Genomic DNA, 55333 nt, shown 5'->3' with positions numbered 1-55333 from the left:
AGTGTGACCGCGCTCGCGGCCGTTTCCGCGGTCGCCGTCACGGCCTGGCAGATCAGCGCCCAGTAAGCCGTCAACAGCCCGTGGACACCGGGGTTCCGGGGCGGCCCGCCCTGCGGGCCGCCCCATCCCGGCGCCCTAAACTGGCGGCTTGCCCGGCCACGGGCGAAATGTCGACCGGCAGGGAGCAGGCCATTGGAGACCGTGGCACCAGAACCGACCACCGTCGGCTCCCCTCCCCCCGATCGGGACCGGCCGGCGCCCCGCCGGACCGCCCGGTCGTACGGGCCCCTGCTGGCCTTCCTCGTCACCTCGGCCGCGTTATGCGCGGCCTGGGCCGCACGCGGCACCTACCCCTTCGGTGACACCGGCCGCGCCGTCAACGACCAGGCCAACCAGTACGTGCCCTTCCACCGGGCCCTGTGGGACCTCGTCCACGGGCAGGCCGCCGGCGACCTGCTCTTCACCTGGCGCAGCGGCTTCGGACAGCAGTTCCTGTCCGACTTCCACACCTACCTCGGCAATCCCTTCTCCTGGCTGGCCGTCCTCGTCCCGCGCGCCCACGTCGACCTGGCCGTCTTCGCGATCACCCCGATCACGGCGGGCGCCGCCGCCGCGGTGATGACCGTCTACCTCGGCAGGCTGCACCCCGGCCCCTGGTGGCAGCGCGGCGTCCTCGGAGCGGCCTACGGGCTCTGCGGATGGGCGCTCAGCGACGCCTCGTACATCCCGATGTGGCTGTGGGGCCTGGTCGCGCTCCCGATGCTCGGCATCGCCGTGGAGTGGTGCCTTCAGGAGCGCCGCTGGCCCGGGGCGGCCCTGCTGGTGACGCTCGCCTGGTACGGGAACTTCTACACCGCGATGATGGCCACGATCGCCGCCTGCGTGCTGCTGGCCGTCCGGCTGATCACCCTGGACATGACGGGCCGGCAGCGGCTGCGCGCCCTGTGGCGCGCGGCGACGGCCGCCGGGACCGGGATCCTGCTCACCCTCCCGCTCCTGCTGCCGTCATTCCTGTCGAGCGGCGCCGCGCAGCCCACCAGGGCCGCCGCCTTCGACCCCGTCCGGATCGAGGTCTTCCTCTCCGGTCTGATCCCCGCCACCCACCTGTGGGGCGGCCGCCCCCGCCTCTACGTCGCCTCCCTCGGCCTGATCCTCGCGGGCTCGTTCGTCCTGAACACGTCCGTCGCGAAGAAGACCCGACTGGTGTGGGCGGCCGCGGCCCTGCTCGTCGCCCTCTCGTTCCAGTTCCCGCCCACCCAGTACGTGTGGCACGGGCTGGCGGTGCCGAACGGCAACCCGTACCGCGAGACCTTCGTCTTCAGCGCGATGGTGGTCGTCCTGGCCTGGCTGGCGCTGGCCGCCCGGCCGCGCCCGCTCCATCTCGCCCTGGCCGCGGCCCTGTTGGTCACGGCCGCCTTCGTGCTGCGCCGCACCGACGATTTCGGCGGCTGGACCTGGCCCGCCGTACTGGGCGGCGGCGCGCTCTCCCTGCTGGCCCTGGTGCTGCTGGGCCTCGGCGAGAAGCGCCGCCGCCTGATCCCGGTGGCCGCGGTCCTGATGGTGGGAGCGGTCTTCGCCGAGTCCACCGTCGCCGCGGCGAACGCGGACGCCCGCCGCTCCCGCGAACGCTGGGCGAAGCCGATCCCCACCTCGAACCGGTCGATCGCCGGACACCTCGACGCCGTCCGGGGCGTGGCCGGCTGGCCCGCCTACCGGACCGACTCCGGCGCGCCGCAGACCTCGTACAACGACGCCCTGGCGCTGCGCGCCGAGGGGCCGCAGTCCTACAGCAGCTACCTCCCGGCGGCCACGTACAAGGCGCTGGAACCCCTCGGCTACGGCTACAAGAACGACGGCCGGACCTTCTTCGGCGCCGACAGCCCGGTCCTCGACGCGATCTTCTCGATCGGCGCCCGGGTGCGCCCGGGGACCGCTCCGGGCACCTGGACGGCCGCGAAGTTCCCCGCGCCCCCGCTGGTGACGCTCCGCACCGGCCCCTACACCTCGCCCAACCCGCAGGACAGCGTCTACGCCCGCCAGGAGAACGCGCTGGGCGCCACCGTCCACGAGGTCCCCCCGGTCACCCGCGGCGGCAGCGCCTCCGAGCAGACCTACGCCGCCCGCTGCACGCCCGGCTCCCGGGCCTACTGGTACTCCCCCGCCCTGTACGGCACCGTCCTCGCCGGCGGCACGGAGAAGCTGCTGAAGGACCGGATGGCCGGGGTCACCCCGCTGGGCCCGGTCCCCGCCTCCGGCCTGGTCAAGGTGACCGTACGCACCCGCACCCGGGGCGCCGACGCCGGCGCGCACCCGCTGGGCTGTCTGGACCGCGCGGCCCTCGACCGGGCCGTCGCGCACCTGAAGGCAACCGGCGCCACCGCGGTGCGGACCGGCGGCCACGACATCGAGGCCACCCTCCCCGAGGGCGCCCGGGGCACCGCCGTCTTCGCGATGACGGACGTCCCCGGCTGGCGCTGCTCGGCCCCGGTCGAGGACTTCCACGGCCTGGTCTCCGTGGCCCTCCCCGAAGGCACGCGGAAGGTCTCCTGCACCTTCACCCCGAAGGGCCTCGCCCCCGGCCTGGCCGGAGGCGCCCTCGGCCTCCTCGCCCTCGCCTCGGTCACGGTGGCCGGCCTGCGCCGCCGCCGCGCCGAGGGCCCCTGACCGGGTCCCGGCGGGTACGCCCTTCACGGGACCTCGGAAACGAGGAAGCCCCCCACCGCTCCTCACGGAGTGGCGGGGGGCTTCTTCTTACGAGCTCTTAGCCGTTGTACGGGCCGTAGTCGTAGTCCTCCAGCGGGACTGCCTGGCCGGAGCCGGAGCCGAAGGGCGAGTAGTCGATGTCGTCGTAACCGACGGCCGAGTACATCGCGGCCTTGGCCTCTTCGGTGGGCTCGACCCGGATGTTGCGGTAGCGGGCGAGGCCCGTACCGGCCGGGATGAGCTTACCGATGATGACGTTCTCCTTGAGGCCGATCAGGGAGTCGGACTTGGCGTTGATCGCCGCGTCCGTCAGAACCCTGGTCGTCTCCTGGAAGGACGCCGCCGACAGCCACGACTCGGTCGCGAGCGAGGCCTTGGTGATACCCATCAGCTGCGGACGGCCGGAGGCGGGGTGACCGCCCTCGGTGACCACACGACGGTTCTCGGTCTCGAACTTCGACCGCTCGACCAGCTCGCCCGGCAGGAGCTCCGCGTCGCCGGACTCGATGATCGTCACGCGGCGCAGCATCTGCCGGATGATGATCTCGATGTGCTTGTCGTGGATCGACACGCCCTGCGAGTTGTAGACCTTCTGGACTTCGCCGACCAGGTGGACCTGGACGGCACGCTGACCGAGGATGCGCAGCACGTCGTGCGGGTTGGTGGCACCCATGGTGAGCTTCTGGCCCACCTCGACGTGGTCGCCCTCGTGCACGATGACCTTGGCGCGCTTCGAGATCGGGAACGCCGTCTCGTCGCTGCCGTCGTCGGGCGTGATGACGATCTTCTTCGTCTTCTCGGTCTCCTCGATCCGCACGCGGCCGGCGGCCTCGGAGATCGGGGCGACACCCTTCGGGGTACGGGCCTCGAAGAGCTCGACGACACGCGGCAGACCCTGCGTGATGTCGTCACCGGCCACACCACCGGTGTGGAAGGTACGCATCGTCAGCTGGGTACCGGGCTCACCGATGGACTGGGCGGCGATGATGCCGACCGCCTCACCGATGTCGACCAGCTTGCCGGTGGCGAGCGAGCGTCCGTAGCAGAAGGCACAGGTGCCGACCGCGGACTCACAGGTCAGGACCGAGCGGGTCTTGACCTCCTCGACGCCGTTGGCGACCAGGGCGTCGATGAGCACGTCACCGAGGTCGACGTTGGCCGGCGCGATGACCTTGCCGTCGATGACGACGTCCTCGGCCAGCATGCGGGCGTAGATCGAGGTCTCGACGTCGTCGGCCTTGCGCAGCACGCCGTCCTCGCCGCGAACGGCGATCTTCAGCTTCAGACCGCGCTCGGTGCCACAGTCCTCCTCGCGGATGATCACGTCCTGCGAGACGTCCACCAGACGACGGGTCAGGTAACCCGAGTCGGCGGTACGCAGGGCGGTGTCCGCCAGACCCTTACGGGCACCGTGCGTGGAGATGAAGTACTCCAGAACGGTGAGGCCCTCACGGAAGGACGCCTTGATCGGACGCGGGATGGTCTCGTTCTTCGCGTTCGACACCAGACCACGCATACCGGCGATCTGTCGCATCTGCATCATGTTTCCTCGGGCACCCGAGTCAACCATCATGAAGATGGGGTTCGTCTTGGGGAAGTTCGCGTTCATCGCCTCGGCAACCTCGTTGGTCGCCTTGGTCCAGATCGCGATGAGCTCCTGCGTGCGCTCGTCCTTGGTGATCAGACCGCGCTCGTACTGCTTCTGGACCATCTCGTCCTGCGCCTCGTAGCCCGCGACGATGGCCTTCTTGGCCTCGGGCACGACGACGTCGGAGATGGCCACGGTGACGCCCGAACGGGTCGCCCAGTGGAAGCCGGCCGCCTTCAGGTTGTCGAGCGTCGCCGCCACGATGACCTTGGGGTAGCGCTCCGCCAGGTCGTTGACGATCTCGGAGAGCTGCTTCTTGCCCACCGAGTAGTCGACGAACGGGTAGTCCTCGGGCAGCAGCTCGTTGAAGAGCGCGCGACCCAGGGTCGTCTTCAGACGGAAGCTGTCGCCCGGCTGGAACTCCTGCTCGCCCTCTTCGGCGACCGGCGCCACCCAGCCGCGCGGCGGGATGGTGCCCACCGGGAAGCGGATGTCGACGGACGACTGGAGCGCGAGCTCGCCGTTGTCGAACGCCATGGTCGCCTCGGCCGTGGAGCCGAACGCGCGGCCCTCGCCCTTGGTGTCACGGAGCTCACCGTCGGTGGTCAGGAAGAACAGACCGAGGACCATGTCCTGGGTCGGCATCGTGACCGGACGGCCGTCGGCCGGCTTGAGGATGTTGTTCGAGGACAGCATCAGGATGCGGGCCTCGGCCTGCGCCTCCGCGGAGAGCGGCAGGTGCACGGCCATCTGGTCACCGTCGAAGTCCGCGTTGAACGCGGTGCAGACGAGCGGGTGGATCTGGATGGCCTTGCCTTCGACCAGCTGGGGCTCGAAGGCCTGGATGCCGAGGCGGTGCAGCGTGGGCGCACGGTTCAGCAGGACCGGGTGCTCGGCGATGACCTCTTCGAGGACGTCGTAGACGACCGTGCGGCCGCGCTCGACCATCCGCTTCGCCGACTTGATGTTCTGCGCGTGGTTCAGGTCGACCAGGCGCTTCATCACGAACGGCTTGAAGAGCTCCAGCGCCATGGCCTTCGGCAGACCGCACTGGTGCAGCTTCAGCTGCGGACCGACGACGATCACGGAACGCGCGGAGTAGTCCACGCGCTTGCCGAGGAGGTTCTGACGGAATCGACCCTGCTTGCCCTTCAGCATGTCGCTGAGGGACTTCAGGGGACGGTTACCGGGACCGGTCACCGGACGACCACGACGACCGTTGTCGAAGAGGGCGTCCACGGCCTCCTGGAGCATGCGCTTCTCGTTGTTCACGATGATCTCGGGGGCACCGAGGTCGAGAAGGCGCTTCAGACGGTTGTTGCGGTTGATCACGCGGCGGTACAGGTCGTTCAGGTCGGAGGTCGCGAAGCGGCCACCGTCCAGCTGCACCATCGGACGAAGGTCCGGCGGGATGACCGGCACGCAGTCCAGAACCATGCCCTTGGGCTTGTTGCTGGTCTGCAGGAACGCGGAGACGACCTTGAGGCGCTTGAGCGCACGGGTCTTCTTCTGGCCCTTGCCGGTACGGATGATCTCGCGGAGGCGCTCGGCCTCCTCGTCGAGGTCGAAGGACTCCAGCCGCTTCTGCAGCGCGGCGGCGCCCATGCAGCCGTCGAAGTACGTGCCGAAGCGGTCACGCAGCTCGCGGTAGAGCAGTTCGTCGCCCTCGAGGTCCTGGACCTTGAGGTTCTTGAAGCGGGCCCACACCTCGTCGAGGCGGTCGATCTCGCGCTGGGCGCGGTCACGGAGCTGCTTCATCTCGCGCTCGGCACCTTCGCGCACCTTGCGGCGTACGTCGGCCTTCGCGCCCTCGGCCTCGAGCTCGGCCAGGTCGGTCTCGAGCTTCTTGGCACGGCCTTCGAGGTCCGCGTCACGGCGGTTCTCGATCTGCTGGCGCTCGACGGAGACGTGCGCCTCCAGCGACGGGAGGTCGCGGGTGCGACGCTCGTCGTCGACGAACGTGATCATGTACGCGGCGAAGTAGATGACCTTTTCGAGGTCCTTCGGCGCGAGGTCCAGCAGGTATCCGAGGCGCGACGGGACGCCCTTGAAGTACCAGATGTGGGTGACGGGAGCGGCGAGCTCGATGTGGCCCATCCGCTCGCGGCGCACCTTGGCGCGCGTGACCTCGACGCCACAACGCTCACAGATGATGCCCTTGAAGCGGACACGCTTGTACTTGCCGCAGTAGCACTCCCAGTCCCGGGTAGGACCGAAGATCTTCTCGCAGAAGAGTCCGTCCTTCTCGGGCTTGAGGGTGCGGTAGTTGATGGTCTCCGGCTTCTTGACCTCGCCGTGCGACCAGGTTCGGATGTCGTCCGCGGTGGCAAGGCCGATCCGCAGCTCGTCGAAGAAGTTGACGTCGAGCACTGTGCGTCAATCCCTCTTTCGGGGTCGAGTCTCAATCATGGTCTGAACGGTCCCGGGGATGACGGGGGGCTCTTGAGCGAGCCCCCCGTCAGGCCCGTCAGACCTCTTCGACGCTGCTCGGCTCGCGCCGGGACAGGTCGATACCGAGCTCCTCCGCCGCGCGGAAGACGTCCTCGTCGGTGTCGCGCATCTCGATGGACATGCCGTCCGAGGACAGCACCTCCACGTTGAGGCAGAGCGACTGCATTTCCTTGATGAGCACCTTGAAGGACTCGGGAATGCCCGGCTCGGGGATGTTCTCGCCCTTGACGATGGCCTCGTAGACCTTCACGCGGCCGGTGACGTCGTCGGACTTGATGGTCAGCAGCTCCTGGAGGGCGTAAGCGGCGCCATAAGCCTCGAGCGCCCACACCTCCATCTCACCGAAGCGCTGGCCACCGAACTGTGCCTTACCACCCAGCGGCTGCTGCGTGATCATCGAGTACGGACCGGTCGACCGAGCGTGGAGCTTGTCGTCGACCAGGTGGTGGAGCTTGAGGATGTACATGTACCCGATGGAGATCGGGTCCGGGAACGGCTCGCCGGAGCGGCCGTCGAACAGGCGCGCCTTACCGGACGGGAGGACCAGGCGGTCACCGTCGCGGTTCGGGATGGTGTGCTCGAACAGGCCGGCGAGCTCATCCTCGCGGGCACCGTCGAACACGGGGGTGGCGACGTTGGTACCGGGCTCGACGCGGTCGGCCCCGATGACCTTCAGACGCTCGGCCCACTCCTCGCCGAGCCCGGAGACGTCCCAGCCGCGGCTGGCGAGCCAGCCGAGGTGGATCTCCAGGACCTGTCCCGGGTTCATTCGGGACGGGACACCCAGCGGGTTCAGGATGATGTCGACCGGCGTGCCGTCCTCAAGGAAGGGCATGTCCTCGATCGGAAGGATCTTGGAGATGACACCCTTGTTGCCGTGACGGCCGGCGAGCTTGTCACCATCGGTGATCTTGCGCTTCTGGGCGACGTAGACGCGGACCAGCTGGTTCACGCCCGGAGGAAGCTCGTCGCCCTCCTCGCGGTCGAAGACGCGGACACCGATGACCTTGCCGATCTCACCGTGAGGGACCTTGAGCGAGGTGTCACGCACCTCGCGGGCCTTCTCACCGAAGATCGCACGGAGCAGGCGCTCCTCCGGGGTCAGCTCGGTCTCACCCTTGGGCGTGACCTTGCCGACCAGGATGTCGCCGGCGACGACGTCCGCACCGATGCGGATGATGCCGCGCTCGTCGAGGTCGGCGAGGACCTCCTCGGAGACGTTCGGGATGTCCCGGGTGATCTCCTCGGGGCCCAGCTTGGTGTCACGGGCGTCGACCTCGTGCTCCTCGATGTGGATCGAGGAGAGGACGTCGTCCTGCACGAGGCGCTGCGACAGGATGATCGCGTCCTCGTAGTTGTGACCTTCCCACGGCATGAACGCGACGAGCAGGTTCTTGCCGAGGGCCATTTCGCCCTCTTCGGTCGCGGGACCGTCGGCGAGGACCTGGGACTCGATGATCCGGTCGCCCTCGTTGACGATGACCTTCTGGTTGACCGAGGTGCCCTGGTTCGAGCGGGAGAACTTGGCGACGCGGTACGTGGTGTACGTGCCGTCGTCGTTGGCGACGGTGATGTAGTCGGCCGAGACCTCCTGGACGACACCGTCCTTCTCCGCACGGATCGAGTCACCGGCGTCGACCGCACAGCGGTACTCCATGCCGGTGCCCACCAGCGGGGCCTCCGCCTTGATGAGCGGAACGGCCTGGCGCATCATGTTCGCGCCCATGAGGGCACGGTTGGCGTCGTCGTGCTCCAGGAAGGGGATCATCGCGGTCGCGACGGACACCATCTGGCGCGGGGAGACGTCCATGTAGTCGACGTCGTCGCCGGCGATGTAGTCGATCTCGCCGCCACGACGGCGCACCAGCACGCGGTTCTCGGTGAAGCGCATGTCCTCGGACAGGCCGGCGTTGGCCTGGGCGATGACGAAGCGGTCTTCCTCGTCGGCCGTCAGGTAGTCGACCTCGTCGGTGACGACACCGTCGATGACCTTGCGGTACGGGGTCTCGACGAAACCGAACGCGTTGACGCGACCGTAGGAGGCGAGCGAGCCGATCAGACCGATGTTCGGGCCTTCAGGGGTCTCGATCGGGCACATGCGGCCGTAGTGCGACGGGTGGACGTCACGGACCTCGAAGCCGGCCCGCTCACGGGACAGACCGCCGGGGCCCAGCGCCGACAGGCGGCGCTTGTGGGTCAGGCCCGAGAGCGGGTTGTTCTGGTCCATGAACTGCGACAGCTGGCTGGTGCCGAAGAACTCCTTGATGGAGGCGACGACCGGCCGGATGTTGATCAGGGTCTGCGGCGTGATGGCCTCGACGTCCTGGGTCGTCATGCGCTCGCGGACGACGCGCTCCATACGAGCCAGACCCGTGCGGACCTGGTTCTGGATGAGCTCGCCGACGTTGCGCAGACGACGGTTGCCGAAGTGGTCGATGTCATCGGTCTCGACCACGATCGAACGGCCGGACTCGCCGGTCGTCTCGGTCTCGCCGGCGTGCAGCTTGACCAGGTACTTGATCGTCGCGATGACGTCGTCGGTGGTGAGCACACCGGCGTCGAGCGGCTCGTCGGCGCCGAGCTTCTTGTTCACCTTGTAGCGGCCGACCTTGGCGAGGTCGTAGCGCTTCGGGTTGAAGTAGAGGTTCTCGAGCAGCGTCTGAGCGGCCTCGCGGGTCGGCGGTTCGCCCGGACGCAGCTTGCGGTAGATGTCGAGCAGCGCGTCGTCCTGACCCTGGGTGTGGTCCTTCTCCAGGGTGGCGCGCATGGACTCGTACTCGCCGAACTCCTCGAGGATCTGCTCGGTGGTCCAGCCGAGAGCCTTCAGGAGGACGGTGACGGACTGCTTGCGCTTGCGGTCGATGCGGACACCGACCATGTCGCGCTTGTCGATCTCCATCTCCAGCCAGGCACCCCGGGACGGGATGATCTTGGCGGAGAAGATGTCCTTGTCGGACGTCTTGTCGATGGAGGAGTCGAAGTAGACACCAGGGGAGCGGACAAGCTGCGACACGACGACACGCTCGGTGCCGTTGATGACGAAGGTGCCCTTGTTGGTCATGAGCGGGAAGTCGCCCATGAAGACCGTCTGAGACTTGATCTCTCCGGTCTCGTTGTTCGTGAACTCGGCGGTGACGAACAGCGGAGCCGCGTACGTGAAGTCGCGCTCCTTGCACTCGTCGACAGAGTTCTTCGCCGGCTCGAAACGGTGGTCGCGGAAGGTCAGCGACATCGACCCGGAGAAGTCCTCGATCGGCGAGATCTCCTCGAAGATCTCTTCCAGACCGGACTTGGTGGGGACGTCCTGTCCACTCTCAAGCGCCGACTCGACGCGAGACTTCCAGGCGGCATTGCCGAGAAGCCAGTCAAAGCTCTCGGTCTGCAGCGCCAGGAGGTTCGGAACCTCGAGGGGCTCCTTGATCTTTGCAAAGGAGATGCGCAGCGGGGCGGTGCTGGCACCGTTGTTCGTATTGGTCGAGGCGTTGCGCGAGGCGGCCAAGAGGGGGTCCTTCCGAGGGCTCGGACTCACTACGCGCGTACCGGTCCCAGCAGACACAGAAGACAAGCCCCCCGAATCCAACCGAAAAGGCCAGGTCAGGGCGGGTCAATCAAGTGTGCTCAAGCGTGGGCATGTCCCTGGCGACGGGCAGGGGACAGCTAACAGGCAGCGCAAAGGGTCAGTGTAGCCACTCGGCTCACTGATGTCCAGACCAGGTTTCCGGAAACCGGCAACAGGCCTTCCCCATGTCGTTCAACCAACACTGTGTCCAACGCTGCGGCGCCCGTACACGTGCACAGAGCGCGTATCAGTACTGCCCTCTTCGTAGTCGATCCATGCCTCGGATCCCGGATCCAGGTGGTCGACCTCTCGACGGGACTGAGAATTGCGCGCCGCGTCCCGTTCGTCAAGGCCCCCTGCTCCGAGCGGATCATCTTCGGACCCTGCGTCGGAGCAACGATGATCACCCTACTCCCCAACGGGACCAGGGCAAGTCAGGCACTACGGGTACGCCAAAGGGCGACCACCCTTACGGGTGATCGCCCTTGGTTGAGGCCCTGGAGGGCCTCAGAGGTGTTACTTGACCTCGACAGCCGCGCCGGCAGCCTTGAGGGCCTCGGCGGCCTTGTCAGCGGCCTCCTTGGCGACCTTCTCGAGGACCGGCTTCGGGGCGCCGTCCACGAGGTCCTTGGCCTCCTTCAGACCCAGGGAGGTCAGCTCGCGCACGACCTTGATGACCTGGATCTTCTTGTCGCCGGCACCGGTGAGGATGACGTCGAACTCGTCCTGCTCCTCGACGGCGTCGGCAACGGCGCCCGGGCCGGCCGGACCGGCAACGGCGACGGCCGCGGCGGCGGTGACGTCGAACTTCTCCTCGAAGGCCTTAACGAACTCGGAGAGCTCGATGAGGGTCATCTCCTCGAACTGGGCGAGGAGGTCGTCCTGAGAGAGCTTCGCCATGATGGGCGATCCTTCCACTAATTCGGCAGGTGCCGGATGTATATAGAGGCGGGCGTAACGGCCCGCTACGACCCACGCACTAGGCGGCGCGGATCAGTGCGCGAGCCGAATTACTCGGCACCGCCCTGCTCGGCGAGCTTGACGCGAAGCGCTTCCGCGGTGCGGACGAACTTCGACGGCAGCGCCTGGAAGAGCGAGGCAGCCTGAGACTGCTTGCCCTTGAACGCGCCGGCCAGCTTGCTGAGCAGAACCTCGCGGGACTCGAGGTCCGCAAGCTTCTTGATCTCATCGGCGGTGAGCGCCTTACCATCAAGGACACCCGCCTTGATGATGAGGTTCGGGTTGTCCTTGGCGAAGTCACGCAGGCTCTTCGCCGACTCCACCGGGTCACCGGTGATGAAGGCGACCGCGGTCGGACCAGCGAAGTGCTCGTCCAGCGCGGTGATCCCGGCCTGGTTGGCCGCAATCTTGGTCAGCGTGTTCTTCACCACGGCGTACTGGGCGTTCTCACCAAGGGAGCGACGCAGCGTCTTGAGCTGCGCGACGGTGAGACCCCGGTACTCGGTCAGCACGGCGGCGTTCGAGCTCTGGAACGCGTCCTTGAGCTCGGCTACCGATGCAGCCTTGTTGGGCGTCGGCATGGTGCGTTCGCCTCCTTCCGGGTGATGAGGACCGCTCAGAAGGGGCTAAACAAGAAACGCCCCGGCGCAGGCGCCAGGGCGTGGCTCAACCGGAACGAATTCCGGGAACCTTCCACAGTCACCTACGCGGGTCGTCCGCATTCAACGGATCCTTCGGCCACCGAACCCTTGCGGGCACGGCAACGACCAGCGGTCTTTGGCTTCTGGGGAAGACTACGTGAAGGGGTGCAGCCGAGGCAAATCGCCTCAGGAGCTGAGGTCCAGGCCGCCCAGTCCGGCGTCCCGGAGCGTCTTGTCGGCCTCCTTCAGGTCCTCGTCGGCCTGCTTGAGCTTGCGGTCGGTCTCCTTCATCACGTCGTCGAACGAGACCACCTGGTCGGCCGGCGGGGCCTCGACGGCCGCGGCCTTGCCGAATTCGGAGAACGTGGCCGTGGTCTTCGTCGTGTCCTTGCCGTCCGCGCTCACGATCTCCGCGCGCACCGGGTACCCGTCCTTGCCGATCCACAGGTCCACCTCGACGGTGGTGAGGTGCTTCACGGATTCGTGCAGGTACTGGCGGTTCGCCTCCTGCATGACCTTGGTGGACTCGTCCGCCTTGAGTAGGTCCGCGGTGGTGAGGCTGGCCTTGTAGTGCTCGGCGTCGATGCCCTCGGCCGTCTTCTCGGCGCCTACGTGCGCGGCCTTCTCCTGGCCCAGCAGCATGGCGAGGTACTCGGCCGGGTCGTCGTTGAGCCGGACCCCGGCCTTGCCGTCCTTGGCCAGGTCCATGCTCATCCAGGTCTTGCCCATCAGCGGCTCGCCCATGGCGGTGTAGACCATGTCGCCGATCATGACCGAGCGGGTGTCGGGCTTCTCGCTCTTCAGGACCACGTCATGACTGGACGGGTACCAGCCCTTGGTGCCGGACTGGCCGCTGGTCTTGCCGTCGCCCTTGGCGATCGACAGCTCCGCCTTGGCGAACTTCGCGGCCACCGTCTTCAGGTAGGACGCCTTCACCGCCTCCACGGGCGAGTGCGCCTGCTCGGCGGCGGCCTTGCCCCCGTCGGCCTTGCCGGTGCCCCCGTCGGCCTTGTCGCCACCGCAGGCCGTGAGGCCACCCACGAGCAGTGCGGTGCCCGCCACTGCGATACCGGCCCGGGTCCGGACAGCCTTGTTCATCTGGTCTCCCCCATGTGTGGATCTCCGTACGGCCCCATGGCCCTACGCGAAGATCTCGAGTCCCCGCATCCATGACGAAACCGGGCCTCCGGGCTCCCGGAAGGGGAGACGGACGGCCCGGTCTCGGGCGTGCGCGGGGCGTGGTCAGGCGCCGCCCGCTCCGCCCGAGTCCTTCATCATCTCGCCCAGGTCCATGACCTGGTCGGCCGGCGGCGCGGCGATCTCTACCGGCTTGTTGATGTCCTTGAACTTGATGGTGACGTCCATCGAGCCCGAGGTGCCCTGACCCTGGGTGCGGACCTGCTTGGCCTGGTCGGCCTCGTCGATCCAGATGTCCATGGTCAGGCTCTTGATGCCCTGCTCCTCAAGCGTCTTGAGGTTCTTCTCCTGGCGCTCCTTGGCCGCGGGGGTCGAGGAGGCACTGTGGGCCTTCAGCTCGTCGAGCGTGAGGGTGCCGGCGAGGTGCGTCGTCTTCTGCCCGTCGATGGTCTCCTCGCCGACCTTCTTGAGGTCCTTGGCGGCGCTCAGGCTGTCGGCCGCGTCGCCAGGGTTCTGGCCCTGCTGGGAGGAGCCGAGCGAGTCCAGCTCCTTGGCCTGCTCCGGGGCCAGGGCCTTCAGGTCGAACTTCAGCCACTTGCCGTCGCTGCCCATGTACATGGCGCCGTCGATCAGGCGGATCTCCACCTTCTCGCCCGGCTTCTCGGGCGAGTCCATCTTCATCGACATGGCCGTCGTGGGCTTGATCCGCATGGCGGCTTCGGCCACGATGTTCTGCCCCGCGGCCTGGCCGGACATGGTGAAGCTGAGGGAGGTGATCTCCTCGGACTTCTTCTTCGTCTTCTCCAGGTACGCCACCGGGGCGGCCTCCGCAGGCTTCTTCGCTGCCTGGGACGGGGCGGCGGACGCCCCGCTGTCCTTCTTCGCGTCCTTCCCGTCCTCACACGCAGTGGCGCCTCCTGCGAGCAGGAGGGCGGCCAGGACGGCGCCGACGGTCTTCTTGCGGTATACGCTCATGTGTTCCCCACCCCGGGTACGCAAGGCAGCGGTACGCCTCAGGCGGTCTTTCCTGTGGCGCTGCCAGCACTGACTGTACGTCTCACCGCTGACAGTAATCGCACAGGGTTCGCACAGGAAACGAAAAACGGGCCCGCCGCCCCCCGGGAAGGGGGCGACGGGCCCGTTCGGCAGATCAGTGAGCCGTCGGGCTCAGCTCGATCAGACGGCAGCCGGGTCTTCCTCGACGAGGAGGTTCCGGGTGCGGTTCGGGTCCAGCTGGATGCCGGGGCCCATGGTGGTGCTGAGGGCGGCCTTCTTGATGTAGCGGCCCTTCGCGGCGGACGGCTTCAGACGAAGGATCTCGTCCAGGGCCGCGCCGTAGTTCTCGACCAGCTTGTCATCGGAGAAGGAGACCTTGCCGATGATGAAGTGCAGGTTCGAGTGCTTGTCGACGCGGAACTCGATCTTGCCACCCTTGATCTCGGTGACAGCCTTCGCGACGTCCATCGTGACGGTGCCGGTCTTCGGGTTCGGCATCAGGCCACGGGGACCGAGCACGCGGCCGAGGCGGCCGACCTTGCCCATGAGGTCCGGGGTGGCCACAACGGCGTCGAACTCGTTCAGGCGGTTGCCCTTGGCGATCTCGTTGATCAGCTCGTCGTCGCCGACAATGTCGGCGCCGGCGGCTTCCGCGGCCGCAGCACGGTCACCGGTCGCGAAGACCAGGACCCGGGCGGTCTTGCCGGTGCCGTGCGGGAGGTTCACGGTGCCGCGGACCATCTGGTCGGCCTTGCGCGGGTCGACACCCAGGCGGAAGGCGACCTCGACGGTGCCGTCGAACTTGGTCGTGGAGGTCTCCTTGGCGAGACGGACGGCCTCGAGCGGGGCGTACAGCTTCTCCCGGTCGACCTTGGCGTCCGCAGCGCGGAGAGTCTTGCTGCGCTTCACTTCTGCTCCTGTTTTTTGGCTTCAGGCATGGAGTCGTGGTGCGGACCAGCGCTTGGTCCTACCACTGATGGTGCTGGGGTTGGCTGGATCAGCCTTCGACGGTGACGCCCATCGAACGCGCGGTGCCGGCAATGATCTTGACGGCGGCGTCGATGTCGTTGGCGTTCAGGTCGGGCATCTTCAGCTCGGCGATCTCCTTGACCTGGGCAGCCGTGAGCTTGGCGACCTTGGTCTTGTGGGGCTCGCCGGAGCCCTTCTCGATGCCCGCGTGCTTCAGGATGAGGCGCGCGGCCGGCGGAGTCTTGGTGATGAAGGTGAAGGAACGGTCGTCGTAGACCGTGATCTCCACCGGCACGACCATGCCACGCTGCGACTCGGTCGCGGCGTTGTAGGCCTTGCAGAACTCCATGATGTTGACGCCGTGCTGACCGAGCGCGGGGCCGACCGGCGGAGCCGGGTTGGCCGCACCGGCCTTGATCTGGAGCTTGATAAGCCCCGTGACCTTCTTCTTCTTGGGAGGCATTGCTCTCTCCGGGTCCTAGTGAGAGTTTTCAGCCGCCCATCCGGTCATCCGGATGGAGGCATACCGCACCACGATAACGGGTATCGGTGCGGGGCTAAAAACCGAGCAGGTCAGACCGCCCTTCACGGGGCGATCTGACCTGTCCGGAAGCTGTCGCTCAGAAGATCAGTTCTTCTGGATCTGGTCGAAGCTGAGCTCGACCGGGGTCTCGCGGCCGAAGATCTCGACGAGGCCCTTGACCTTCTTCGAGTCGGGGTTGATCTCGTTGATGGTCGCCTGCAGCGTCGCGAACGGGCCGTCGGTGACGGTGACCGAGTCGCCGACCTCGAAGTCCAGGACCTCGATGGTGCGCTTGACGGCGGGCGCGGGCAGACCGGCCTCTTCCGCGGCGGCCTTGGCGGCCTTCTCCTGCGCCTCCGGGGCGAGCATCTTGACGATCTCGTCCAGGGTCAGCGGGTACGGGTCGTACGCGTTGCCGACGAAGCCGGTGACGCCAGGCGTGTTGCGGACGACGCCCCAGGACTCGTTCGTCAGATCCATGCGGACGAGAACGTAACCGGGCAGCTTGTTCTGCCGGACGTTCTTGCGCTCGCCGTTCTTGATCTGGACGATCTCTTCCTCGGGCACCTCGGCCTGGTAGATGAACTCCTCGACGTTCAGCGAGACGGCGCGCTGCTCCAGGTTGGCCTTCACGCGCTTCTCGTAGCCGGCGTAGGTGTGGATCACGTACCACTCGCCGGGGAGCAGGCGCAGCTCCTCGCGCAGGGCCTGGATGGGGTCGACGGGCTCGGCGGGCTCGACCGGAGCGGCCTCTTCGGCCTCTTCCTCGTCGGCCTCGACGTCGTCAGCAGCCTCTTCGGCCTCGACGTCGGCGTCGACCTCAGCGTCGTCCTCGTCCTCGTCCTCGTCGGACTCGACGTGCAGCGCGGCCTCTTCGGCGGCGACACCCGCCTCTGCGTCGGCGAGCTCGGCCTCGTCGGGGTCCACAGCGTCTGCCGCCTCGACGATGTCGAGCTCGTCCTCGACGGACTCGACGGAGTCGTGGCTCGCGTTCAGGTTCGGGTCAGACACGGTGGCTGCTTCTTCCTGGATACAAAAGGTGGTGGAACATGCGAAAACGGGCGACACCATCAAGGCGCCGCCCCCCGCGGGGATCAGCCGAAGACGAACTTGATGGCTTTTTCGAACCCAAAGTCAATCACGGTCACCAGACCGATCATGATGATCACGAAGACAATCACCACGGTGGTGTACGTCGTGAGCTGGTTGCGAGTCGGCCAGACAACCTTGCGGAGTTCCGCGACGATCTGGCGGTAGAAGAGCGCGAGTCGACCCAGAGGACCCTTCTTGCCGCGCTTACCGCCCTTGCGGGCCTTCTTCTCGCGCGTCTCGTCCTCGGCGTCAGGCATGTCGATGGAGCCCAGGGCGTCCGTCACGTCTCTCACCTGAATCCGGGTCGTGGCCGTACCGCGCCCGGTTGCGCCGTACGGCGTTGCATCTAAGTACGTACCTGCGCACACACGTCCGACATGGAGTGTGGAGCAGGGCCGGAGGGACTCGAACCCCCAACCGCTGGTTTTGGAGACCAGTGCTCTACCAATTGAGCTACGACCCTTTGCGTCCCCCAACCTACCGCATCCGAGCGAGTGCACGGAGTGCTCGCGCTCTGCAGCGGCTGGTGAGGTCCAACGACAGGTGAGTGTACGTGAACCGCGCCCTGACGTCGAACAGCGCCCGCCCTGACATGCGTCGGTCCGTTGACTGAAACGGTGTGCGGCGCTTCTTTGCCGTCTGGGACGATTGCTCGTATGACCTCTGCAACGCCTTCCTCCGAGCGCCGGGTGTCCGCCCGTATCGGCGCCATTTCCGAGTCCGCCACCCTCGCCGTGGACGCCAAGGCCAAGGCCCTCAAGGCCGCCGGGCGCCCGGTGATCGGCTTCGGCGCGGGCGAGCCCGACTTCCCGACCCCGGACTACATCGTCGAGGCTGCGGTCGAGGCCTGCCGCAACCCCAAGTACCACCGCTACACGCCGGCCGGCGGCCTGCCCGAGCTGAAGACCGCCATCGCCGCCAAGACGCTGCGCGACTCCGGCTACGAGGTCGACGCCTCGCAGGTCCTGGTGACCAACGGCGGCAAGCAGGCGATCTACGAGGCCTTCGCCGCCGTCCTGGACCCGGGTGACGAGGTCATCGTCCCGGCTCCGTACTGGACCACCTACCCGGAGTCCATCCGTCTCGCCGGCGGCGTCCCGGTCGAGGTCGTCGCCGACGAGACCACCGGCTACCGCGTCTCCGTCGAGCAGCTGGAGGCCGCGCGCACCGAGCGCACCAAGGTCGTCCTGTTCGTCTCCCCGTCCAACCCGACCGGCTCGGTCTACAGCGAGGCCGACGCGAAGGCGATCGGCGAGTGGGCCGCCGAGCACGGCCTGTGGGTGCTCACGGACGAGATCTACGAGCACCTCGTCTACGGCGAGGCGAAGTTCACCTCGCTGCCGGTCCTGGTTCCGGCCCTGCGCGACAAGTGCATCATCGTCAACGGCGTCGCCAAGACGTACGCGATGACCGGCTGGCGCGTGGGCTGGGTCATCGCCCCGCAGGACGTCATCAAGGCGGCGACCAACCTGCAGTCGCACGCCACCTCCAACGTCTCCAACGTGGCCCAGGTCGCCGCGCTGGCCGCCGTCTCGGGCAACCTCGACGCGGTCGCGGAGATGCGCAAGGCCTTCGACCGCCGCCGCCAGACGATGGTGAAGATGCTCAACGAGATCGACGGGGTCTTCTGCCCGACCCCCGAGGGCGCGTTCTACGCGTACCCGTCGGTCAAGGAGCTCATCGGCAAGGAGATCCGCGGCAAGCGCCCGCAGAGCTCCGTCGAGCTCGCCGCCCTGATCCTGGACGAGGTCGAGGTCGCGGTCGTCCCGGGCGAGGCCTTCGGCACCCCCGGCTACCTGCGCCTGTCCTACGCCCTGGGCGACGAGGACCTGGTGGAGGGCGTGTCCCGCATCCAGAAGCTCCTGGCGGAGGCCAAGGCCTAGAGCGGCCCGCAGCCAGAACCTGAGCGGCGTCTCCCCTGTACGGGGCGGCGCCGCTCAGGCATATCCCTCCCGCCCCCACCATCCAGCCCCGCCAGGGGGCACCTCCCAGCGGTAGCTGGGGGAGATTGAGGCGCGTGCCGGGCGGCGCCCGGAAGGCCCCCGCGCAGCGGCTCCGGCCCCCGCTCACGCGTTCGCGCAAGCCCCCGATCGGTAAAACCCCCTCCCGCCGAGCGCAGCAGTACGGCAGGATCACCAGATGGAGCACGCACGCGATCTCACGCTTCTGCCCAAGGCCCACCTCCACCTGCACTTCACCGGGTCGATGCGGCCGTCGACCCTGCTGGAGCTCGCCGACAAGTACGGCGTGCGCCTCCCCGACGCCCTCACGGCCGGGGAGCCGCCCAAGCTCCGCGCCACCGACGAGCGCGGCTGGTTCCGCTTCCAGCGGCTCTACGACGCCGCCCGCTCCTGCCTGCGCGAGCCCGACGACATCCGGCGCCTGGTCCGCGAAGCCGCGGAGGAGGACGTACGGGACGGCAGCGGGTGGCTGGAGATCCAAGTGGATCCCACCTCCTACGCCCCCCTGCTCGGCGGGATGATCCCGGCCGTCGAGATCATCCTCGATGCCGTCGACGCGGCCTCCCGCGAGACCGGCCTCGGCATGCGGGTCCTCATCGCCGCCAACCGCATGAAGCACCCCCTCGACGCCCGCACCCTCGCCCGGCTCGCCGTCCGCTACGCCGACCGCGGCATCGTCGGCTTCGGTCTCTCCAACGACGAGCGCCGCGGCATGGCCCGCGACTTCGACCGGGCCTTCGCCATCGCCCGCGAGGGCGGCCTCCTCGCCGCACCGCACGGCGGCGAACTCACCGGCCCATCCTCCGTCCGCGACTGCCTCGACGACCTGCACGCCTCCCGCATCGGGCACGGGGTCCGGGCCGCCGAGGATCCCCGGCTGCTCAAGCGGCTCGCCGACCGGCAGATCACCTGCGAGGTCTGCCCGGCCTCCAACGTCGCCCTCGGGGTCTACGAGCGGCCCGAGGACGTCCCGCTGCGCACCCTCTTCGAGGCCGGGGTCCCCATGGCGCTGGGCGCCGACGACCCGCTGCTCTTCGGGTCCCGGCTCGCGGCCCAGTACGAGATCGCCCGCCGCCACCACGCCTTCACGGACGCGGAACTGGCCGAGCTGGCACGCCAGTCGGTGCGCGGCAGCGCGGCGCCCGACGACGTGCAGGCGAAGCTGCTGGCGGGAATCGACCACTGGCTCACCGGGTGAGCCGCAAATCCCCCTCGTAGCAGTCGGCGCGCACCCGGCCGCCGTCCAGGAAGCCGATCTCCAGGTGGGTGCGGCCCTGCTCGGGCAGGGCGAACTCGGCGACCGAGGCGACGGTCTCGCCGAGGTGCCGCAGGAAGGGGTGGTCGCCGAGGTCCTCGCCGACCTCGATGCGGCCCCATTCCCCCATGTCGTAGGCCGCGTGGGGGGTGGCGGACTCGACGATGAGGCATTGGTCGGATCCGGTGGTGATCCGGATCGTGTCGCCGATGCTGTCGATCAGCCAGACGTCGAGGGGCGCCTCGGAACGTTCGCCGTCACTGATGTGCCAGGACGCGACGACTCGGCTGAGCGTGCGCCCCACGAGACGGGTGGGGTCCGTACCGGCCCCGTGCAGGGGACAGAGCATGGGCGGCCGGGGCTCCTCAGATGCTGACGCCGACCGTCACCGGCTCGTTGACCAGGGTGACGCCGAAGGCCGCGTGGACGCCCGCGACGACCTCGCGGGCCAGGGCGAGGAGGTCCTCTGTGGTGGCCTCGCCGCGGTTGGTGAGGGCGAGGGTGTGCTTGGTGGAGATGCGCGCCGGGCCGGTGCCGTAGCCCTTGGTGAAACCGGCCTTGTCGATCAGCCAGGCCGCGCTGGTCTTCGTACGGCCGTCGCCGGCGGGGTACGCGGGCGGCGGGGCGGTGTCGGGGCCGAGGCGGTCCTGGACGCGGGTGAGGAAGGCCGCGTAGGCCTCGTCGGTCAGGATCGGGTTGTGGAAGAAGGAGCCGGCCGACCAGGTGTCGTGGTCGGCGGGGTCGAGGACCATGCCCTTGCCGGCGCGCAGGCGCAGCACCGTCTCGCGGGCGGTGGCGGCGGGGACCCGGTCGCCGGCTTCGACGCCGAGGGCGCGGGCGGTCTCGGGGTACTTGATCGGCGCGGACAGGCCGCCGGCGTCCTCCAGGGCGAAGCGCACGCGCAGGACGACGTAGCGGTCGGGCTGGTCCTTGAAGGTGCTGTTGCGGTAACGGAAGGCGCACTCGGCAGCGCCCAGGGTGACCGTTTCTCCGGTGGTGCGGTCGTAGGCGACGACCTCGGTGATGGTGTCGCAGACTTCCTGGCCGTACGCACCGACGTTCTGGATGGGGGTGGCGCCGGCCGAGCCGGGGACCCCCGCGAGGCACTCGATGCCGGCGAGGCCGGCCTCGACGGTGCGGGCGACGGCGTCGCTCCAGTTCTCGCCCGCGGCGAGTTCCAGGGTGGTTCCGTCGAGGGTGAAGCCGGTGGTCGCGATGCGCAGGGCGGTTCCGTCGAAGCCCCGGTCGCCGATGACCAGGTTGCTGCCGCCACCGATGACCAGGAGCGGGGTGCCGCTCTCGTCCGCGGCGCGCACGGTGGCGACGACCTCGGCGTCGGTGGTCGCGGTGACCAGGCGGGCGGCGGGACCACCGAGACGGAAGGTGGTCAGCGGGGCGAGGGGGGCATCGTGGAGTTCCTGCACGTGGACAAGAGTACGGTCCGTGCCCCTCGCATCCCTGCGGGGCCACGGACCGTACTCGTTCGTCCCCCCTGCCGGCGGGCTCAGTAGTCCGTCTTCTGCTCGGCGAGGCGGCGTTCGGCCTCGGCCCAACCGAGGGGGAGCTCGTCGGCCCGCACGGTCCAGTAGGTGAAGGCCGATTCCTTCATGTACGCGCTGGCGGCGCGGGAGCTGGAGCGGTGGGGCTCGCTGCGGGCGAAGCGATAGAGCGCGTCCCGGTCCTCCCACGCGGAGAGGGTGAGGAAGGTGCGGCTGAAGATGCGGGCGCGCAGGGCGACGCCGTGGGCACCGGGGGCCTTGCGGATCTGGAGGATGATGCCGGGCGCCTTGAGGAAGAACTTGACGGCGCCGGCGAGCGTGGCGGTCTCGAAGCGGGAGGCCATGACGTAGACCTCGGAGTCGGGGGCGGCCTGGGTGGGCGTGGACCAGGGCATGTCGGGCATGCGGGCGGCTCTCCTTGGATGTAGGGGCGGTCGGGGCGGTCGGAGTCGGGTGCGGGTGCGGGTGCGGGTGCGGGTGCGGGTGCGGGTGGGGTCAGCCGGCAGCGGGGACCTTGTCCGGGACGGCGGCGGGCCGGACCTCGGGAGCCTGGGCGGCCTTGTCCTTGCCGGGCACCAACAGGGCCAGTGCGGCGGCGAGGGCGACCGCGCCGCCGCCGATCCACAGGGCGGGGATGGTGCCGTCGGTGAAGGCCTGCGGGGACTCGTAGCCGCCCTGGGCGGAGAAGACCGAGGCCAGGACCGCGACGCCGAGGGCTCCGCCGACCTCGCGCAGCGCGTTGTTGGCGCCGGAGGCCTTGCCCTGGTCGGCCGGGGCGACGGTGGACATCAGGACGTTGGCGGCGGGGGCGAAGTAGAGGGCCATGCCGATCCCGCTGAGGATCAGCGGCGGGAGCTGGGCCGCGTACGAGACGTCCGCACTCAGGATCGCCGCGAACCAGCCGAGACCGAGGGCCTGGAAGGCGAGCCCGGCGGCGACGACGGGACGGCCGCCGATGCGGTCGGAGAGGATCCCGGCCAGCGGGGCGACGATCATCGGCATTCCGGTCCAGGGGAGCATGCGCAGTCCGGCTTCGGTGGGCGAGTAACCGGCGACGCCCTGGAGGAACTGGCTGAGCAGGAAGATCGAGCCGAACATGCCGAGGTACATCAGCAGGCTGGCCAGGTTGATCCCGAGGAAGCCGCGGTCACGGAAGAGCCGCATGGGGAGCATGGGGTTGGCGTTGTTGAAGCCGTGGTGGATGAAACCGCCGACGAGCGCGGAGCCGACGATCAGGCCGGTCAGGACGGGGGTGCTGGTCCAGCCCTCGGAGTTGGCGTTGACCAGGGCGTAGACGATGCCGAAGAGGCCGCCGCTGATGAGCAGGGTGCCCGGGACGTCGAGGCGCGCGCCGGGGGCGGTGGACTCGGCGAGGCGCAGGCGGGCGAGCGGGATCAGGGCCAGGCCTATCGGCACGTTGAGCCAGAAGATCCACTGCCAGGAGATGTGCTCGGTGAGGCTGCCGCCGATGAGGGGGCCACTGGCGACGGCGAGGCCGGTGACGGCCCCGTAGATCCCGAGGGCCACGCCGCGGCGGGCGGCCGGAACGGCGGCGGTGAGCAGGGTGAGCGTGAGCGGCATCATGATCGCTGCGCCGACGCCCTGCACGGCGCGGGCGGCGATGAGCGCGTCGATGCCGGTCGAGAGGGCGGCTGCGGCGGAGGCGCCGGTGAAGACCGTGAGGCCGACGATGAACAGCCGTCGGCGGCCGAAGCGGTCCCCGAGGGCGGCGCCGAACATCAGGAGGACGGCGAAGGTGAGCGTGTACGCGTTCACCGTCCACTCCAGGTCCTCCAGCTTGCCGCCGAGGTCCTCGCGGATGGCGGGGAGGGCGGTGGTGACGACCAGGTTGTCGAGCGCGGCCATGAAGCTGGCCACGCCGGTGAGGACGAGGGCCCAGACGGCGGGCCCGCGGAGCTTGGTGTCCTTGGCGTCTTGCGTGTGCACGGTTTCCCCCTGCAGTTTGTTAGTTATCACTGACTAACTTTCGTGGCCACGAAAAGGCGCGCGAGCAGATCCCGCGCGCCGTCACTTCTCCAGACGCCCCTCGGCACCCGCCGACGGATACAGCCCCTCCCAAACCCGGTGCCCGGGCGGGAAGCCCATGGCGGCGAGGGTGTTGATCAGCATTCCGTACGCCATGAAGGCCGTGGCCTCGCGGACGTCCCCACCGAAGGGCACGTGGACCGTGTCCCAGAGCTCCATCCAGCCCTTGCGCACGAGCTCGCCGAGCTCGCGGTCCCCGGCCGCCTCGGCGGCGGCGACGCTGACGTACATCTGGAGCTGCATCTGGAGCTTGTCGGGGTCCTCGGCGATCAGCCGGGTGTAGGCGTTCGCCATCGCCTGCGTGGCCTCCTCCCCTTGCAGCCCTTCGGCGGCGGCGGCGAAGAGGTCGCGCGTCTCCATCAGGCAGCGCTCGGCGGCCGCCAGGAAGATCGCCTGCTTGCTGGGGAAGAGCCGGAAGAGGTACGGCTGCGAAACCCCCACCCGCTTGGCGATCGCCTCGGTCGAGGTCCCGTAGTAACCGCCGCGCGCGAACTCGTGCACCGCAGCACGGATGACGCTCTCACGCCGCTCATCTGCACTCATCCTGACCATGCGGGTAAGTTAGTGCTCAATCACTAACTATGTCAAGGGGTGGGGAGCGGGGTGGGCGGGGGCGGGGACTGCGGGGCGGGGACTGCGGGGCGGGGGTTTGGTAGGCGGAAGCCAACCAGGCGCAACGGGGGCTTCGGTAAGCCGGGGGCCACCCGGCCGGTATCAGAGTTGCGTATGGGGTTTTCCCGTCAGTCCGATCGTCTCCGTGTCGGGCCGGTCCCCCGAAGCCCCCGCCCCGCCACCCGACCCCGGCCAGCCGAGCGGCCCCCACCACCCGACCGCACCACCCGACTCCGCCCCGCCCGACCCCGCCCCGCCCCGCGAAAAGGGCGGAGGCACCGTCCTGGTGCCCCCGCCCCGCTCGCTTCGCGCCGTCGGCTCAGGCCAGTTCGACCACCGCGCGGGACATGCCCAGGACCTTCTGGCCCGCGCTCATGGCCGTCAGGTCGACCCGGACCCGGTTGTCGTCCAGCTTCGCGGCGACCTTCGCGGTGACCTCGATCAGCCCGCCCTGGTCGTCGTTGGGGACCACGACCGGCCTGGTGAAGCGCACGCCGTACTCGACCACCGCGCCCGGGTCGCCGACCCAGTCGGTGACCACGCGGATCGCCTCGGCCATGGTGAACATGCCGTGCGCGATCACGTCCGGCAGTCCGACCTCCTTGGCGAACTTCTCGTTCCAGTGGATCGGGTTGAAGTCGCCCGAGGCGCCCGCGTACTGGACGAGCGTGGCGCGCGTCACGGGGAAGGACGCCGCCGGCAGCTCGGTGCCGACCTCAACCTCGGCGTACTGGATCTGCGCTGCCATGTCAGGCCTCCTTGGGGGCGCGGGAGACGAGCTTCGTCCACGCCGTCACCACGTGCTCGCCGGTCTCGTCGTGGACCTCGCCGCGGATGTCGATGACGTCATTGCCCGCGAGCGACTTCACGGACTCGATGGTGGAGACCACCGACAGCCGGTCACCGGCTCGCACCGGACGGGAGTACGCGAACTTCTGGTCACCGTGCACGACGCGGCTGTAGTCCAGTCCCAGCTGCGGGTCCTCGACGACCTGGCCGGCGGCCTTGAAAGTGATCGCAAACACAAAAGTCGGCGGAGCGATCACATCGGGGTAGCCGTACGACTTCGCGGCTTCGGGGTCGCTGTAGACGGGATTGGTGTCACCCACCGCAGCCGCGAATTCGCGGATCTTCTCCCGGCCGACCTCGTACGGATCGGTGGGCGGGTAGCTCCGCCCCACGAAGGACTGGTCGAGAGCCATGACTCACTACCTCCTGTTGAAGGGACACGAATGACGAAACAACAAAGACAACAACGGGCGCGGAAACGACACGAGGCCGCCCCCAATGAAGGGGACGACCTCATGACGGTGCCTGTTATTCGAGACTTCGCTGGGGTCAGCGGGTCTCGCGGTGCGCGGTGTGCGAGTTGCAGCGCGGGCAGTGCTTCTTCATCTCAAGACGGTCCGGGTTGTTACGCCGGTTCTTCTTGGTGATGTAGTTCCGCTCCTTGCACTCCACGCAGGCCAGCGTGATCTTCGGGCGGACGTCGGTGGCAGCCACGTGAGTGCTCCTTGACGGACTATGGGACGGATGAACGCATAAAAGAGTAGCCGATCGGGAGACCGACCCCGCAATCGGCTACTGTGTGTAGCGGCGACCGGACTTGAACCGGTGACACAGCGATTATGAGCCGCTTGCTCTACCGACTGAGCTACGCCGCTTTGATGTGATCAGCTCCCCACCCGAGGGTGGGGAACCTCTCTCACCAGAGCCCCAATGCGGAATCGAACCGCAGACCTTCTCCTTACCATGGAGACGCTCTACCGACTGAGCTATTGGGGCGAGCGAGGAAGACATTACACGGTTGCCCGCCGATCGCCCAAATCCTTTGCGGGGGCTGGGCTCCGACGGACTTCGCGAGCCGCCCCCGATCAACCCGCCGATCACTTCCACCCCACATTTCGGGCGGATTGTGGGCGGGCTCACACCCGGGTGCCCGCCGATCGGAGCCCCGGAGCCCGTCGGGGCGCACACGCGGGCGCTCCGGCGCGTGGCACCACACCGGTACGACTATTGCGCTCTTCCGCGAAGCGGGGCGCGCCGCACCCTAGGCTCGGAACACGCTGCGTGATCTTGGGCCGCGGGCCACGGCTCCAGGAACCGCCCGAGCCACCGCAGGAGCGCGATGTCCGACAGCCAGCCGCAGCAGCCGTTCCAATCGCCCCGCAGCGGAAACGGCAACGCGGCCGCAGCCGAGGCCACCACCCTGCTGCTCACGGGCGCTCGCCTCACCGACGGCCGCACCGTCGACGTCCGCCTCGGGGGCGGCCGGATCCAGGCCGTCGGCACCACGGGCAGCCTCCCCTCGCCCACGCCGGCCCGGGTGGACCTGACCGGCTACCTGCTGCTCCCCGCCCCCGCCGAGCCGCACGCCCACGGGGACACCGCGCTGACTGCCGACGCCGAGGGGCCCGTCTCCTACGCCCCCGACGAGGTCCAGCGCCGGGCTACCGAATCCGCCCTGCTCCAGCTCGGCCACGGCGCCACCGCGGTCCGCTCGCACGTCCGCATCGGCGACGTGCACGGCCTCGCCCCCATGGAAGCCGTGCTCCAGGCCCGCCGCTCCCTGCGCGGGCTCGCCGACCTCACCGCCGTGGCCGTACCTCGGCTGCTGACCGGGGTGGCCGGTGCGGACGGGCTGGCCATGCTGCGGGACGCGGTCAAGATGGGCGCCTCCGTGATCGGCGGCTGCCCGGATCTGGACCCGGACCCGACGGGCTTCCTCGAAGCCGTCCTGGAACTCGCCGCCGAGCACGGCTGCCCCGTGGATCTGCACACCGACGGTGACGACCCGGGCCGCCTCGCCCGGCTCGCGGCGATGGCCGGCGGGCTGCGCCCCGGAGTGACCGTCGGCCCTTGTGGTGGCTTGTCCAGGCTCCCGCTGGACGCGGCCGCCCGCGCCGCCGACCAGCTGGCCGCGGCCGGTGTGCGGGTCACCTGCCTGCCCCAGGGCGACTGCGCGGCCCTGGAACGACGCGGCCTGCGCACCGCCCCCGTACGGCTCCTGCGGGCCGCCGGTGTGCGCGTGGCGGCCGGCAGTGGGGCGCTACGGGACGCCGGGAACCCGGTCGGGCGCGGCGACCCGCTGGAGGCCGCGTACCTGCTGGCCTCCCAGGGAGGGCTCCGGGCGGGCGAGGCGTACGAGTCCGTCAGCAGCTGCGCCCGCGAGGCCATGGGGCTGCCGGAGGTCCGCGTGGAGGCCGGTTTCCCGGCGGAGCTGCTCGCCGTGCGCGGCGACCGGATCGCGGGCGTGCTGTCCCTCGCCTACAGCCGGATCGTGATCCACCGCGGGCGCGTGGTAGCCCGTACGAGTGCCGTACGGGAGTACTGCGACTCCGCCGTCGCGGTGGCCCTGGACCTGCCCCGGCAGGGCCGTACGGAGACGGGGCCCTGAAGTTCGCCGTCCGCTCGCGGGCGTCGGCGCCCGGCTCGTCGTACGGTCGGGTCATGCGCATCGTCATCGCGGGTGGACACGGTCAGATCGCGCTGCGGCTGGAGCGCCTGCTCGCCGCGCGCGGGTACGAGGTCGCGGGCATCGTCCGTGACCCGGCACAGGGCGACGACCTGAGGCAGGCGGGCGCCGAGCCGGTGCTCTGCGATCTGGAATCGGCGTCGGTGGAGCATGTGGCGGGGATCCTGCAGGGCGCGGACGTGGCGGTGTTCGCGGCCGGTGCGGGCCCCGGCAGCGGGATCGGGCGGAAGGACACCGTGGACCGGGGCGCGGCGGTGCTGTTCGCCGATGCCGCCGAACGGGCGCGCGTACGGCGCTTCCTGATGGTCTCTTCGATGGGTGCGGACGCACACCACGGGGGTGAGGAGGTCTTTGACGCGTACCTGCGGGCCAAGGGCGAGGCCGATGACCACGTACGGACCCGTCTGGGCCTGGAGTGGACGGTACTGCGCCCCGGTTCGCTGATCGACGACGCCGGGACGGGCCTGGTCCGCCTGGAGGCGCAGACGGGCCGCGGGGCCGTCCCGCGCGACGATGTGGCGGCGGTGCTGGCCGAACTGATCGAGACCCCGGCGACGGCGGGCCTGACCCTGGAGCTGGTCTCCGGTTCGACGCCGGTCGACGTGGCCGTGAAGGACGTCGCGGGCAACTGAGGCCCGCGCCCCCGGTAGTCCGGGAGTCCGGTGGTCCGGCGCCGCGACGGTCCGGCGGTTCAGAACCCGGCGCTGACCTTGTCGTCGGACCGGCCGACGGAATCCTGTTGGTACCGGTCCTCGTACGCCTGCCGGATCCGTTCGATGCGCGTGCTGCGCTCGTCGGCTTCCTTCTCCGGGTAGAGCAGGACCACCTCGTACGAGGTCTCGCGGACGGTCTTGCCGTCCTGACCGCGCCACTGGCCGTACCCGTCGTGGAGGGTCAGTCCTTCGGGGAAGGCGGGGGTGATCTCCAGGTCCAGGAACCGCATGAACTCGCGTTCTTCGACCGGGTCGCGTCCGTCGGTCCGTTGGGTGCCGAAGTAGAGCCGGGTCTCCTGGTAGGGCTCCCCCACGTCCGTGTGGAGGGCCGCTCCCACCAGGGCCGGGATCCCAGCGCCGAGCAGGGCCGCGAGCACTCCGCCGCCGACCTTCCCGCGCGTGTCAGATGTCCATTTCACCCTCGGTGAACGAACGGGAGCGGCCGACGTTGCGGCCGTGGTCGGTGCGCCGTCGGGTGACGGCGGGAAGCCCGCCCGTCCGTGGTGGCGGGCGGGACGGGCTTCCGGTCGGTGCTGTGGTGCGGCCGTGCGCAGGTTGCGGCTACCAGTAGATGACTACGTAGCCGTCGCCGCCGTCCTTGCCCCGGGAGCCGGAGTTGCCGATGGCCCGGTTGGTGCCGCCGCCTCGGCCGCCGTCGCCGCCCACGGCCGTGCCGTCGGGGAGCTGGACGATGCCGTCCGCGGTACCGCCGCCGGTGCCGTCGGCGTTGCCCGGGTCACCGTTGTGGTTGACGCCGCCCGAGGAGCACGTTCCGGTGCCGCCCAGGCCGGGCGTGCCGGGCTCACCGGGACCGCGGTCCGCGGCGCCGCCGCCACCGCCACCACCGCCGCCGGTGGCGGTAAGGAGCACGGTGTTGCTCGATGCCACGGTCAGGGACGTGGTGGTGCCCGCAGTACCGGCAGTGCCGTTGGCGCCCGGCGCGCCGCCGAGGCCGTTGGCGCCTCCGGTGCCGACGTCCACGCCGTAGTCCGTCAGGGGGGTGACCGGGATGACGCACCAGGTGAAGCCGCCGCCACCGCCGCCACCGCCGTGGCCACCGGTGTTCCGCGCGGCTGCGGCGGCGTCCGTGTCTGCGGCTCCCTCGGCTCCGCCTGTCGCGTTGTTCGGGTTGTTGGGGTTGCCGCCGCCACCGTTGTTGCGCGCGGACCCACCGCCACCGCCGCCGCCACCGCCGGCGCCCCATGCCTGGACGAACACCGAGGTGACGCCCGGCGGCGGGGTGAAGGTGTTGTCCGAGGTGAACTGCCTCAGGCCGTGGATGATCAGGGGCGCGTGCTTCTTGTGCTTGTCGTGCTCCGAGAGCCCGTGCTTCTTGCCTTCGACGGAGTTCTCGTTGTGGTGACCCGTCGGCTTGGGCCCGTCCGCAGATGCGGCCGGAGCCAGCGCGATCAACTGGCCGGTGAGGGCCGCAGCGGCGGCGATGGAGGCGAGCAGAACCCGGGAGCGCCCCCGGGGCCGTTGAAGCGTCGCCGACTGATGGTTCAGGTTCATGGCTTCCTTACCCGCCGGCGCCGAGGGCTGCCGCGGGATGCGATGGGAGGGTTGCGTGCGTCACGCGCCGCCCATCCGATCCGGCCGCGGCCTCGCCGTGGCGCTGGCAGGGCCGGGGCTGTGGCCCAGTCAGGTGAGTAGTTCATCTGACCGGAGCAATTCGTGAAGGGGCCCCACCCTTCGCTCGCCCCGCATTCATGCCGCGGTTCGCCCGGTACGAAAGAACCCCCGCTCACTGTGATTCCACAGATGAACGGGGGTTCCACTCGCGTGGCGGCGCCAGGGTTCGAACCTGGGTAGGCTGAGCCGGCAGATTTACAGTCTGCTCCCTTTGGCCACTCGGGCACACCGCCAAGATTTGCTGCCATTTTTTCCGCCCTGCGGCGGCGCTCCCTGGCAACGACGTAAACGATACCTGATGACCGGGGGTGCTTCACCACCGGATTGATCAGCGCCGCGGGTGGGCGCGATGGCTAGGCTTTGCCGAGCGGGCCGGGCATGTCCGGCCGCGCCCTCCGGGGTGATCACAACCGACTTCAAGGAGCCACAGCACATGGCCGACTCCAGTTTCGACATCGTCTCGAAGGTCGAGCGGCAGGAGGTCGACAACGCCCTCAACCAGGCCGCCAAGGAGCTCTCGCAGCGTTACGACTTCAAGGGCACCGGCGCCACCATCGCCTGGTCCGGCGAGAAGATCCTGATGGAGGCGAACTCCGAGGAGCGCGTGAAGGCCGTCCTCGACGTCTTCGAGACCAAGCTGGTCAAGCGCGGGATCTCGCTGAAGGCGCTGGACGCCGGGGAGCCGCAGCTGTCCGGCAAGGAGTACAAGATCTTCGCCACGATCGAGGAGGGCATCTCCCAGGAGAACGCCAAGAAGGTCGCGAAGGTCATCCGGGACGAGGGTCCCAAGGGCGTCAAGGCCCAGGTCCAGGGCGAGGAGCTGCGCGTCAGCTCCAAGAGCCGTGACGACCTCCAGGAGGTCCAGGCGCTGCTCAAGGGCAAGGACCTGGACTTCGCGATCCAGTTCGTGAACTACCGCTGATCAACTGATCTGACCTGCACGGACGTGGCTAGGCAGACCTTGCAGGGCACAACGGGGGCACATCGCCGAGCACAGCCTCGACGGCGGCCCTCGTTGTGTCTTCCTCGTCGGGCCACAGGTGCGTGTAGGTGTCGAGCGTGATCGACGGTTTGGCGTGGCCGAGTCGCTTCTGAACCGTCTTGACGTTCTCACGGTGCTTGATGAGCAGCGAGGCATAGAAGTGCCGTAGGTCGTGCAGGCTCGCACCGTCCGGTGCCTCTATGCGGGCAGGCTCGCCCCCCTTGGGCTTGCCTGACCGCAGCCACGCCGCACGCGCCTGCTCGTACGCCTCGACGAGTGCCTCGTTGGCGGACCGCCTCGCCCTCGACCAGACGTGAGCCCAGGCGCCGCGCCGGACAGGCTTGCCATCCTGGTTGGGGAAGATCAGCCGAGCCGTGCGCTGGCGCGGCTTACGCGGGTCCGTGCGGTCCTCGATCTGCACCGCCGGCGCGGGGAACCGTTCGAGGTGCGCGGCCAGGGCGTCCACCGCTGCTTTGGTGAGGGGGACCGTGCGGTAGCTCTCATGGGTCTTGGGCTCACCGATGTACGGCAGGTCGCCGTCCGGGTCGATGAGCTGCTGCCGCACGGTGACCTCACGGCGCAGGAAGTCGACGCCATCGACCTCCAGACCGAACAACTCCCCCTGGCGCAGGCCGGATGAGGCGGCGAGGAGGAGCAAGGCGCGGTACCGATCGGATGCAGCATCTATGAGCGCCCGGACCGCATCCGAATGCAGGGGCACAATCTCGGCCTTGCGCTGCTTGGGCAGACGTACGCCCTCGCACGGATTGCCCGCGATGATCCGGTCTCGGACCGCAGTCTGTAGCGGCGTGATCAGGTACGCGTACGTCACGGCCAGCGTCGAGGGTGCGAGCACCTGCGATCGGTCCTTGATCCACGCCTGTATGTCCGACGGGCGGATGCTGGCTACGGGCCTATCGCCGAACGTCGGATAGACGTGATTCCGCAAACCCCGCTCGACGCGGGAGGCGGTTGTGGACCGGTGTACCGCCGAAGCGCGCCACCGCTCGGCAACTGCCCGAAAGCTCTCCTTACCGGCGGCAGGGTCGACGTACAGCCCTCGATCAAGGTCGGCCTTGACGGTTGCTGCGCGGGTCTCGGCCGCGGCCCGCTTGTCGAAGTTCTCTTTGCGCTGCTTCCCGCTCTCGTCGCGCCAACGAACCTGCCACCGCTTCCCCGTGCCGTGGTCGCCGCTGGCGACGAGCGTGCGGGTCTTGCTGCTGTGCTCGCCACACGGCTTGTCCGTCTTGCCCGGACGGGACTTGTGCCACCGATCGTAGACGTCAGCCATTGGGCTCCCCCTCCTCTTCATCGTCGTCGAGGTGCCACCGTTCCGGCGGGATCTTGAATGCCCTGTCGAACGCCTCTAGGACTTGCTTGTTCAGCTCGGCTGCCTCCCGCTCGCGCCGCTTCTCGGACTTCCACTCGTCCGCCGGGACCTCGCCGCGATAGATCTGCTCATTCGTGAACGTCAGCGGGGCGTTACCCCTGATCCATTCGCGAACCCAGCCAGCGGCCTCGCGTTGCAGCCCGTGCGTCGGCTGGGGCGGCTCGGGGGTGAGTTCGTATCGCGCCTCCTCCTCCATCTGCACGAGCAGGTGGATCGGCGCAACATGTAGGGCCTGCGCCAAGATCAACCACTCTTCAAGGGTGACTTGCCTCCGGCGCCGTCCGCTCAGATCGCGGCGCCCGCTCTCGATGTTGGCGATCACCGAAGCAGTCATGCCCGGCGCACCCATGAGGCGGCAGCGCTCAGCGAGCTCCTTACCCGTCAGCCCCTGCCGCTTCCTTAGCTCCTGGACTCGCTGAGCGACCACATCGCTCGCGGTCGGGGTCTGCCCCACACCAGCTCCTATGTCGTTTCGACAACTTCCAAAGTTACTTTGACATGCATAGCGAATCGACGGCAAGGTGATCACATCACGGAAAGATAACGGCGAATGTCGTTAAGACATCAGATCCAAGGAGACACAGTGCCCGTCGCTCAGATTTCAGCCGCCCCGAGCCCTGCTCGGGGGAAGTTGGCCACCGCCCAGGAACTCGCCGACTACTGCGGCGTCCCGCTCGCCACCGTCTATCAGTGGAGCCATCGGGGAGGTGGTCCACGCATGATCAAAGTGGGTCGCCACCTCCGCGCCCGGTGGGCGGAAATAGACCGATGGCTCGATGCCCAGACGATCAACGCTGTCTGATGAGCACCGCTGAAGCACCCGCCCGCCACGTTGCCCCTGCGGCACCGACCGAGGTGGAAACCGACGCGGTGGCCCTCTGGGCGTCCTCTCAGGTGACCGCGCTCGGCATCGCCGATGCCCCCGATTACGGCAGCCCCGCATGGTCAGCTCTCCACGCCACCGATCCGCGGCGTGCGGTCGCCATCATCACGGCAGCCGAGCAATGGCGCCGCCGCGCAACACGCGAGGCGTGGCTCGATCAGCTTCTCGACGAGGACCCGGAGCGATGGTTCGCGTACGTCACGGCGGACGCCAACGACTACGCACGCAGCATCGTGGGCGGCCTCGCTCGCCGGCCGACTCAAGACGAACTCCGCGCCCGCCGCGCTGTCCGGGCCCGCCCCCACACCGTGACCGCTACGCCCGGCTGGCCACCCATCGCAATCCCCGGACGACCCGGATGGGTCCGCACTCTCCCCCGCAATGGCCGACAGGTCGACCGCCCCCGACTTCTCCAGGAGCCCTCACGTGACCCCGCACGACACCCGCGTCTACCGAACGGCGGATGCATCAACACCGCCGCTTGACCCGGCTGTGCGGATGCTGACCTATCCGCCGACCCCCTACGGCGGTCCCGACGTACCCATGCATTTCGAGCACATCGCTAGTCCTGCGTCCGCGGCTGGCACGATGGCGGAGCGCCACCGCGGGCACCTCCGTATGGCCGAACGATTCGTCGTCGAGCACACCGACCACCTGCGTCATGTGCACGGGATCGGGTGGCACTGCTGGGACGGAGCGCGGTGGTCCGTAGACGAGCAGCGCGCCGACGTCGAGGCCGCCGTCACCACGATCAAGAGCGCGCTTGGTGAACTCGACCGCCTCGACGGCGAAGAGCGCGCCGCGCTGTTCAAGGACGTCCGCCGGTCCGAGTCCGCCACCGGCATTGACGGCATGGTGCGGATCGCGTCCGCACTGCCGCCGATCTCGACCGCCTCGAAAGCCCTCGACGCCGACCCGCATCTGTTCAACACCCCAGCGGGCACCGTGAACCTGCGCTCCGGGACCGTGCACGCCAACGAGCGGGCCGACCTGCTGACCAAGGTGGCCGGCGGACAGCTCGCAGCCGAGCACAACCCTGAGTGGCAAGGGTTCCTCGCCCGCATCCTGCCCGACGAGGAGGTGCGCACCTTCGTGCAGCGCCTGTTCGGGTACGCCATGCTCGGCAAGGTCACAGAGCACGTGATGCCGATCTTCACCGGCACTGGAGCCAACGGGAAAGGCACCCTTCGCGACGCGCTCATGTCCGCGTTCGGTGACTACGCGATCGAGGTCGACCCGTCCATCCTCATGGAGTCCAAGCACGAGCGGCACGGCGCCTTCAAGATGCGCTTGCGCGGTGCCCGTCTCGCATTCTGCTCCGAGACCGACAAAGGGCGCCGGTTTGCCGAGGCCACCATGAAACGACTCGTCGGCGGCGACCCGATCGAGGCGAACCTCATGCACAAGAACCCGATCACTTTCGACCCCTCACACACCCTGGTCATGCTGACCAACTTCCTGCCCCAGGTGTCGGGAGACGACCCGGCGATATGGCGCCGCATCCTCATCGTCCCGTTCGACGTGACGATCCCCGAAGCAGACCGCGACCCGGGCCTACCCGACCGACTCAAGAACGCCGCCCCGGCTGTGCTCGCGTGGGCGTACGAGGGATGGTGCGACTACCAGCGGCAGGGGCTGAACCCGCCCGAGGCCGTACGCGTCCGCACAGCGGCCTACCAGGCTGCAAGTGACGTACTGGCACGCTTCCTTGAGGAACGTGCGCTCGCGTCACCGCACGCCGTCGTCAAGGCCCGCGATCTGTTCACCGCTTGGTCCCGCTGGTGTGGGGAGAACGGCGAGCAGCCTGGCAGCGAGGCCGCATTCGCCGAATCCATGACGAAGCGCGGCCACGGCAAGACCCGTCGCAGCACTGGACAGTTCTACCTCGGCCTGATGCTCGCCGGCACCGACGACGACACTGCCTGACCCGCCCGGATGTAGGGCCCTGTAGGGATTTCCGAAACTCCCTTACGTGGGTGAGTACAGGGATTAGCGGAAAACCCGCCACTCCCCTACACCCGAGCCTTCACCGCCCTGCGGTCCCCCCAATGTCCCGAGCCCATTCCGGGGCCTACCCGCCCAGCCCATGTGTCCATCCGCGTCGTGCCGCGTCTCGCGCGCGTGCGCGAGACGCGTTAAGGAGTTTCGATCTTGAGTACCAAGCACCGCCCCGCCGCAGTCCTCGCCCTGGCCCAGGGACGGACTACCGGGCAGGCCGCCACCGCTGCCGGAGTCTCCGGGCGAACCGTTCTGCGATGGCTCGACGACCCGACGTTCCGCCAGGACGTCACCGACACCCGAACCGAGTTGCTGCACCTCGCCGTCGGACGCCTCGCAGCCGGCGCCACCAAGGCCGTTGACGCACTGGTCGACGCCCTAGACACCGAGAAGGGACAGGCCCGTGTGCAGGCCGCCCGAACGCTGCTCGACGCCTGCCTGTCGCTGCGCGAGTCCCTCGACCTTGAGCAGCGCCTCGCCGCCCTTGAGGCCGACGAGGAGGCTCGCCACCGATGAGCCGTTCAACCCCGCTCTCCCGCCGCCTGGGCGCCGTCGAACAGAAGCGCGACGGCCGACGCCTCATGCACCCCCACAGGCTCACTGATGGCCGCACAGTGCGCCTGTCCACCCTCGACATACTGAGCGCGCTACAGGACGGCCTCGCGCTGCACGGCCAGCACGTCACCGAGCCACCCTCGGACGTGGTCCGCACCCTGGCCATGCTCGACCCCGACGACGACAAGTCGATGATGGGTCGCACGACCCGCGCCGTTGCCATCGAATGGTGCGCCGCCTACGACGAGGGTCGCCCCGTGGCGCTCTACGACGAGGGCGACGAGTGAGCCACGCCGACGCCGAGCACCTCACGCGCGCTGATGGGGCGGTCGTCGTCCCACCCAGCGTCGCGGGAGACGTCCTGCGCGCCCTCGTACGCGACCTCACCGCCCGCGTGCGCGCCGACGGGGGCGAGATCACCCCCGGCGTGCGCCGCCTCCTCTACGCCCTCCACGCGGCTGCTCAGCAAACCGAACTGGAGTGCGATAAGAGCACCGCGCCGCACTCTGCCGCTACCGGAACCGCGCCCCGCACACCGGGCACGGTGGCAGTGGCCGAGGCAGCCGCCCTCATGGGCTGCTCGCCCCGCCACGTCCGGGCACTGATCGGCGCCGGACGACTGCCCGCCCGCCGCGTTGGGGCGCGCGTGTGGGGCATCGACCGGGACGCCCTCGACCACTACCGCCACAGAACAGGAGACACCACACCATGACCACAGCACTGACCACCGACCGGCCTGAGACCGGGGCCGCCATCGAGCAGGCCGAGCAGGAAGCGACCGAGGCCGAGCAGTTGCTCGCCGCACTTGAGGAGCGTGTGCGCGAGGGGGACGAGCAAGTCACAGCCGACCAGCTCGCCGGCGCCCGCGAACTGGGACGGTTCGCCAAGCTGAGGGCCGAGGCCGCCCGCCGCAAGGCCGACCGCGCAGCCGCCGACGCCGCCGAGCGGCAGCGCGCCGACCTCCTCGCCCGCGCCGCCGGCATGTCGATACCCGGCGGCCCGCTAGACACGGCTGCTCTCGCCGCTACCTACGCCACCGCCCGTGACGCCGTACACACGTTCATCGCCGCATCCGAGACGTACAACGCCGCCATCGCCGATGCCGCCCGGCTGCTCACCGCCGCGGGGGTGCCCGACAGCAGCACCGGGCAGTACCCCGAGCCCGGAGCGTTGGCCTACTGGGGGACGCAGACGCTCAGGCTCGCCGACGGGTCGAGCATCTCCGCCACCGGGACGGGGCTACGCCTCGCCGTCCTCTTGGACGACCTCGACACCGAAGCAAGTGGGATACCCACCGGGGACTACCACCCTCCATTCACCCGGACGCCGATCCGCGAGCAGGCCGACCGCACCCGCCACGAGGTCCCGCAACTGCACCTGATCGCCGCCCCGGACGGAGCCAAGAACCTGTGACGACCGCCACCGTAAGCAGCTCCCAATGGGACGACACGACCCCGCTCGATCTCAAGATCTCGTGGTGCAAGGTCACCGCTCCCGATGCCCGATCAGGCCCGCTCAGCACGCACCCCGTGATGGGTGAACGCGGCATCGTGCACACCGCCCCGTGGTGGGTCAACGGCATCCTCTACACCGACAACGCCCGATGGCTTTCCCACATCCGCGACCAGGCCCGCCAGTCCGGTGAGCAGGTCGACGAGGAGGTCACATCCGACGGGCCGCCCGCAGACCATCTCGCCGAGATCGAGGCCATGCGGCGCTATGCCGAGGCGCACGAACTGCGCCCCGCCAGCATCCCCGCCCCGGACGCTCCACGCGTCCGCCCCTACTGAAGTCCCCGCCAAGCGAAGGAACTTGACTGTCCATGCCTGTGATCTCCGGACCCGACTACGTCGACGCCAACACAGCCTTGCACCGGCTCACTCAGACCCGCAAGACCGAGCTTGTCGAACTGCGCCGCCGACTGTCCGATGCGTTCAGCCACGCCCGCACGTTCCGTGACCCGGACCTGACCGAAGAGGCCAACGCCCGCCGCCGCGCCGAGATGGAGCGTGCGGCGCGCGAGCAGGCCGCCGCCGACCTCGACCGCATCGAGCGCGAGACCAGCACCGCCGCGGCTCTGGTGCGCACCGTCGCTGACAAGGCCGCGACGCCGGCGCGCGGCACGACCGAGCAGCTTCTCGCCGAGACCCGCCAGGCCCGCGCATGGGAACGCGCCCGTTCCCTGCTCGACGCCGGCCGCACCGCTCAGGAAGTCATCAACGGTGCCGACCTCGACACCCTGCACGCACTGCGAGCCGAGCTGCCGACCTACCTCGCCGCCCAGCGCACCAAGCCGCAGGGGCTCGCCGGGGCCGACTTCACCGAGCCCGACCCGGCCCGCATCCTGCACACCATCGACCGCGCCCGCCTCGACCACCTGCCCAAGGAACAGGCCGCAGCCCTACGCGCCCGCCTCGACCTCGACGCCATCGAGCCCGGCCTACGCGAAACCCTCGCCGGCCTTCGCCGCGAGGCCGACGGCACCGCAGACGCCAGCAACGGCCTGCGTTCCGCCATCGCTGCCCGCCTCGCCGACCAGGCCGCCGCCCCGCACACCGCATAGCAAGTCGCCAGCGCCGCCCCGCCACCCACGAGCACGGGTGACGGGGCGGCGGCGTCGGGTTCAGACGGACTCGGCCGCACTCAGGAAGTCGTCGGCGGTGGCGTCCATCAGGATCTCGTCGCAGGATCGGCCGAGCCAGTAGCCGGACTGTCGCAGGCGGCCGGCGGGCTGGAATCCGGCCTTCTGGTACGCCGTCACGCCTGCCGCATTGGCCTCCAGGACCTTGAGCCAGACCATGCGCAGGGCGGCGTACTCAAAGGCCCAACGAAGGGTCAGCGCGGTGGCTTCGGTGGCGAGCCCCTTCCCCCGGGATTCGGGGGCGACGAGGATGACGAACTCGGCCGTCCGTACCGCCGAGTCGATCTGCAAGGTGGTGAGCCCCACCGGGGTGTGGTCGTCGGTGGTGATGATCTCGAACTGGGCGTAGTCGCGGTTACGACCCTGGCCCTCCCAACCGCCGGCGCGAACCTCCCAAGACTGGGTCACCTGAGTGCCGTAGCCAAGGATCGTGGCGGGGTCGTTCTCCCACCGGTGGTAGTCGGGCAGGTGGTCGCGATCGGTCATCGCGAGACTGACGCGGTCGCCGGCCAGCAGGATGTGCGGAGTGCTCATCGGGGTTCGGCTCCAAAGGGGTTGGACGTGTTGATCGGGGTGTAGTCGTCAGTGTGCCCGGGTTCGTCTACCGGGCGTCCGTGTTCGTCTGAGATCCAGGCGTGCAGGCGGATCGGGTCAGCAGCGACACCGTGGCGCCACGCATTGCCGCGGCCACCGGCCGCGAGGAGCAGGGAGGCCGCGGTGGACTCTTCAAGGCAGGCGACCCGAGCCGGAATGGCACGCGCGGCCCAGCGGACGGAGCGCACCGCCGCGCGAGCGTGAGCAGTGCCAGCCGGAGGCAACGCGTCGCCGACACCGGCGAGGCGGACCAGACGCCCGAACCTGCGCTCAGAACGGCCGGTCTGGCGGATGGTGAGCGTGAGAGCAACACAGGCCAGCGCAGCGACCCGCCAAGCCCAGGGCGGGGCAACATGGGCTTCGAGTCGGGCCGCCGTTTCGTGCGTGCCCCATGACGCGCCGGGGCTGGTGACGGTAACCGGCTCGGGTGCGTTGGCCTGTCGGACGGCGGACAGCCATTCGTCCAAGGCACCGCCCGTCAGGACGACGGTGGCGCCAGTGCGGTAGTTGACGACGACTCCCGCGCGGTCGGTGATGGCCGTCCGGGTCTCCGCTGTAGGAACGGGAATCACGCGGCCCTCTCCTCCCAGGTGATCCACTGATCGACTTTCTCGGCAGCCCTCAGCCACAGTTCCGCCCCGAGGACTGGTTCGAGCCGACCCCAAGGGATGTCGACTCCGAGGACGGCACGGCGTAGCGTTGCGCGGACCGTCGCCGGCTTGACGAGCCCAAGGGCTGCAAGACGCCCATCTGCCAAATCGAGTGTCCGTTGCAGGTTGGCACGCAAGCCGTGGTGGTGATCGACGGCGAACATTCCCTTGGCGCCCCGGCGGACGACTAGCGGGGGCAGCAGGCCGGCCACGACGTCGGAGAGCAGCGGTTTGTACCGTCGAGCAGACCAGCGCTCGACAGCCGGGGCCGCCAAGGCAGCTTCCACGACGCGTGTGTCGGTGAAGGGGTTGTGCATCTCGATGCCGTGCACGGCAGCGAGCTGATTCTCGGTCGCCGCGGTGCGGCCCACGTACCGGGCTTCGGCCAGCAGGGCACGATCCGCGTGTCCCATGTTCAGCGTGTCCGGATAAGCCGTGGTGACGGGTGCGGCCAGTTCCTTGGCGTAGTCGGTCATCCACGGCATGGGCCCCGATCCACCGGCCAACATCCGAGGTCGTCGTATCGCGCTCGCGAGGAGAGGCCAAGGGCTCTGTCGGTAGAGACGGGCCCAGGTCTGCGCGTCGGCCACCAGCCGCAGCCAGCGGCCCGAGCGGGTGAGGTCTGCCAGATGGACCGGCGGGGGCATGAACAGGTTGTCCCCGCCATCTCCGGTCAGGTGGACCACGGCACCGTGGGCGGCGAGGAACCGCAGTTGCGCGGTGAACTGCGCCACGGTGATGGCGGACGGCGCGGGTTCATCGGTGAGCGGCAAGGCATCAAGATCAGTGAACGGAAGGTGCGAGTCGTCCAGGGCCATGAACTCATGCCGTATCGCGGGGTGCGCATGCGCTACGAGACGCGCGTGGTCGACATCGCCGCCCGCCTTGACCCCTTCGGGGTGATACGTAACCCCGGTCACCGGCCCACAGCGGGCAGCCAGTGCCGCGAGAGTGCTGGAATCCAGGCCACCGGAGAGATCAGAGGAAACCGGGCGCCCGGCGACGCGGATGCGGACCCCCTCCGCCAGGTCATCCCGTAACCGGTCCACCGCTTCCTCACGCGTGAGGGCGGGTGGCGTCCAGTACGGAACGGGGACAGGCTCAGTCCCAAGGCCGGCGGCGACCCTGTGGCCGGGCGCCACCTGTTCGACGTTGGACCAGGCGGAAAACCCCGGCGTCCATCCCGTGGGGTCCACGAGATGGGCAGCCATCCATCCGGCATCCGGCATCGAGCTGCACAGCGCGGCCAAGGCCAGTGAACTTGAGGCCCACACGGTCGAGCCGTTGAAGCTGCACGTGTACAGCGGGCAAGCCCCTGCGGGGTCGGCCCAGACCGTCTGTCGGCCGTGGCCATCGTCGTAGAGCAAGGCGTACGCGCCCGCCCAGGCCGTGGCCGCCGAATCGAGCGAGCGGAGGTCCCCGGCCCACACCAGCCGATCCAGGTCGCCCCCCGTGGCGCCACACGGGCCGAAAACAACCAGCCGTCGCCCGTCATGCCCGTCGACCAGCCGAACCGGCACGCCGTCGGACCACACTGGAGGGTCTTGCAAGAGAATCTGCGCCCCGATGGGGACCGCCGGCCGAGGGGCCGTCGTGAGGTAGCCGCCGAACCAGCCCATGTGATCACCTCCGTGGAAGGGCGCGGCGGCACCCGGGACCGGGTGCCGCCGCTGGGGGTCAGGCGGAGTACGGGGAGCGCTTGTTCTCGACGCTCTCGCTGGTGCTGCCCTTCGTGAGGGCCGCCGCGTCGCCGAGGGTCACGACCTCCTCGCCCTGCTCGGAGTCGCTTGCCGTGATGATCTTGTCCATGCTGGTCACCTTCCTTGCTGGCTGGTGATCGCAACGGGGGGTCCCGTTGCGGCGGTGCAACCTCCCGGGTCCGGTGTCGTCGAGGGAACCGGGAGGGGCTCAGGGGCGCCGGCTGAACTGACCGGCTATGAGGTGGCGTAGATGCCAGCGGCGTACAGGCCGATGGAGCCGACGAGCATTGCCAGGTACAGAGGGCCCGCGAAGCGTCCGAATCGGCGCAGGAGCCATCGACCTAAGCCATGCACTACGCCGCTCCCGGCTCGACCACCGCCGGGCGAAGCGCACGCGCCGACACTGCTCGCGGACCCGCACACCGCGCGCATTCGCAGAGCGGGTACCGGCCCGGGTCGTAGAGGATCGCCACCGGGTCGCCCTCACATACCGCGGATTCCTGTTCCCAGGTCTGCCCTGAGTCACGGGATACCCGGAGCGTCATCAGGACGCGCGGCTCTTCGTCGCCCAGGCCCCGGATCACAGCGGCCACCCGGCAAGTGCACCGAGCGTCGGCGACTTACTACGCATGACTGACCTCTCTCTGGCAGCGGTTCGCTACACGTCTCGGCCCGGAGGAGTCTGTTCACAGGGGGTAAGCCGGGCACATATCGATGCTGCGTCCCACGTCAGAGCGTTACTACCCCGTTTGACGGACGTTTGGGACGCTTCGCCATTACGGTTCGTCCCGTCCCCAACGGCCCAGGGAGGCGAACTGTGAACCACGCTCTCCGCCGCGCGATGGCGAGTGCCAAGATGACCGAGAAGCAACTCGCAGAGGCTTGCGGTGTCGATGCCAAGACGATCGGCCGATGGATCACCGAGCCGAACCGCGTCCCCCACGCCCGCCACAGATGGGCGGCCTGCGAGGCATTAGGCGAGGAGGAGAAAGTGTTGTGGCCCAACGCCATCCGCTCAGCACTCGCAACAGGTCCCGATCGGGAGATCGTTCAGGTCTTTCCGTACCGGTCGGCAGCACCGTCAAGCCTGTGGCGCTCCCTGGTGACCAAGGCACAGAGGGAGTTGGTGTTCGCCGGATACACCAACTACTTCCTTTGGTTGGAGCAGGCGAACTTGGCCGGCGCCCTACGTCGAAAGGCGCAGAGCGGGTGCCGAGTCCGGTTCCTGATCGGTGACCCCACCAGCCCTGTCACTGCGGCGCGCGAAGCCGAGGAAGGCGTACCGCTCACGCTCTCCACTCGAATCGCAGTGACGCTCGCAGAGTTGGAGAAACTCCGGGACGTCACCGGTATCGAGGGCCGTTTCGAGACAGGCCACGTCAACCTCTCGGTCTTCCGATTCGATGACGAGATGATCGTGACACCGATCCTTGCCCGCCGGGTCGGACACGATTCGCCGATGATGCACCTGAGACGTACGCAGGCGGACGGAATGTTCGATCGCTTCTCCGCGCACGTCGAGGAGTTGTGGACCCGAGGGCGCGACATCAGGGAGGCACCGCAAGATGGCAAGGCGTGACTACGAGGACGACCCCAACGCTCCCAAGGCGAACAGCTTGGTCCCTGCCGCTTCTGCCGTCGTTGTGGACGAGGACGGCCGGGTGCTGTTGCAGCGCCGCACCGATAACGGGATGTGGGCCCTGCCCGGCGGGAAGATGGATCTGGGAGAGTCCATCGGCGAGTGCGCCATACGAGAGACGTTCGAGGAGACCGGGGTGACCGTCGAGATCACGGGCATCGTCGGGACGTACACCAACCCTGGCCACGTGTTCGCCTACTCCGACGGGGAGGTACGTCAGGAGTTCTCGATCTGCCTTCTGGCCCGCCCCACCGGCGGCACGCTCCGCACCTCGGACGAGTCATTCGAGGTCGCATGGTTCGCCCAGGATGCGATTGACGATCTCCCGATGGTGCCGAGCATCCGCAAGCGCATCAACGACTGGCGGGCCGGCCAGGGTCCTGTTGTCCGCTGACACCTGCCGACTCTGAAGAAAACAGGACCCCGGTTCCAGGATTCGGAACCGGGGTCGCGTGCTGTTTGAGGGCTTCCGGTTCGAGCTCTAGTCACCCTGCCGGACGAAACTGCCCTTCCCCCATTCGGTGACCACGAGACCGCGCTCCCGAAGGACCTGCACCGCTCGCCGCGCGGTCATCCGCGCGACCCCGTGTGCTTCGCAAAGCTCCGCCTCACTCGGCAGCCGACTGCCCGGCGGAAGCGCGCCCGACTCGATATCGGCAACGAGCGCGTCCAGCACCCGCATATACGGGGCGCGCGGGGCGGTCGGGTCGCTCGGGCTGTCTGGCATGAGGAGAGCGTAGACAACGGGCCAAATCACGACGACTTAGACAGGCAGATGAGTTAGACAGGTAGACGAGTTAGACGTGTTGGCTTAGCGTGATGGGAGAAACGCAAAGCGCCCCGGAAGACCGCTGGTATCGGTCCGCCGGGGCTTCGTCACACAGCTAACGAGGAGCTGCACGACCCATGGATCTTATCGCCCGACTGTTCGCATGGACGCTCGCCGTTTTCATCCCCCGCCGGCCCGGACGGCACTCCGCCGCATACCTCACTGAGCAGCGAGCGCCCGAGTCGACCACTAACCCCTGGTCCCGCCCCTGGACCGGACCGAGTGCCGCGCAGGTTCGCGCCGTCTTCCGCCCCGAGACCTCAGCGGAAAGCACACTGCCCCTCTCCCCTATGCAGCGGGAACGCCGGTGGGCCGTACAGTTCGCCGAGATCGGCGTTGACTACCCGTACAGCTACCCGGGGGCGCCGTTCGACGCTCAGGGCTTCCACGGCGCCGCAGTCGCCGCATGACCGCCCGAGGCCTGAGCAGCCCCACCCCGGACGGCGAGGTCGCGCTGTGCGTCGGGCGCCACAGGCTCACTGCCGCCCCCGTTGCCGTGCGCTGGATCGAAAGCAGTAGCGGCCCGGGTACGACCCTGTGGGCATGCCCCAACTGCGCACCCACGCTCGGTCCGGGAGCCGCTCTCGCGGAAACCGAGCGCACCGCCACTCGCTGAGCAGCCCGCCAAAGCCATACGCCCCGTCCGGTACCCACCGAACGGGGCGCATCGTTTCCAGGGCACAACGAGGGCACATGACCCCAGAAGAACCCGGAAAATGGCGGCAACTACTGAAAGTAGTTTTCGCAGGTCAAGCCCCGTATTGCCGAGTCCGTGCAGGTCAAGGAATCATGGCGGGAAGTTCGTGAACTACCGCTGACCCTGTCGCACGACCTGCCCCACGCCGGCCCGGCGGTCTTCACCGACCGCCGGGCCGCGGCGGTTGCGAAGGGGGTGTGTGCGGGGCGCGTGCGGCGCACGCGCCACCGAGGACTCCTGTGGGCACTTGGGGCACGATGAGTGCGCCCACCACGCTGGACGGCATCACACCACCGCGTGGCAGGGGGTTCTCGCATGCCTGGGGCCGGAACGTTTCGTGATGACTTCGGGGCGTCCGTGGTCGTCGCGCTGGTCGCTCTACCCCTGTGCGTCGGGGTGGCGGTCGCCTCCGGAGTGCCGGCCGAGCTGGGAATCGTCACCGGGGTGGTCGGCGGGCTGGTCACCGGATGGTTCCGCGGGAGCGCCCTCCAAGTGAGCGGGCCCGCGGCCGGTCTGACCGTCCTCGTCTACGAGGCGGTGCAGGCCTATGGTCTTCCCGCGCTCGGGGTGCTGGTGCTGGCCGCCGGGGTGGCGCAGCTGGGCATGGGGATGTTGCGGCTCGGGCGGTGGTTCCGGGCGATCTCCGTCGCCGTCGTGCACGGGATGCTGGCCGGGATCGGCTTGGTACTGATTAGCGGGCAGTTGTACGCCCTGGGTGGTGTGGAGGCTCCGGGGCAGACCCTGGCGAAGCTGGGCGGGGTGCACGAGCTCGGGGCGCAGGCCGACTTGGCTGCCGTGCTGCTCGGGGTCGGGACGATCGCCGTGATGGTCGCCTGGCGCCGGATGCCCGCCCGGCTGCGGATCGTGCCGGGGGCGCTCGTCGGGGTGGCTGCCGCCACCGCCGCGGCCGTCCTGCTGCGGTTGCCCGTCGACAAGGTGCGGGTGACGGGCGTGCTGGCGGCCGTGTCCCCGCCCGGTTGGGGCGACTTCGAGGTCCTGGCCTCGGTCGGCGCGGCCGGGACCGTGGTCGCGCTGGCGTTGATCGCCTCCGCCGAGACGCTGTTCAGTGCCGCGGCCGTGGACCGGATGCACGACGGGCCGAGGACGGAGTACGACAAGGAACTCATCGCCCAGGGCGTGGGCAACAGCGTGTGCGGGCTGCTCGGCGCAATGCCGATGACGGCGGTCATCGTGCGCAGCGCCGCCAATGTGGAGGCCGGGGCGCGGACCCGGGCGGCCAGGGTGCTGCACGGTGGCTGGCTGTTGCTCTTCGCCGTGGCGTTTCCCCAGCTCCTGGAGAGCGTGCCGCTGGCCGCGCTGGCCGGGGTGCTGCTGCACGCGGGCTGGAAGCTGCTGCCGGCCAGGGCGGTGGCCGCGTTGTGGCGGACGCACCGGGGCGAGGCCGTGGTGCTGGTGGTCACGGCCTCGGCCATCGTGGTCACCAATCTCTTCGAGGGCGTGCTGATCGGGCTGGGGCTCGCGGTAGCCAAGGCGGCCTGGGAGACCTCGCACGTGCACATCGAGGAGGTGTGGGAGGACGAGGAGCTGTGCGTGCAGGTCTTGGGGAACGCCAGTTTCCTGCGGCTTCCCAAGCTGCTCGACGCCCTGGACGCGCTGCCGCACGGGCAGCCGGTGCGGCTGGATCTGAGCGGGCTGCGCCACCTGGACCACGCCTGTCTGACCGCTCTGGAGGGCTGGGAGCGCACGCGGGCGCCACTGCCCGGCCGGGAGGGCGTCATCTAGCGGGGTTATCCTCCGCCCGTGCAGAACGAGTTGAAGCGCACCCTCGGGGTCTCAGATGCCGTCGTCGTCGGACTCGGTGCGATGGTGGGCGCCGGCATCTTCGCCGCCCTGGCTCCCGCGGCGCGGGCGGCGGGCGGCGCGCTGCTCGCCGCTCTGGGCGTGGCGTCTCTCGTGGCCTATTGCAACGCGCACTCCTCGGCGCGGCTGGCCGCCCGGTACCCGGCTTCCGGCGGCACGTACGTCTACGGGCGCGAACGGCTCGGGCCCTTCTGGGGGTACCTGGCGGGCTGGGGGTTCGTGATCGGCAAGACCGCGTCCTGCGCGGCGATGGCCCTCACGGTGGGGGCGTACCTGTGGCCGGGGCGGCAGCACGCCGTGGCCGTCGCGGCGGTGGTGGCGCTGACGGCCGCGAGTTACGGCGGCGTGCAGAAGTCGGCCCGCATCGCCCGGCTGATCGTGGCGGTGGTGCTGGCGGTGCTGGCCGGGGTGGTCGTGGTGTGCCTGTCTTCCGGGGCGGCCGACCCGGGGCGGCTGGGTGGGCCCGACGGGGGCGTCTTCGGGGTGTTGCAGGGTGCGGGTCTGCTGTTCTTCGCCTTCGCGGGCTACGCCCGGATCACCACCCTGGGCGAGGAGGTGCGGGATCCGGAACGGACGATCCCGCGGGCGGTGCCGATCGCGCTGGGGATCGCGCTGCTGGTGTACGCCGCGGTCGCGGTGGCGGCGCTGTCGGTGCTCGGCGCTGAGGGGCTGGCGCAGTCGTCGGCGCCGCTCGCCGATGCGGTGCGGGCGGCCGGGCGGCCCGGACTGGCCCCGGTGGTCCGGGTGGGTGCGGCCCTGGCCGCGCTGGGCTCGTTGCTGGCGCTCGTGCTCGGGGTTTCGCGGACGGTCCTGGCGATGGCCCGGGACGGCCATCTGCCGCGCGCGCTGGCGGCCGTACATCCCCGGCACCAGGTGCCGCACCATGCGGAGCTGGCAGTGGGGGCGGTCGTGGCGGTGTTGGCGGCCACCGCCGATCTGCGGGGCGCGATCGGTTTCTCCTCTTTGGGAGTGCTCGCCTACTACGCGATCGCGAACGCCTCCGCGTGGACTCTCGATTCAGCTGTCAAGGGGCGGGCCGTGGCAGTGGTCGGGCTGTCCGGCTGTGTGGTGCTGGCGTGTGCGCTGCCCCTCGCGTCGGCGCTCTGGGGGGTGGCGGTGCTGGCGGTGGGCGTGCTGGTCTACGGGGTCCGGTGGCGGCTCAGATCCGGGATCTGAACGCGTCCCAGTGCGCCAGCTCTCGTTCGCATTCCTCCCCCGGGCCAGGCGGGCTCCGGCTCCCCCGGATTCGGGTCGAACAGCAGGACCTGGGCAGTGTCGGAGCGGTAGTCCACGCAGGCGTCCATGGCGCAGCCGAAGTCGGCCACGGGCAGTACGCCTTCGGGCCAGCACCACTCGGAGGACCGGCGCTCCTCATGCGCGAGCACGGCCTGACGCAGCGGCAGCAGCCCCTGACCGGGTCCGAATCCACCGTCGCCGACACGCGTGTAGAGCGAGGCGGGCAGGGGCGGCGGGCGCGGCAGGGCGAAGCCGAGTATGGCTTCGGCTCTGGCGATCTCCCCCGCGTCCAGCGGCTCCGGCATGGTCCTTCCGCACCGCTCGTACCTGCGTGCGGAGTTGCCCACGCGGTCCGTGACTTGCTCCAGCAACTGCTCCGTCTCGTTCATGCATTCATGGTGACGCACCCCGCCGACAGCCGCCCGGGCCTGTGGACAACTCCGCCCACAGGCCGATCAGGTCGGCCTGCGGGCGGGGTGTGTGTCGGCGTCCAGGGCGCCGGCGGCTGTGTCAGCGCGAGGCGAACGGTGCGTCCGTCGGGACGATCTCGCGGCCGAGCGGGAGCAGGGAGAGCGGGACCATCTTGAAGTTGGCGATGCCGAACGGGATGCCGATGATCGTGATGCAGAGGGCGATGCCCGTGACGATGTGGCCGAGGGCCAGCCACCAGCCCGCCAGCACCAGCCACAGGACGTTGCCGATGCAGGACGGGGCGCCCGCGTCGTGGCGCTCGACCGTGGTGTAGCCGAAGGGCCAGAGGGCGTAGACGGCGATGCGGAAGGCGGCGATGCCGAACGGGATGCCGATGATGGTGATGCAGAGCAGCACACCTGCGAGGAGGTATCCCAGGAACAGCCAGATGCCGCTGAGGATGAGCCAAATGATGTTGAGGATTGTCTTCATTGGCGGCGGCCTGCCATCTGTTCGAGCCGGGCGATGCGCTCGGCCATCGGAGGGTGTGTGGAGAACATCTTAGAAAGACCCGCACCCGGACGGAACGGGTTGGCGATCATCATGTGGCTCGCCGCCTCCAGCCGGGGCTCCGGGGGCAGGGGGAGCTGTTTGGTGCCCGCGTCGAGCTTGCGCAGGGCGCTGGCCAGGGCGAGCGGGTCCCCGGTGAGCTGGGCGCCGGAGGCGTCGGCCTCGTACTCGCGCGAGCGGCTGATGGCCAGCTGGATCACGGAGGCGGCCAGCGGGCCCAGGATCATGATCAGCAGCATGCCGAGGAGACCGGGGCCCTCGTCATCGTTCGACCGGCCGATCGGGATCAGCCAGGCGAAGTTGACCAGGAACATGATCACCGAGGCGAGGGCGCCGGCGACCGAGGAGATCAGGATGTCGCGGTTGTAGACGTGGCTGAGCTCGTGGCCGATGACCCCGCGCAGCTCGCGCTCGTCGAGGATGCGCAGGATGCCCTCGGTGCAGCAGACCGCGGCGTTGCGCGGGTTGCGGCCGGTGGCGAAGGCGTTGGGGGCCTCGGTGGGTGAGATGTACAGGCGTGGCATGGGCTGGCGCGCGGACGTGGAGAGCTCGCGCACCATGCGGTAGAGCTGGGGAGCCTCGAACTCGCTCACGGGGCGGGCGCGCATCGCGCGTAGAGCCAGCTTGTCGCTGTTCCAGTACGCGTATGCGTTCGTCCCGAGGGCGACGAGGACGGCGATGATCAGGCCGCCCCGTCCGAAGAAGCTTCCGATGAGGATGATGAGTGCGGACAGCCCGCCGAGGAGTACGGCGGTCTTCAGCCCGTTGTGCCGGCGGTGCACGGTACGCCCTCCAAGTGGTGCGGCAGGGGAGCCCGTCATGGATTTGAGGGTCTACGGTCCAGTGGACCCTCCCTTCCTGGTCAACGCGAGGTGAGGGCGTCAGGTTCCCAGGGTGTCGCGGGGCGCGCGCCCGCCGCCGCCCCTTGCCGGGGTGCGGCGGGGACGCGGTGGGGACGTGGCGGGCACTACTCCGTACGGGTTACGCGGGCCGGCTACTGAGCGAAGAGGCTGCCCGAGGTGACGCGCAGGACGAGCTCCGGGGCGCCCGAGAGGACGACGGCCGTGATCGCGGTAATGACGATGGCCGCCGCCACCGGCCAGGGGGCGCGCGTAGGGGTCTGCGCGCCCTCGGGGGTACGGAAGAGCAGGGCTGTCCAGCGCAGGTAGTAGTACAGGGCGATGACGACGTTGACCGCCATGACCACGGCCAGCCAGCCCAGGCCCGCGTCGACCGCGGACCGGAAGACGGTGACCTTGGCGAAGAGCCCGATGATGCCCGGCGGCAGGCCCGCCAGGCAGAGCAGGAAGAAGCCCAGGGAGAGGGCGGCCAGCGGGCGCTCGGCGTAGAGCCCTCGGTAGTCGCTGATCCGGTGGAGCGGCTTGGTACGGGCGACCAGGGCGGCCACGGCGAAGGCGCCGAGGTTCACCGCGGCGTACATGAGGGCGTACGCGACGGTGGAGCCGATCTGGTCGCGCCCGGAGTACGCGGCCGCGGCGATCGGGACCAGCAGGTATCCGGCTTGGCCAACCGAGGACCAGGCGAGCAGTCGTACGGCACTGTTCGGGCGGTCCGGGGACTGCCGCAGGGCAGCGGCGTTGCCCAGGGTCATGGTGAGTGCGGCGAGGACGGCCAGGGCCGGGCCCCAGACGTCGGAGTACGCCGGGAAGGCGATCACCGTGACGAGGATGAGGCCGGTGAAGCCGACGGCCTTGCCGATCACCGAGAGGTAGCCGGCGATGGGCAGGGGGGCGCCGACGTAGGTGTCGGGGACCCAGAAGTGGAAGGGGACGGCCGCGGTCTTGAAGGCGAAGCCGACGAGGGTGAGCGCGACACCGGCCATGGCGAGCGTGTCGAGCTGCCCGGGAACGTCTTCGAGGCGGTCGGCGACCTGGGTGAGGTGCAGGGAGCCGGTGGCGGCGTAGACGAAGCTGACGCCCATCAGCGACACGGCGGTGGCAGTGACGGAGGACAGGAAGAACTTCAGGGCGGCCTCGGAGGAGAGCCGGTCGCCGCGGCGCATGCCGACGAGGGCGAAGGCGGGCAGCGAGGCGACTTCGAGGGCGACGATCAGGGTGGCGAGGTCGCGGGAGGCGGGCAGCAGGGCCGCGCCGGCGGCGGAGGAGAGCAGCAGGAACCAGTACTCGCCGGCCGGCATGCGGCTGTCGTGGACGGCGGTGACCGAGATCAGGGCGGTGACCAGGGCGCCGGCCAGCACGAGGAACTGGATGACGAGCGTGAAGTGGTCGGCGACGTAGCTGCAGGCCGCCGGGTCGCCGGTGAGGCAGAAGGTGGCGCGGTCACCGGCGCGCAGGGGGATCAGGGTGGCGGTCGCGACGGCGAGGCCGGCGACCGTGATCCAGCCGAGGACCGGCTTGCGGCGTTCGGCGAGGAACAGGTCGGCGACGAGGACGACCAGGCCGACGGCGGCGGTGATCACCACGGGTGCGATGGCGAGCCAGTCGACGGACTGGACCAGGCTCGGGGCCTCGGCGGAGAGGACCGTCAGGGCCGTCATGGCCGTCATGAGTTGCCTCCTGCGAGGAGCTTCTGGACGGCCGGGTCGGTGAGGCCGAGGAGGACCGCGGGCCACAGGCCGGCGAGGACGGTGAGGGCGACGAGCGGGGTCCAGGCGGCGAACTCGTAGTGCTGGACGTCCGCGACGGCGAGCTCGGGACCGGCTTTCGGGTCTCCCATGCAGACGCGCCGTACGACGATCAGGAGGTAGGCGGCGGTGAGCAGGGTGCCGAACGCGCCGACGGCCACGTACGTGAGGAACGCGGGGCGGGAGAGGCCCTCGGCGGGGTCGAAGGCGCCGAAGAGGGCCAGCATCTCGCCCCAGAAGCCGGCCAGGCCGGGCAGGCCCAGAGAGGCGACGGCGGCGAAGGCGAGGAGCGCGCCGAAGCGGGGGGCGCGGCCGTAGAGGGCGGCGCCGGTGGCTCCGGCGAGGGTGTCGAGGTCGGCGGTGCCGTAGCGGTCCTTGAGGGCTCCGACCAGGAAGAAGAGGAGGCCGGTGATCAGGCCGTGGGCGATGTTGGCGAAGAGCGCGCCGTTGACGCCGGTGGGGGTCATGCTCGCGATGCCGAGGAGGACGAAGCCCATGTGGCCGACGGAGGAGTAGGCGATGAGGCGCTTGAGGTCGCCCTTGTTCCCCTTGCGGGCCAGCGCGAGGCAGGCGAGCGATCCGTAGACGATGCCGACGGCGGCGAAGGCGCCCAGGTAGGGGGCGAAGGTGGCCATGCCGTCGGGGGTGATGGGGAGCAGGATGCGGACGAACCCGTACGTGCCCATCTTGAGCAGGACGCCGGCCAGCAGGACGGATCCGACGGTGGGCGCGGCGGTGTGGGCGTCGGGCAGCCAGCTGTGCAGGGGCCACATCGGGGTCTTCACGGCGAGGCCGATGCCGATGGCGAGAACGGCCAGGAACTGGGTGGTGCGGGACAGTTCGCGGCCGTTGTCAGAGGCCAGTGTCACCATGTCGAAAGTGCCGCTGTTCAGTCCGATCAGGAGCAGACCGAGCAGCATGACGACGGAGCCGAGGAGGGTGTAGAGGATGAACTTCCAGGCGGCGGCCTGCCGCTGAGCACCGCCCCAGCGGGCGATGAGGAAGTACATCGGGATGAGGACCATCTCGAAGGCGAGGAAGAAGAGCAGCAGGTCGAGGACGGCGAAGGTCGCGAGGGTGCCGGACTCCAGGACCAGGAGCAGTGCGACGAAGGCCTTCGGGGAGGGGCCTGCGGGGAGCTTGAAGTAGCTGTAGAGCGCGCAGAGGAAGAACAGCAGCGCGGTCATCAGGAGGAGGGGGAGCGAGATGCCGTCGACGCCGAGGTGGATCCGGACGTTCAGCGCCTGGATCCAACTGATGTCCGTCGTCGCCTGGATGCGGGACGGGGCCTCGTGGTCGAAGCCCAGGGTGAGGGCGATGGCGGCGGCGAGGATCACGCCGGTCACGGTCACGCCGTGGCGGAGCACGGCCTGCTCGGGGCTCTTCCCCTTGAGGCCGGGCGGGGCCGGCAGGAGCGCCGCGGCGGAGCCGAGGAGCGGTGCGGCCACGATGAACGCCAGAAGGAACTGCATCACGGACGGGCTGATATCAATCACGGCTGACTCACGGCTCACGATCCGGCGTTGACGTTGGCGAGGACGGCGGTGGCGATCGCCAGGACCACGGCGCCGGCGAGCAGGGCGCTCAGGTAGCTCTGCACGTTGCCGGTCTGGGCACGGCGTACGAGGCTGCCGAGCAACTGGGTGCCGGTGCCCGCGCCGCGGACGTACGTGTCCACGACCTCGCGGTCGAGGAAGCGGACGAGGCTCGCGGCGGCCCGGACGGGCCGGACGAAGAGCCGGTCGTAGAGGGCGTCGAGGTGGAAGCCGACGGCCGCGTGACGGTGCAGCGGGCCGAGGAACGCCTTGCCGGGGTCGGCGGCGGGGCCGGTCGGGACGGCGGGGTGGTCGTGGGTCACCTCGGCTACCTCGGGGGCTTCCGCGGCGGATTCGGCGGCGGCGACTGCGACGGTGGCGGGCACTCCGGCTGCGGCACCAGCTGCGGCACGGGCGCCCGCTCCGGTACCGGCGGCGGTCGCGAGGAGGGCCTTCGCCGAGGCGCGCTGCCAGAGGGCGTAGGTGAGCATCGCGCCGATGGCCGCGGCGCCCGTGCCGAGGACCGAGGTGACCAGGGTCGGGGTGAGTGCACCGCCGTCGAACCAGTCGGAGATGGGGCCGGCCGCGAGGCCGAAGCCGATCGACGGGATCGCCAGCAGCCACAGCACGCCGGTCATGGCGAGGGGTTCCTTGCCGTGGTCGGGGGCGGCGGCGCCCCGGCCGCGGAAGGCCATCAGCCACAGCCGGGTGGCGTAGGCGGCGGTGAGCAGGGCGGTCAGCAGACCGGCGACGAGCACCAGCCAGCCGGCGGCGCTGGGCACGAACTCCGAGTCGCCGGTCGCGGTGTGCTCGGCGGCGACGAGGACGGCTTCCTTGGAGAAGAAACCGGCGAAAGGCGGGACCGCGGCGAGCGCGAGCAGCGCGATCGTCATCGTCCAGAAGGCGTCGGGGATGCGCTTGGCCAGGCCGTCCATCCGGGACATGACGCCCAGGGAGTTCGTACCGGCGGCGTGGATGATCACGCCGGCGCCGAGGAAGAGGAGCGCCTTGAAGGCGCCGTGGGACAGGAGGTGGAACACGGCGGCGCCGCGGTCACCGACGGCCAGTGCGCCGACCATGTAGCCGAGCTGGCCGATCGTGGAGTAGGCGAGCACCCGCTTGATGTCGTCCTGGGCGATGGCTGCCAGGCCGGAGCCCACCATCGTGACGGCCGCCATCACGGCCATGACCACCAGCGTGGCCCCGGAGGCCGCGAAGACGGGCAGGAGGCGGGCGATGAAGTAGACGCCGGCGGCGACCATCGTCGCGGCGTGGATCAGTGCCGAGACGGGGGTGGGGCCCGCCATGGCGTCGGGGAGCCAGGTGTGCAGGGGGAACTGCGCGGACTTGCCCGCGACGCCGGCGAGCAGGAGCAGCGCGATCAGGGTCGGGTGGTCGAGTCCGCCCGCGGCGACGGTGCCGAGGATCTTCGGGATCTCGAAGGAACCGGCGTCGGTGGCGAGCGCGAACAGGCCGATCAGGAACGGGACGTCGCCGAGCTTGGTGACGAGGAAGGCCTTCAGGGAGGCGGAGCGGGCCGCTTCGGTCTCCCAGTAGTGCCCGACCAGGAAGTACGAGCAGATGCCCATGACCTCCCAGCCGACCAACAGCACCATCAGGTCGCCGGAGTAGACGACGAGCAGCATGGCGGAGGTGAACAGTGAGACGAGAGCGGCATACGACGGGTAGCGCGGGTCCTCACGCAGGTACGCCGTCGAGTAGAGCTGTACGCAGGTGGCGACGACCCCGACCAGGACGGCGACCAGTGCGGCGAAGCCGTCGATGTAGAGCGAGAGGTCGATCGGCACCGAGCCGGTCGGGGTCAGTTCGGTCGCGGCGTTGATCGTCTCGCCGCCGCCCTGGCGGACGGCGACGAGCACGGCCAGTACGGCGGCACCGAGCGTCGGCAGGATGGCGAGCGGCCGAACGAACCCGGGCGCGGTGCGCCCGAGCAGCAGTCCTGCCACCGCGCCCAGGAAGGGGAACAGCGGAACGAGGACGGCGAGGGTCGTGGTGCTCACGCGGTGACCTCGCTCTGGTTGTTCGCGGCGGGCTCGTGGCCTTCGGCGGTGTCGCGCAGCCGGTCGACGTCGGAGGTGCCCCGGTTGCGGTACACCATCAGCACGATCGCGAGGCCGATGCCGATCTCGGCGGCGGCGATGGCGATGGTGAAGAGGGTGAGGGCCTGGCCGGCGTGCAGGGCGTCGCGCAGCCAGACGTCGAAGGCCACCAGGTTGAGGTTGACGGCGTTGAGCATCAACTCGACGGACATCAGGACCAGGATGGCGTTGCGGCGGGCGAGTACGCCGTACAGGCCCGTGCAGAAGAGGAGCGCCGCGAGTACGGCGGGGTAGGCGAGGTGCATCAGCGCTGCCCCTTGTCGCTGGCGTCGGTGGCGTCGGTGGATTCGTTCCTGCGGGACAGCACGATGGCGCCGATCAGGGCTGCGAGGAGGAGGACGGAGAGCGCCTCGAACGGCAGCACCCAGTGCTGGAAGAGGATCTCGCCGGAAACCTTGGTGGAGCCCTGGACCGGTCCGTCGAGGTCGATCCAGGTGGTGCGGAAGGCGTCGACGACCACCCAGACCAGGGACGCGGCCGCGACGACGGCTACGCCGAGCGCGATCCAGCGGTTTCCGGAGTCCGCGTCCGGGGAGCGGCCGATGGGGGCCTTGGTGAGCATCAGCCCGAAGAGGAGGAGGACGACGACGGAACCGAGGTAGATGAGGACCTGGACCCAGGCGATGAACTCTGCGGTCAGCAGCAGGTACTCGACGGCGATGCCG

Annotated in this window: 56 protein-coding genes and 4 tRNA genes (2 of these 60 running past the window's edge); 21 read left to right on the top strand and 39 right to left on the bottom strand. The window is 69.4% G+C overall.

The window, feature by feature from the left end; genetic code table 11:
• A protein-coding gene (locus tag ACIQK6_RS28335) for a hypothetical protein (protein ID WP_329107720.1) crosses the window boundary here: on the top strand, positions 1 to 66 show its 3' end. The gene continues 195 nt to the left of window position 1, outside the view; the window shows 66 of its 261 coding nt (coding positions 196-261); its start codon lies beyond the left edge, outside the window; the stop codon is at positions 64 to 66.
• A 135-nt stretch (positions 67 to 201) separates the two neighbouring features.
• Positions 202 to 2664, top strand: coding sequence for a YfhO family protein (locus ACIQK6_RS28330; RefSeq protein WP_329099599.1), 2463 nt, complete (start codon positions 202 to 204; stop codon positions 2662 to 2664).
• Between the two features lie 97 nt (positions 2665 to 2761).
• On the opposite strand, the gene ACIQK6_RS28325 is transcribed toward ACIQK6_RS28330, so the two are convergent.
• From ACIQK6_RS28325 to ACIQK6_RS28275, 11 genes are all read right to left on the bottom strand, one after another.
• Complete coding sequence (locus tag ACIQK6_RS28325; RefSeq protein WP_329099600.1) at positions 2762 to 6661, bottom strand: DNA-directed RNA polymerase subunit beta'; 3900 nt, start codon at positions 6659 to 6661, stop codon at positions 2762 to 2764.
• A gap of 97 nt (positions 6662 to 6758) precedes the next feature.
• A complete protein-coding gene (gene rpoB / locus ACIQK6_RS28320) occupies positions 6759 to 10241 on the bottom strand; it encodes a DNA-directed RNA polymerase subunit beta (protein WP_030008451.1) in 3483 nt (1160 codons plus the stop codon).
• A 576-nt stretch (positions 10242 to 10817) separates the two neighbouring features.
• A complete protein-coding gene (rplL, locus tag ACIQK6_RS28315; protein WP_189733380.1) occupies positions 10818 to 11201 on the bottom strand; it encodes a 50S ribosomal protein L7/L12 in 384 nt (127 codons plus the stop codon).
• 110 nt (positions 11202 to 11311) lie between these two features.
• Positions 11312 to 11842 (bottom strand): 50S ribosomal protein L10, encoded by a 531-nt coding sequence (gene rplJ, locus ACIQK6_RS28310; protein ID WP_030008449.1) that lies wholly within the window; start codon positions 11840 to 11842, stop codon positions 11312 to 11314.
• A 246-nt stretch (positions 11843 to 12088) separates the two neighbouring features.
• On the bottom strand, positions 12089 to 13000 hold the full coding sequence (locus ACIQK6_RS28305) for a hypothetical protein (RefSeq protein ID WP_329099601.1): 912 nt from the start codon (positions 12998 to 13000) through the stop codon (positions 12089 to 12091).
• Between the two features lie 144 nt (positions 13001 to 13144).
• The gene (locus ACIQK6_RS28300) at positions 13145 to 14014 is read right to left on the bottom strand and encodes an LppX_LprAFG lipoprotein (protein WP_402695688.1); all 870 of its coding nucleotides are present in this window, start codon (positions 14012 to 14014) and stop codon (positions 13145 to 13147) included.
• Between the two features lie 201 nt (positions 14015 to 14215).
• Positions 14216 to 14944: a 50S ribosomal protein L1 gene (rplA, locus tag ACIQK6_RS28295; RefSeq protein WP_030388881.1), complete on the bottom strand. Its 729-nt coding sequence runs from the start codon at positions 14942 to 14944 to the stop codon at positions 14216 to 14218.
• A gap of 88 nt (positions 14945 to 15032) precedes the next feature.
• Positions 15033 to 15467 carry a 50S ribosomal protein L11 gene (gene rplK / locus ACIQK6_RS28290; RefSeq protein ID WP_030008445.1) on the bottom strand — a complete coding sequence of 145 codons (435 nt, stop codon included), beginning with the start codon at positions 15465 to 15467 and terminating at the stop codon, positions 15033 to 15035.
• 165 nt (positions 15468 to 15632) lie between these two features.
• Positions 15633 to 16538 (bottom strand): transcription termination/antitermination protein NusG, encoded by a 906-nt coding sequence (gene nusG / locus ACIQK6_RS28285; RefSeq protein ID WP_329099603.1) that lies wholly within the window; start codon positions 16536 to 16538, stop codon positions 15633 to 15635.
• 83 nt (positions 16539 to 16621) lie between these two features.
• A complete protein-coding gene (gene secE / locus ACIQK6_RS28280; protein ID WP_189733391.1) occupies positions 16622 to 16903 on the bottom strand; it encodes a preprotein translocase subunit SecE in 282 nt (93 codons plus the stop codon).
• A gap of 106 nt (positions 16904 to 17009) precedes the next feature.
• A tRNA-Trp gene (locus tag ACIQK6_RS28275) sits at positions 17010 to 17082 on the bottom strand.
• Positions 17083 to 17275: 193 nt separating this feature from the next.
• Between ACIQK6_RS28275 and ACIQK6_RS28270 the strand changes: the two genes are divergently transcribed.
• Together ACIQK6_RS28270 and ACIQK6_RS28265 are read left to right on the top strand one after the other, a co-directional pair.
• On the top strand, positions 17276 to 18502 hold the full coding sequence (locus ACIQK6_RS28270; RefSeq protein WP_402695687.1) for a pyridoxal phosphate-dependent aminotransferase: 1227 nt from the start codon (positions 17276 to 17278) through the stop codon (positions 18500 to 18502).
• A 256-nt stretch (positions 18503 to 18758) separates the two neighbouring features.
• Positions 18759 to 19778: an adenosine deaminase gene (locus ACIQK6_RS28265; protein WP_161289589.1), complete on the top strand. Its 1020-nt coding sequence runs from the start codon at positions 18759 to 18761 to the stop codon at positions 19776 to 19778.
• Here the strand turns inward: ACIQK6_RS28265 and ACIQK6_RS28260 are convergent.
• The 10 genes from ACIQK6_RS28260 to ACIQK6_RS28215 all read right to left on the bottom strand — a co-directional run bounded on the left by ACIQK6_RS28260 (position 19768) and on the right by ACIQK6_RS28215 (position 25777).
• Positions 19768 to 20184 (bottom strand): hypothetical protein, encoded by a 417-nt coding sequence (locus ACIQK6_RS28260; RefSeq protein ID WP_030011236.1) that lies wholly within the window; start codon positions 20182 to 20184, stop codon positions 19768 to 19770. The two genes, ACIQK6_RS28265 and ACIQK6_RS28260, sit on opposite strands and share 11 nt — an antisense overlap.
• Before the next feature lie 16 nt (positions 20185 to 20200).
• Positions 20201 to 21343 (bottom strand): UDP-N-acetylmuramate dehydrogenase, encoded by a 1143-nt coding sequence (locus ACIQK6_RS28255; protein ID WP_402695706.1) that lies wholly within the window; start codon positions 21341 to 21343, stop codon positions 20201 to 20203.
• Entirely contained in the window at positions 21340 to 21738 is a 399-nt protein-coding gene (locus ACIQK6_RS28250) for a DUF3291 domain-containing protein (protein WP_329099605.1), read from the bottom strand. The genes ACIQK6_RS28255 and ACIQK6_RS28250 overlap by 4 nt, the downstream gene beginning before the upstream one ends.
• 91 nt (positions 21739 to 21829) lie before the next feature.
• Positions 21830 to 23281 carry an MFS transporter gene (locus ACIQK6_RS28245; protein WP_329099606.1) on the bottom strand — a complete coding sequence of 484 codons (1452 nt, stop codon included), beginning with the start codon at positions 23279 to 23281 and terminating at the stop codon, positions 21830 to 21832.
• Positions 23282 to 23362: 81 nt separating this feature from the next.
• Entirely contained in the window at positions 23363 to 23932 is a 570-nt protein-coding gene (locus tag ACIQK6_RS28240; protein WP_329099607.1) for a helix-turn-helix domain-containing protein, read from the bottom strand.
• A gap of 379 nt (positions 23933 to 24311) precedes the next feature.
• Positions 24312 to 24740 carry a MaoC family dehydratase gene (locus ACIQK6_RS28235; protein WP_189733404.1) on the bottom strand — a complete coding sequence of 143 codons (429 nt, stop codon included), beginning with the start codon at positions 24738 to 24740 and terminating at the stop codon, positions 24312 to 24314.
• Between the two features lies 1 nt (position 24741).
• Complete coding sequence (locus ACIQK6_RS28230) at positions 24742 to 25194, bottom strand: MaoC family dehydratase N-terminal domain-containing protein (RefSeq protein ID WP_402695686.1); 453 nt, start codon at positions 25192 to 25194, stop codon at positions 24742 to 24744.
• A gap of 136 nt (positions 25195 to 25330) precedes the next feature.
• Positions 25331 to 25495, bottom strand: a complete 165-nt coding sequence (rpmG, locus tag ACIQK6_RS28225) for a 50S ribosomal protein L33 (protein ID WP_003956487.1) — start codon at positions 25493 to 25495, stop codon at positions 25331 to 25333.
• A gap of 88 nt (positions 25496 to 25583) precedes the next feature.
• Positions 25584 to 25656: transfer RNA gene (locus ACIQK6_RS28220), tRNA-Met, on the bottom strand.
• A gap of 48 nt (positions 25657 to 25704) precedes the next feature.
• A tRNA-Thr gene (locus ACIQK6_RS28215) sits at positions 25705 to 25777 on the bottom strand.
• Between the two features lie 343 nt (positions 25778 to 26120).
• Between ACIQK6_RS28215 and ACIQK6_RS28210 the strand changes: the two genes are divergently transcribed.
• Together ACIQK6_RS28210 and ACIQK6_RS28205 are read left to right on the top strand one after the other, a co-directional pair.
• On the top strand, positions 26121 to 27389 hold the full coding sequence (locus ACIQK6_RS28210) for an amidohydrolase family protein (protein ID WP_329099608.1): 1269 nt from the start codon (positions 26121 to 26123) through the stop codon (positions 27387 to 27389).
• Positions 27390 to 27442: 53 nt separating this feature from the next.
• Positions 27443 to 28099 carry an SDR family oxidoreductase gene (locus tag ACIQK6_RS28205; RefSeq protein WP_329099609.1) on the top strand — a complete coding sequence of 219 codons (657 nt, stop codon included), beginning with the start codon at positions 27443 to 27445 and terminating at the stop codon, positions 28097 to 28099.
• A 59-nt stretch (positions 28100 to 28158) separates the two neighbouring features.
• Here the strand turns inward: ACIQK6_RS28205 and ACIQK6_RS28200 are convergent, their stop codons facing one another.
• The 3 genes from ACIQK6_RS28200 to ACIQK6_RS28190 all read right to left on the bottom strand — a co-directional run bounded on the left by ACIQK6_RS28200 (position 28159) and on the right by ACIQK6_RS28190 (position 30045).
• Positions 28159 to 28599 (bottom strand): DUF3574 domain-containing protein, encoded by a 441-nt coding sequence (locus tag ACIQK6_RS28200; protein WP_329099610.1) that lies wholly within the window; start codon positions 28597 to 28599, stop codon positions 28159 to 28161.
• 142 nt (positions 28600 to 28741) lie between these two features.
• The gene (locus tag ACIQK6_RS28195) at positions 28742 to 29692 is read right to left on the bottom strand and encodes a hypothetical protein (protein WP_329099611.1); all 951 of its coding nucleotides are present in this window, start codon (positions 29690 to 29692) and stop codon (positions 28742 to 28744) included.
• 271 nt (positions 29693 to 29963) lie between these two features.
• Positions 29964 to 30045: transfer RNA gene (locus ACIQK6_RS28190), tRNA-Tyr, on the bottom strand.
• A gap of 200 nt (positions 30046 to 30245) precedes the next feature.
• Between ACIQK6_RS28190 and ACIQK6_RS28185 the strand changes: the two genes are divergently transcribed.
• Entirely contained in the window at positions 30246 to 30734 is a 489-nt protein-coding gene (locus tag ACIQK6_RS28185) for a YajQ family cyclic di-GMP-binding protein (protein ID WP_329099612.1), read from the top strand.
• A gap of 28 nt (positions 30735 to 30762) precedes the next feature.
• Here the strand turns inward: ACIQK6_RS28185 and ACIQK6_RS28180 are convergent, their stop codons facing one another.
• Both ACIQK6_RS28180 and ACIQK6_RS28175 read right to left on the bottom strand, forming a co-directional pair.
• Positions 30763 to 32085 carry a tyrosine-type recombinase/integrase gene (locus ACIQK6_RS28180; RefSeq protein ID WP_402695685.1) on the bottom strand — a complete coding sequence of 441 codons (1323 nt, stop codon included), beginning with the start codon at positions 32083 to 32085 and terminating at the stop codon, positions 30763 to 30765.
• Positions 32078 to 32638: a helix-turn-helix domain-containing protein gene (locus ACIQK6_RS28175; protein ID WP_402695684.1), complete on the bottom strand. Its 561-nt coding sequence runs from the start codon at positions 32636 to 32638 to the stop codon at positions 32078 to 32080. Before ACIQK6_RS28175 ends, ACIQK6_RS28180 begins: the two co-directional genes overlap by 8 nt.
• Before the next feature lie 96 nt (positions 32639 to 32734).
• Between ACIQK6_RS28175 and ACIQK6_RS28170 the strand changes: the two genes are divergently transcribed.
• The 9 genes from ACIQK6_RS28170 to ACIQK6_RS28130 all read left to right on the top strand — a co-directional run bounded on the left by ACIQK6_RS28170 (position 32735) and on the right by ACIQK6_RS28130 (position 38183).
• Positions 32735 to 32986: a helix-turn-helix transcriptional regulator gene (locus ACIQK6_RS28170; RefSeq protein WP_402695683.1), complete on the top strand. Its 252-nt coding sequence runs from the start codon at positions 32735 to 32737 to the stop codon at positions 32984 to 32986.
• Complete coding sequence (locus ACIQK6_RS28165) at positions 32986 to 33552, top strand: hypothetical protein (RefSeq protein WP_402695682.1); 567 nt, start codon at positions 32986 to 32988, stop codon at positions 33550 to 33552. The genes ACIQK6_RS28170 and ACIQK6_RS28165 overlap by 1 nt, the downstream gene beginning before the upstream one ends.
• The gene (locus ACIQK6_RS28160; RefSeq protein WP_402695681.1) at positions 33494 to 34993 is read left to right on the top strand and encodes a phage/plasmid primase, P4 family; all 1500 of its coding nucleotides are present in this window, start codon (positions 33494 to 33496) and stop codon (positions 34991 to 34993) included. The genes ACIQK6_RS28165 and ACIQK6_RS28160 overlap by 59 nt, the downstream gene beginning before the upstream one ends.
• Positions 34994 to 35218: 225 nt before the next feature.
• Positions 35219 to 35581, top strand: coding sequence for a hypothetical protein (locus ACIQK6_RS28155; protein ID WP_052874787.1), 363 nt, complete (start codon positions 35219 to 35221; stop codon positions 35579 to 35581).
• Entirely contained in the window at positions 35578 to 35907 is a 330-nt protein-coding gene (locus ACIQK6_RS28150; protein WP_402695680.1) for a hypothetical protein, read from the top strand. The genes ACIQK6_RS28155 and ACIQK6_RS28150 overlap by 4 nt, the downstream gene beginning before the upstream one ends.
• Positions 35904 to 36332 carry a helix-turn-helix domain-containing protein gene (locus ACIQK6_RS28145; protein ID WP_402695679.1) on the top strand — a complete coding sequence of 143 codons (429 nt, stop codon included), beginning with the start codon at positions 35904 to 35906 and terminating at the stop codon, positions 36330 to 36332. The genes ACIQK6_RS28150 and ACIQK6_RS28145 overlap by 4 nt, the downstream gene beginning before the upstream one ends.
• Positions 36329 to 37033 carry a hypothetical protein gene (locus ACIQK6_RS28140; RefSeq protein ID WP_402695678.1) on the top strand — a complete coding sequence of 235 codons (705 nt, stop codon included), beginning with the start codon at positions 36329 to 36331 and terminating at the stop codon, positions 37031 to 37033. The genes ACIQK6_RS28145 and ACIQK6_RS28140 overlap by 4 nt, the downstream gene beginning before the upstream one ends.
• Complete coding sequence (locus ACIQK6_RS28135; protein ID WP_402695677.1) at positions 37030 to 37410, top strand: hypothetical protein; 381 nt, start codon at positions 37030 to 37032, stop codon at positions 37408 to 37410. Before ACIQK6_RS28140 ends, ACIQK6_RS28135 begins: the two co-directional genes overlap by 4 nt.
• A 32-nt stretch (positions 37411 to 37442) precedes the next feature.
• Positions 37443 to 38183 (top strand): hypothetical protein, encoded by a 741-nt coding sequence (locus tag ACIQK6_RS28130; RefSeq protein ID WP_402695676.1) that lies wholly within the window; start codon positions 37443 to 37445, stop codon positions 38181 to 38183.
• Between the two features lie 60 nt (positions 38184 to 38243).
• Here the strand turns inward: ACIQK6_RS28130 and ACIQK6_RS28125 are convergent, their stop codons facing one another.
• Genes ACIQK6_RS28125 through ACIQK6_RS28110 form a run of 4 tightly spaced genes read right to left on the bottom strand, consistent with a single transcriptional unit; the run spans position 38244 to position 41314 of the window.
• On the bottom strand, positions 38244 to 38795 hold the full coding sequence (locus tag ACIQK6_RS28125) for a GNAT family N-acetyltransferase (protein ID WP_402695675.1): 552 nt from the start codon (positions 38793 to 38795) through the stop codon (positions 38244 to 38246).
• Positions 38792 to 39427 (bottom strand): lasso peptide biosynthesis B2 protein, encoded by a 636-nt coding sequence (locus ACIQK6_RS28120; protein ID WP_402695674.1) that lies wholly within the window; start codon positions 39425 to 39427, stop codon positions 38792 to 38794. Before ACIQK6_RS28120 ends, ACIQK6_RS28125 begins: the two co-directional genes overlap by 4 nt.
• Positions 39424 to 41124, bottom strand: a complete 1701-nt coding sequence (locus ACIQK6_RS28115; RefSeq protein ID WP_402695673.1) for an albusnodin/ikarugamycin family macrolactam cyclase — start codon at positions 41122 to 41124, stop codon at positions 39424 to 39426. Before ACIQK6_RS28115 ends, ACIQK6_RS28120 begins: the two co-directional genes overlap by 4 nt.
• Before the next feature lie 58 nt (positions 41125 to 41182).
• Positions 41183 to 41314, bottom strand: coding sequence for an albusnodin family lasso peptide (locus ACIQK6_RS28110; RefSeq protein WP_402695672.1), 132 nt, complete (start codon positions 41312 to 41314; stop codon positions 41183 to 41185).
• Between the two features lie 708 nt (positions 41315 to 42022).
• On the opposite strand from ACIQK6_RS28110, the gene ACIQK6_RS28105 reads away from it, so the two are divergent.
• Both ACIQK6_RS28105 and ACIQK6_RS28100 read left to right on the top strand, forming a co-directional pair.
• Positions 42023 to 42784: a DUF5919 domain-containing protein gene (locus ACIQK6_RS28105; RefSeq protein WP_402695671.1), complete on the top strand. Its 762-nt coding sequence runs from the start codon at positions 42023 to 42025 to the stop codon at positions 42782 to 42784.
• Positions 42771 to 43238, top strand: a complete 468-nt coding sequence (locus ACIQK6_RS28100; protein ID WP_402695670.1) for an NUDIX hydrolase — start codon at positions 42771 to 42773, stop codon at positions 43236 to 43238. Before ACIQK6_RS28105 ends, ACIQK6_RS28100 begins: the two co-directional genes overlap by 14 nt.
• Before the next feature lie 87 nt (positions 43239 to 43325).
• Here ACIQK6_RS28100 and ACIQK6_RS28095 read toward each other — a convergent pair whose 3' ends face one another.
• Complete coding sequence (locus tag ACIQK6_RS28095; RefSeq protein WP_359949608.1) at positions 43326 to 43571, bottom strand: GntR family transcriptional regulator; 246 nt, start codon at positions 43569 to 43571, stop codon at positions 43326 to 43328.
• 179 nt (positions 43572 to 43750) lie between these two features.
• Between ACIQK6_RS28095 and ACIQK6_RS28090 the strand changes: the two genes are divergently transcribed.
• From ACIQK6_RS28090 to ACIQK6_RS28080, 3 genes are all read left to right on the top strand, one after another.
• Entirely contained in the window at positions 43751 to 44083 is a 333-nt protein-coding gene (locus tag ACIQK6_RS28090) for a hypothetical protein (RefSeq protein WP_402695669.1), read from the top strand.
• Positions 44084 to 44685: 602 nt separating this feature from the next.
• Entirely contained in the window at positions 44686 to 46113 is a 1428-nt protein-coding gene (locus tag ACIQK6_RS28085; protein WP_329099623.1) for a SulP family inorganic anion transporter, read from the top strand.
• An 18-nt stretch (positions 46114 to 46131) separates the two neighbouring features.
• Complete coding sequence (locus tag ACIQK6_RS28080) at positions 46132 to 47367, top strand: APC family permease (protein ID WP_329099624.1); 1236 nt, start codon at positions 46132 to 46134, stop codon at positions 47365 to 47367.
• Here ACIQK6_RS28080 and ACIQK6_RS28075 read toward each other — a convergent pair.
• The 8 genes from ACIQK6_RS28075 to ACIQK6_RS28040 all read right to left on the bottom strand — a co-directional run.
• Positions 47331 to 47816, bottom strand: a complete 486-nt coding sequence (locus ACIQK6_RS28075; RefSeq protein WP_402695668.1) for an SMI1/KNR4 family protein — start codon at positions 47814 to 47816, stop codon at positions 47331 to 47333. The genes ACIQK6_RS28080 and ACIQK6_RS28075 overlap by 37 nt on opposite strands.
• A gap of 121 nt (positions 47817 to 47937) precedes the next feature.
• Positions 47938 to 48330: a YccF domain-containing protein gene (locus ACIQK6_RS28070; RefSeq protein ID WP_030009012.1), complete on the bottom strand. Its 393-nt coding sequence runs from the start codon at positions 48328 to 48330 to the stop codon at positions 47938 to 47940.
• A complete protein-coding gene (gene htpX, locus ACIQK6_RS28065) occupies positions 48327 to 49190 on the bottom strand; it encodes a zinc metalloprotease HtpX (RefSeq protein WP_052874808.1) in 864 nt (287 codons plus the stop codon). The genes ACIQK6_RS28070 and htpX overlap by 4 nt, the downstream gene beginning before the upstream one ends.
• Positions 49191 to 49402: 212 nt before the next feature.
• Positions 49403 to 50935, bottom strand: a complete 1533-nt coding sequence (locus ACIQK6_RS28060) for an NADH-quinone oxidoreductase subunit N (RefSeq protein WP_329099626.1) — start codon at positions 50933 to 50935, stop codon at positions 49403 to 49405.
• The gene (locus ACIQK6_RS28055; RefSeq protein ID WP_329107726.1) at positions 50932 to 52485 is read right to left on the bottom strand and encodes an NADH-quinone oxidoreductase subunit M; all 1554 of its coding nucleotides are present in this window, start codon (positions 52483 to 52485) and stop codon (positions 50932 to 50934) included. The genes ACIQK6_RS28060 and ACIQK6_RS28055 overlap by 4 nt, the downstream gene beginning before the upstream one ends.
• A gap of 38 nt (positions 52486 to 52523) precedes the next feature.
• Positions 52524 to 54569, bottom strand: coding sequence for an NADH-quinone oxidoreductase subunit L (locus ACIQK6_RS28050; RefSeq protein ID WP_329099627.1), 2046 nt, complete (start codon positions 54567 to 54569; stop codon positions 52524 to 52526).
• On the bottom strand, positions 54566 to 54913 hold the full coding sequence (gene nuoK / locus ACIQK6_RS28045) for an NADH-quinone oxidoreductase subunit NuoK (protein ID WP_030726044.1): 348 nt from the start codon (positions 54911 to 54913) through the stop codon (positions 54566 to 54568). Before nuoK ends, ACIQK6_RS28050 begins: the two co-directional genes overlap by 4 nt.
• Positions 54913 to 55333, bottom strand: the 3' portion of a protein-coding gene (locus ACIQK6_RS28040; RefSeq protein WP_329099629.1) for an NADH-quinone oxidoreductase subunit J. Its footprint extends 176 nt past the window's final position; 421 of the gene's 597 nt are visible here — the last part of the coding sequence; its start codon lies beyond the right edge, outside the window; its stop codon occupies positions 54913 to 54915. Before ACIQK6_RS28040 ends, nuoK begins: the two co-directional genes overlap by 1 nt.

It is taken from the genome of Streptomyces sp. NPDC091682 (assembly GCF_044756625.1).
Taxonomy (GTDB): Bacteria; Actinomycetota; Actinomycetes; order Streptomycetales; family Streptomycetaceae; genus Streptomyces.
This window is presented reverse-complemented; position numbering and strand designations above follow the sequence as displayed.

Excerpts from the sequence above, each read along its gene's own strand:
- rplL (WP_189733380.1), bottom strand. The coding sequence starts at position 11,201 with ATGGCGAAGCTCTCTCAGGACGACCTCCTCGCCCAGTTCGAGGAGATG.
- rplJ (WP_030008449.1), bottom strand. The coding sequence starts at position 11,842 with ATGCCGACGCCCAACAAGGCTGCATCGGTAGCCGAGCTCAAGGACGCG.
- ACIQK6_RS28305 (WP_329099601.1), bottom strand. The coding sequence starts at position 13,000 with ATGAACAAGGCTGTCCGGACCCGGGCCGGTATCGCAGTGGCGGGCACC.
- ACIQK6_RS28300 (WP_402695688.1), bottom strand. The coding sequence starts at position 14,014 with ATGAGCGTATACCGCAAGAAGACCGTCGGCGCCGTCCTGGCCGCCCTC.
- rplK (WP_030008445.1), bottom strand. The coding sequence starts at position 15,467 with ATGCCTCCCAAGAAGAAGAAGGTCACGGGGCTTATCAAGCTCCAGATC.
- ACIQK6_RS28270 (WP_402695687.1), top strand. The coding sequence starts at position 17,276 with ATGACCTCTGCAACGCCTTCCTCCGAGCGCCGGGTGTCCGCCCGTATC.
- ACIQK6_RS28265 (WP_161289589.1), top strand. The coding sequence starts at position 18,759 with ATGGAGCACGCACGCGATCTCACGCTTCTGCCCAAGGCCCACCTCCAC.
- ACIQK6_RS28260 (WP_030011236.1), bottom strand. The coding sequence starts at position 20,184 with ATGCTCTGTCCCCTGCACGGGGCCGGTACGGACCCCACCCGTCTCGTG.
- ACIQK6_RS28250 (WP_329099605.1), bottom strand. The coding sequence starts at position 21,738 with ATGCCCGACATGCCCTGGTCCACGCCCACCCAGGCCGCCCCCGACTCC.
- ACIQK6_RS28240 (WP_329099607.1), bottom strand. The coding sequence starts at position 23,932 with ATGGTCAGGATGAGTGCAGATGAGCGGCGTGAGAGCGTCATCCGTGCT.
- ACIQK6_RS28235 (WP_189733404.1), bottom strand. The coding sequence starts at position 24,740 with ATGGCAGCGCAGATCCAGTACGCCGAGGTTGAGGTCGGCACCGAGCTG.
- ACIQK6_RS28230 (WP_402695686.1), bottom strand. The coding sequence starts at position 25,194 with ATGGCTCTCGACCAGTCCTTCGTGGGGCGGAGCTACCCGCCCACCGAT.
- ACIQK6_RS28210 (WP_329099608.1), top strand. The coding sequence starts at position 26,121 with ATGTCCGACAGCCAGCCGCAGCAGCCGTTCCAATCGCCCCGCAGCGGA.
- ACIQK6_RS28205 (WP_329099609.1), top strand. The coding sequence starts at position 27,443 with ATGCGCATCGTCATCGCGGGTGGACACGGTCAGATCGCGCTGCGGCTG.
- ACIQK6_RS28195 (WP_329099611.1), bottom strand. The coding sequence starts at position 29,692 with ATGAACCTGAACCATCAGTCGGCGACGCTTCAACGGCCCCGGGGGCGC.
- ACIQK6_RS28185 (WP_329099612.1), top strand. The coding sequence starts at position 30,246 with ATGGCCGACTCCAGTTTCGACATCGTCTCGAAGGTCGAGCGGCAGGAG.
- ACIQK6_RS28180 (WP_402695685.1), bottom strand. The coding sequence starts at position 32,085 with ATGGCTGACGTCTACGATCGGTGGCACAAGTCCCGTCCGGGCAAGACG.
- ACIQK6_RS28170 (WP_402695683.1), top strand. The coding sequence starts at position 32,735 with ATGTCGTTAAGACATCAGATCCAAGGAGACACAGTGCCCGTCGCTCAG.
- ACIQK6_RS28165 (WP_402695682.1), top strand. The coding sequence starts at position 32,986 with ATGAGCACCGCTGAAGCACCCGCCCGCCACGTTGCCCCTGCGGCACCG.
- ACIQK6_RS28150 (WP_402695680.1), top strand. The coding sequence starts at position 35,578 with ATGAGCCGTTCAACCCCGCTCTCCCGCCGCCTGGGCGCCGTCGAACAG.
- ACIQK6_RS28140 (WP_402695678.1), top strand. The coding sequence starts at position 36,329 with ATGACCACAGCACTGACCACCGACCGGCCTGAGACCGGGGCCGCCATC.
- ACIQK6_RS28130 (WP_402695676.1), top strand. The coding sequence starts at position 37,443 with ATGCCTGTGATCTCCGGACCCGACTACGTCGACGCCAACACAGCCTTG.
- ACIQK6_RS28125 (WP_402695675.1), bottom strand. The coding sequence starts at position 38,795 with ATGAGCACTCCGCACATCCTGCTGGCCGGCGACCGCGTCAGTCTCGCG.
- ACIQK6_RS28115 (WP_402695673.1), bottom strand. The coding sequence starts at position 41,124 with ATGGGCTGGTTCGGCGGCTACCTCACGACGGCCCCTCGGCCGGCGGTC.
- ACIQK6_RS28110 (WP_402695672.1), bottom strand. The coding sequence starts at position 41,314 with ATGGACAAGATCATCACGGCAAGCGACTCCGAGCAGGGCGAGGAGGTC.
- ACIQK6_RS28100 (WP_402695670.1), top strand. The coding sequence starts at position 42,771 with ATGGCAAGGCGTGACTACGAGGACGACCCCAACGCTCCCAAGGCGAAC.
- ACIQK6_RS28095 (WP_359949608.1), bottom strand. The coding sequence starts at position 43,571 with ATGCCAGACAGCCCGAGCGACCCGACCGCCCCGCGCGCCCCGTATATG.
- ACIQK6_RS28090 (WP_402695669.1), top strand. The coding sequence starts at position 43,751 with ATGGATCTTATCGCCCGACTGTTCGCATGGACGCTCGCCGTTTTCATC.
- ACIQK6_RS28085 (WP_329099623.1), top strand. The coding sequence starts at position 44,686 with ATGCCTGGGGCCGGAACGTTTCGTGATGACTTCGGGGCGTCCGTGGTC.
- ACIQK6_RS28075 (WP_402695668.1), bottom strand. The coding sequence starts at position 47,816 with ATGAACGAGACGGAGCAGTTGCTGGAGCAAGTCACGGACCGCGTGGGC.
- ACIQK6_RS28070 (WP_030009012.1), bottom strand. The coding sequence starts at position 48,330 with ATGAAGACAATCCTCAACATCATTTGGCTCATCCTCAGCGGCATCTGG.
- ACIQK6_RS28060 (WP_329099626.1), bottom strand. The coding sequence starts at position 50,935 with ATGACGGCCATGACGGCCCTGACGGTCCTCTCCGCCGAGGCCCCGAGC.
- ACIQK6_RS28055 (WP_329107726.1), bottom strand. The coding sequence starts at position 52,485 with ATGCAGTTCCTTCTGGCGTTCATCGTGGCCGCACCGCTCCTCGGCTCC.
- nuoK (WP_030726044.1), bottom strand. The coding sequence starts at position 54,913 with ATGCACCTCGCCTACCCCGCCGTACTCGCGGCGCTCCTCTTCTGCACG.